The 49330-nt window shown below is 46.0% G+C and carries 49 protein-coding genes, 1 other RNA gene and 1 pseudogene; 11 read left to right on the forward strand and 40 right to left on the reverse strand.

Translation table 11 applies throughout. The features are described from left to right. Positions 1-154: 154 nt before the first annotated feature. The 12 genes from nadC to ylqF form a co-directional block, all read right to left on the reverse strand. Entirely contained in the window at positions 155-994 is an 840-nt protein-coding gene (gene nadC / locus GM173_RS14970) for a carboxylating nicotinate-nucleotide diphosphorylase (RefSeq protein WP_203572199.1), read from the reverse strand. Next, positions 991-2361 (reverse strand): phosphomannomutase/phosphoglucomutase, encoded by a 1371-nt coding sequence (locus tag GM173_RS14975; protein WP_373309392.1) that lies wholly within the window; start codon positions 2359-2361, stop codon positions 991-993. The genes nadC and GM173_RS14975 overlap by 4 nt, the downstream gene beginning before the upstream one ends. Then, complete coding sequence (locus tag GM173_RS14980; protein WP_203572200.1) at positions 2358-3356, reverse strand: YheT family hydrolase; 999 nt, start codon at positions 3354-3356, stop codon at positions 2358-2360. Before GM173_RS14980 ends, GM173_RS14975 begins: the two co-directional genes overlap by 4 nt. 105 nt (positions 3357-3461) lie before the next feature. Beyond that, positions 3462-5183, reverse strand: a complete 1722-nt coding sequence (gene ptsG, locus GM173_RS14985; protein ID WP_203572201.1) for a PTS glucose transporter subunit IIBC — start codon at positions 5181-5183, stop codon at positions 3462-3464. Positions 5184-5447: 264 nt separating this feature from the next. Continuing rightward, complete coding sequence (locus GM173_RS14990) at positions 5448-5780, reverse strand: PTS sugar transporter subunit IIB (RefSeq protein WP_203572202.1); 333 nt, start codon at positions 5778-5780, stop codon at positions 5448-5450. A gap of 12 nt (positions 5781-5792) precedes the next feature. Next, positions 5793-8339 carry a phosphoenolpyruvate--protein phosphotransferase gene (gene ptsP, locus GM173_RS14995; RefSeq protein WP_203572203.1) on the reverse strand — a complete coding sequence of 849 codons (2547 nt, stop codon included), beginning with the start codon at positions 8337-8339 and terminating at the stop codon, positions 5793-5795. 371 nt (positions 8340-8710) lie between these two features. After that, positions 8711-8986, reverse strand: a complete 276-nt coding sequence (locus tag GM173_RS15000) for an HPr family phosphocarrier protein (protein WP_203572204.1) — start codon at positions 8984-8986, stop codon at positions 8711-8713. A gap of 131 nt (positions 8987-9117) precedes the next feature. After that, positions 9118-9702 carry a 5-formyltetrahydrofolate cyclo-ligase gene (locus tag GM173_RS15005; RefSeq protein WP_203572205.1) on the reverse strand — a complete coding sequence of 195 codons (585 nt, stop codon included), beginning with the start codon at positions 9700-9702 and terminating at the stop codon, positions 9118-9120. A gap of 9 nt (positions 9703-9711) precedes the next feature. After that, positions 9712-9893: non-coding RNA, 6S RNA (gene ssrS / locus GM173_RS15010), on the reverse strand. Between the two features lie 16 nt (positions 9894-9909). Further along, a complete protein-coding gene (locus tag GM173_RS15015) occupies positions 9910-10221 on the reverse strand; it encodes a cell division protein ZapA (RefSeq protein ID WP_203572206.1) in 312 nt (103 codons plus the stop codon). Further along, positions 10218-10418 carry a hypothetical protein gene (locus GM173_RS15020; RefSeq protein ID WP_203572207.1) on the reverse strand — a complete coding sequence of 67 codons (201 nt, stop codon included), beginning with the start codon at positions 10416-10418 and terminating at the stop codon, positions 10218-10220. Before GM173_RS15020 ends, GM173_RS15015 begins: the two co-directional genes overlap by 4 nt. Positions 10419-10573: 155 nt before the next feature. Next, positions 10574-11479, reverse strand: coding sequence for a ribosome biogenesis GTPase YlqF (gene ylqF / locus GM173_RS15025; RefSeq protein WP_203572208.1), 906 nt, complete (start codon positions 11477-11479; stop codon positions 10574-10576). A 347-nt stretch (positions 11480-11826) separates the two neighbouring features. On the opposite strand from ylqF, the gene GM173_RS15030 reads away from it, so the two are divergent. Beyond that, positions 11827-12351: a hypothetical protein gene (locus tag GM173_RS15030; RefSeq protein ID WP_203572209.1), complete on the forward strand. Its 525-nt coding sequence runs from the start codon at positions 11827-11829 to the stop codon at positions 12349-12351. Here the strand turns inward: GM173_RS15030 and GM173_RS15035 are convergent, their stop codons facing one another. Genes GM173_RS15035 through GM173_RS16120 form a run of 6 tightly spaced genes read right to left on the reverse strand, consistent with a single transcriptional unit; the run spans position 12352 to position 20118 of the window. After that, positions 12352-12783 carry a type IV pilin protein gene (locus GM173_RS15035; protein ID WP_203572210.1) on the reverse strand — a complete coding sequence of 144 codons (432 nt, stop codon included), beginning with the start codon at positions 12781-12783 and terminating at the stop codon, positions 12352-12354. 42 nt (positions 12784-12825) lie between these two features. Next, positions 12826-17535, reverse strand: coding sequence for a pilus assembly protein (locus GM173_RS15040; protein WP_203572211.1), 4710 nt, complete (start codon positions 17533-17535; stop codon positions 12826-12828). Positions 17536-17545: 10 nt separating this feature from the next. Then, positions 17546-18073, reverse strand: a complete 528-nt coding sequence (locus GM173_RS15045; RefSeq protein WP_203572212.1) for a pilus assembly PilX family protein — start codon at positions 18071-18073, stop codon at positions 17546-17548. An 8-nt stretch (positions 18074-18081) separates the two neighbouring features. Beyond that, positions 18082-18864, reverse strand: a complete 783-nt coding sequence (locus GM173_RS15050) for a PilW family protein (RefSeq protein WP_203572246.1) — start codon at positions 18862-18864, stop codon at positions 18082-18084. A 12-nt stretch (positions 18865-18876) separates the two neighbouring features. Beyond that, the gene (locus GM173_RS15055; protein ID WP_203572213.1) at positions 18877-19587 is read right to left on the reverse strand and encodes a PilV family protein; all 711 of its coding nucleotides are present in this window, start codon (positions 19585-19587) and stop codon (positions 18877-18879) included. 9 nt (positions 19588-19596) lie between these two features. Next, positions 19597-20118 (reverse strand): GspH/FimT family pseudopilin, encoded by a 522-nt coding sequence (locus GM173_RS16120; RefSeq protein ID WP_275412361.1) that lies wholly within the window; start codon positions 20116-20118, stop codon positions 19597-19599. Positions 20119-20389: 271 nt separating this feature from the next. Between GM173_RS16120 and GM173_RS15065 the strand changes: the two genes are divergently transcribed. From GM173_RS15065 to GM173_RS15075, 3 genes are read left to right on the forward strand one after another with little or no spacing between them, the layout of a single operon-like run. Then, positions 20390-21160, forward strand: a complete 771-nt coding sequence (locus tag GM173_RS15065; RefSeq protein ID WP_203572214.1) for a threonine/serine exporter family protein — start codon at positions 20390-20392, stop codon at positions 21158-21160. Continuing rightward, entirely contained in the window at positions 21161-21613 is a 453-nt protein-coding gene (locus GM173_RS15070; RefSeq protein WP_203572215.1) for a threonine/serine exporter family protein, read from the forward strand. Between the two features lie 3 nt (positions 21614-21616). Beyond that, entirely contained in the window at positions 21617-21949 is a 333-nt protein-coding gene (locus GM173_RS15075; RefSeq protein ID WP_203572216.1) for a DUF2845 domain-containing protein, read from the forward strand. A 56-nt stretch (positions 21950-22005) separates the two neighbouring features. Here the strand turns inward: GM173_RS15075 and GM173_RS15080 are convergent, their stop codons facing one another. From GM173_RS15080 to GM173_RS15160, 17 genes are all read right to left on the reverse strand, one after another. Further along, a complete protein-coding gene (locus tag GM173_RS15080; RefSeq protein WP_203572217.1) occupies positions 22006-22782 on the reverse strand; it encodes a 5'-methylthioadenosine/adenosylhomocysteine nucleosidase in 777 nt (258 codons plus the stop codon). A 205-nt stretch (positions 22783-22987) separates the two neighbouring features. Further along, complete coding sequence (gene queC, locus GM173_RS15085) at positions 22988-23686, reverse strand: 7-cyano-7-deazaguanine synthase QueC (protein WP_239078552.1); 699 nt, start codon at positions 23684-23686, stop codon at positions 22988-22990. Next, positions 23679-25010, reverse strand: a complete 1332-nt coding sequence (locus GM173_RS15090; RefSeq protein WP_203572219.1) for a chloride channel protein — start codon at positions 25008-25010, stop codon at positions 23679-23681. The genes queC and GM173_RS15090 overlap by 8 nt, the downstream gene beginning before the upstream one ends. 51 nt (positions 25011-25061) lie before the next feature. Further along, entirely contained in the window at positions 25062-25706 is a 645-nt protein-coding gene (queE, locus tag GM173_RS15095; RefSeq protein ID WP_203572220.1) for a 7-carboxy-7-deazaguanine synthase QueE, read from the reverse strand. 188 nt (positions 25707-25894) lie between these two features. After that, complete coding sequence (gene ybgF, locus GM173_RS15100; RefSeq protein ID WP_203572221.1) at positions 25895-26638, reverse strand: tol-pal system protein YbgF; 744 nt, start codon at positions 26636-26638, stop codon at positions 25895-25897. A 186-nt stretch (positions 26639-26824) separates the two neighbouring features. Next, positions 26825-27370: a peptidoglycan-associated lipoprotein Pal gene (gene pal / locus GM173_RS15105; RefSeq protein ID WP_203572222.1), complete on the reverse strand. Its 546-nt coding sequence runs from the start codon at positions 27368-27370 to the stop codon at positions 26825-26827. 62 nt (positions 27371-27432) lie between these two features. After that, positions 27433-28701, reverse strand: coding sequence for a Tol-Pal system beta propeller repeat protein TolB (gene tolB, locus GM173_RS15110; protein WP_239078553.1), 1269 nt, complete (start codon positions 28699-28701; stop codon positions 27433-27435). A 24-nt stretch (positions 28702-28725) separates the two neighbouring features. Then, the gene (tolA, locus tag GM173_RS15115) at positions 28726-29607 is read right to left on the reverse strand and encodes a cell envelope integrity protein TolA (protein ID WP_203572224.1); all 882 of its coding nucleotides are present in this window, start codon (positions 29605-29607) and stop codon (positions 28726-28728) included. Further along, positions 29607-30020, reverse strand: a complete 414-nt coding sequence (locus GM173_RS15120) for a biopolymer transporter ExbD (RefSeq protein ID WP_203572225.1) — start codon at positions 30018-30020, stop codon at positions 29607-29609. Before GM173_RS15120 ends, tolA begins: the two co-directional genes overlap by 1 nt. 11 nt (positions 30021-30031) lie before the next feature. After that, a complete protein-coding gene (gene tolQ / locus GM173_RS15125; RefSeq protein WP_203572226.1) occupies positions 30032-30709 on the reverse strand; it encodes a protein TolQ in 678 nt (225 codons plus the stop codon). Positions 30710-31018: 309 nt separating this feature from the next. Then, positions 31019-32062: a Holliday junction branch migration DNA helicase RuvB gene (gene ruvB / locus GM173_RS15130; protein ID WP_203572227.1), complete on the reverse strand. Its 1044-nt coding sequence runs from the start codon at positions 32060-32062 to the stop codon at positions 31019-31021. Positions 32063-32370: 308 nt separating this feature from the next. Continuing rightward, positions 32371-32964, reverse strand: a complete 594-nt coding sequence (gene ruvA / locus GM173_RS15135; protein WP_203572228.1) for a Holliday junction branch migration protein RuvA — start codon at positions 32962-32964, stop codon at positions 32371-32373. Positions 32965-33055: 91 nt separating this feature from the next. Beyond that, on the reverse strand, positions 33056-33709 hold the full coding sequence (locus GM173_RS15140; protein ID WP_203572229.1) for a phosphatase PAP2 family protein: 654 nt from the start codon (positions 33707-33709) through the stop codon (positions 33056-33058). 78 nt (positions 33710-33787) lie between these two features. Then, positions 33788-34255, reverse strand: coding sequence for a hypothetical protein (locus tag GM173_RS15145; RefSeq protein WP_203572230.1), 468 nt, complete (start codon positions 34253-34255; stop codon positions 33788-33790). Between the two features lie 10 nt (positions 34256-34265). Further along, the gene (locus GM173_RS15150) at positions 34266-34892 is read right to left on the reverse strand and encodes a LysE family translocator (RefSeq protein ID WP_203572231.1); all 627 of its coding nucleotides are present in this window, start codon (positions 34890-34892) and stop codon (positions 34266-34268) included. 375 nt (positions 34893-35267) lie between these two features. Beyond that, on the reverse strand, positions 35268-35789 hold the full coding sequence (ruvC, locus tag GM173_RS15155; protein WP_203572232.1) for a crossover junction endodeoxyribonuclease RuvC: 522 nt from the start codon (positions 35787-35789) through the stop codon (positions 35268-35270). Beyond that, positions 35789-36631 carry an energy transducer TonB gene (locus GM173_RS15160; protein ID WP_203572233.1) on the reverse strand — a complete coding sequence of 281 codons (843 nt, stop codon included), beginning with the start codon at positions 36629-36631 and terminating at the stop codon, positions 35789-35791. The genes ruvC and GM173_RS15160 overlap by 1 nt, the downstream gene beginning before the upstream one ends. A 157-nt stretch (positions 36632-36788) precedes the next feature. Here GM173_RS15160 and GM173_RS15165 point away from each other — a divergent pair, with 157 nt between their 5' ends. The 5 genes from GM173_RS15165 to GM173_RS15185 all read left to right on the forward strand — a co-directional run bounded on the left by GM173_RS15165 (position 36789) and on the right by GM173_RS15185 (position 40074). Then, positions 36789-37091 carry a c-type cytochrome gene (locus GM173_RS15165; RefSeq protein ID WP_203572234.1) on the forward strand — a complete coding sequence of 101 codons (303 nt, stop codon included), beginning with the start codon at positions 36789-36791 and terminating at the stop codon, positions 37089-37091. Between the two features lie 221 nt (positions 37092-37312). After that, entirely contained in the window at positions 37313-37729 is a 417-nt protein-coding gene (gene dksA, locus GM173_RS15170; protein WP_203572235.1) for an RNA polymerase-binding protein DksA, read from the forward strand. Between the two features lies 1 nt (position 37730). Next, a complete protein-coding gene (locus GM173_RS15175) occupies positions 37731-38156 on the forward strand; it encodes a Fur family transcriptional regulator (protein WP_203572236.1) in 426 nt (141 codons plus the stop codon). Between the two features lie 312 nt (positions 38157-38468). Next, positions 38469-39536, forward strand: a complete 1068-nt coding sequence (gene aroG, locus GM173_RS15180) for a 3-deoxy-7-phosphoheptulonate synthase AroG (RefSeq protein ID WP_203572237.1) — start codon at positions 38469-38471, stop codon at positions 39534-39536. Positions 39537-39783: 247 nt separating this feature from the next. Then, positions 39784-40074, forward strand: coding sequence for a hypothetical protein (locus GM173_RS15185; protein WP_203572238.1), 291 nt, complete (start codon positions 39784-39786; stop codon positions 40072-40074). A gap of 559 nt (positions 40075-40633) precedes the next feature. Here the strand turns inward: GM173_RS15185 and GM173_RS15190 are convergent. The 3 genes from GM173_RS15190 to GM173_RS15200 form a co-directional block, all read right to left on the reverse strand. Continuing rightward, positions 40634-41842 (reverse strand): branched-chain amino acid ABC transporter substrate-binding protein, encoded by a 1209-nt coding sequence (locus tag GM173_RS15190; RefSeq protein WP_203572239.1) that lies wholly within the window; start codon positions 41840-41842, stop codon positions 40634-40636. A gap of 136 nt (positions 41843-41978) precedes the next feature. Beyond that, positions 41979-43022, reverse strand: a complete 1044-nt coding sequence (locus GM173_RS15195) for an SGNH/GDSL hydrolase family protein (RefSeq protein WP_203572240.1) — start codon at positions 43020-43022, stop codon at positions 41979-41981. Between the two features lie 137 nt (positions 43023-43159). Beyond that, positions 43160-43984 carry a transporter substrate-binding domain-containing protein gene (locus GM173_RS15200; RefSeq protein WP_203572241.1) on the reverse strand — a complete coding sequence of 275 codons (825 nt, stop codon included), beginning with the start codon at positions 43982-43984 and terminating at the stop codon, positions 43160-43162. A gap of 628 nt (positions 43985-44612) precedes the next feature. Here GM173_RS15200 and GM173_RS16450 point away from each other — a divergent pair. Both GM173_RS16450 and GM173_RS16455 read left to right on the forward strand, forming a co-directional pair. Beyond that, positions 44613-44912: pseudogene (locus GM173_RS16450) on the forward strand (methyl-accepting chemotaxis protein); the annotation flags it as partial. A gap of 45 nt (positions 44913-44957) precedes the next feature. Then, positions 44958-45302, forward strand: a complete 345-nt coding sequence (locus tag GM173_RS16455; protein WP_239078555.1) for a CZB domain-containing protein — start codon at positions 44958-44960, stop codon at positions 45300-45302. 476 nt (positions 45303-45778) lie between these two features. On the opposite strand, the gene parE is transcribed toward GM173_RS16455, so the two are convergent. Both parE and GM173_RS15215 read right to left on the reverse strand, forming a co-directional pair. Further along, complete coding sequence (gene parE / locus GM173_RS15210) at positions 45779-47752, reverse strand: DNA topoisomerase IV subunit B (protein WP_203572243.1); 1974 nt, start codon at positions 47750-47752, stop codon at positions 45779-45781. A 309-nt stretch (positions 47753-48061) separates the two neighbouring features. Then, the coding region (locus GM173_RS15215) for a YifB family Mg chelatase-like AAA ATPase (protein WP_203572244.1) at positions 48062-49330 on the reverse strand (1269 nt) is incomplete at its 5' end.

Genomic DNA, 49330 nt, shown 5'->3' on the forward strand with positions numbered 1-49330 from the left:
TACGTCAACACCTAACGACGAAGAAAATCCAAACAAGGTGATAAGTTGTTGATTTAAATAGGAAGCAAATCGACGAGAAACTGAAGTAAAACTACAAATACAGAAGGGCGCTGCCGCGCCCTTAGAGACAATTAGATCTTCGCTGCTGCCTAATTTAAATTAATCGCATCGATAAGTCGATTGCGACTACATCTTTTGTGAGTTTGCCGATTGAGATGCGTTGCACTCCGGTTTCAGCAATCGCGCGTAAGGTCGTTAAATCTACCCCGCCTGACGCTTCTAAGATTGCTTTGCCTTCTGCACATTCAACTGCGTGCTTCATTTCAGTCAGACTCATATTATCTAATAGTATCGATGTCGCGCCTGCAGCGAGGGCTTGTTCAAGCTCGTGCAGATTTTCGACTTCGACTTGAACCGTAACATTCGACGGTGCAATTTCACGGGCAGTCGCTAAAGCATTAGCAATACTACCGGCAGCCAAGATGTGATTTTCTTTAATTAATATACCGTCGTATAAACCAATGCGCTGATTGGCACCACCACCGACCGTGACCGCGTATTTTTGTGCGCGACGTAATCCGGGGATGGTTTTACGCGTGTCGTGGACAACAGCGGAAGTACCCGCGACCACTTCTGCATATTGCCGCGTGACCGTCGCCACTGCCGACAAAGTTTGCAAAAAGTTAAGTGCCGATCTCTCTGCGGTTAGCAACGCCTGGGTATTGCCTTCTAGCTCACAAATTACGTTGTCTTTAATGACATACTGCCCTTCTTGCACTTTCCAGTTAACCACCACGCTAGCGTCAATTTGCCGAAACACTTCGTTAAACCACGCTTGACCACAAATGACGGCATTTTCACGCAGTACAATTTTGGCTTTAGCTGTTTGTGATGCTGGGATTAACTGGGCTGTCCAGTCGCAATCACCAATGTCTTCATTTAAGGCAACTGCGACATTGGCGGCAATCAAATGTTGCGGAGGAAGTTTCATCATTTCTCATCAATATGTGGAAAGGGTAAAGGAGCAATCGCAGTCGCAATTTCCTGCTGAATACGCTGCATAGCGGGAATGGTATCGGCTTCTATTCTTAATGTTAAAACGGGTGTGGTGTTCGAAGCGCGGATTAAACCAAATCCGTCGGTATATTCAATGCGTAAACCATCGATCGCACTGATTTGTTGGGAACTAGGAAACTGCGCATGCGCTGCAATCTGTGCAACTAAGCCATGGCCTGATTCGGTGAGCGGAATTTGTAATTCGGGCGAGGAATAACTGATCGGAAAATGCTTTAGCTCGATGTCGAGATCAACACCCGCCGCAACTTGTTGCAACAGTTTAGCGCCGGCATATAAAGCATCATCAACGCCCCAGTTCGCAAAGGCAAAATGACCCGATAATTCACCAGCGATTAGCGCGCCAGTTTCGCGCAAGCGGCGTTTCATATGCGAATGCCCCGTTGGAATTGCCTCCGAGGTACCTCCTAACGTTGACACCCATTGGCTCACAGCGCGGCTTGATTTTACATCGTATAAAACATGCCCCGATTGCTGCGACAATTCGGCAGTTGCAAACAGCATTAATAAACGATCGCCCGGAATAATTTGCCCGCTGCGCGTCACGACACCGAGTCGATCGCCATCACCGTCAAAGGCCAGACCCACATCAGCGTGTTGCGCCAAAACAGTCGTCTGCAACTCGAGAAGATTTTCGGCGACTTGCGGATCGGGATGATGATTTGGGAATAAACCGTCGACTTCACAATACAACTCAATCACCTCGCAACCTAATTCCCGATACAAGGTGGGCGCCAACGCGCCGGGCGAACCATTGCCACAGTCGAGGACTATTTTTAATGGCCGTTTCAAAGGTAATTGCTGTTTCAGTACTGCGACATATTCCTGCATCACATCAAATCGCTGCACGACACCACCAGTTTGTATCGGTAATTGCCCTTGTTCGATTCGTTGACGCAGCGCTTGTAAAGTCTCACCAGCAATCGTTTGCCCACCCAGCATAATTTTAATACCGTTGTAATCAGGCGGATTGTGGCTGCCAGTAATCATCATGCCAGAACCGCTCGCCTTTTTGAGTGCCGCATAATAAAGCAGCGGGGTGCAGGATAGGCCAAGGTCGAAAACCTGAACCCCTGCCTCGCATAAACCACGACTAAGCGCTGCAGCTATTGCTGGACTAGATAAACGACCATCAAAGCCCAAGGCAACGACGGCTTGATCACGCGCTATCGCCTCTGCGCCACAGGCGCGACCGACCCAATAGGCAAATTCTGGAGTCAGTAAATCAATTTTGCCCCGAATATCGTAGGCCTTAAACAAACTAGCGGGCACTGAAATCATAGTCATCGTGGCAATGGAAGGTGGTATTGAAAAAACCGCAGAATATTATCAGGTAACCAAGTTAATTTTCCGGGTGGAGTGCCGCTGACAAAGCCCACATGACCACCCTCAGCAGGTTGCAGCAATTTTACGCAACTGGGCATATCATGTTGATGGGGCAAGCTCGCCGCGGGTATAAATGGATCATTTAAAGCGTTAATAATTAAGGTCGGCAAGGTAATCTGGCTCAAGACTTGTTTGCTACTGGCACTGCGCCAATAATGATCAACGCTGTGAAACCCATGTAGTGGCGCAGTGACCAGATGATCAAACTCACGCATTGTCTTCACTTGCTTCACTTGTTGCCAATCTATATATGGATTTTCATTGAGTTTGAGCTTGAGCTGCGTTTTATAGCGCAGCGTACTTAAAAAGTTACGCGTATAGATATGCCGATTAATCCCTTGGTCTAATTGATTGCCGCTCGCCGTTAAATCCATTGGCGCGGAAATCGCCGCGGCCGCATCAATCACCATATTCGCCGCTGCACCTTGTTCGCCTAACCATTTTAATAGTGCGTTACCGCCTAATGATACGCCGACGGCAAAAATCGGTGAATCTGGGAAACCCTTGCGCATACGGCGCAGTATCCAATTAATTTCTTCCGAATCTCCCGCGTGATAAGCGCGTGGCAAGCGATTTTGCACATTTCCGCAAGTCCGAAAATGCGGCACTGCGCCGCGCCAACCTTGTTTGTAGGCTTGGGTAAACAAAGACAAAGCATAATGGCTGTGCGAGCTGCCTTCCAAACCATGAAATAACACAATCAATGGCGTACCAGCACGTCCAGCAGTCCAGTCCACCACGATGCTATCTAAATCTGGCGTTACCCAAGCTTCGCGGCGATAGCGCGCCGCCCGCCGCCACATAAATAAAGCAGGGTAAATAGTCTGCGCATGACCACCTGGTAGCCATTTTGCAGCTTGAAATTCGGTAAAAACTAATTTTTTTTCACGTGCCATAGAAAGAGTTTGGCGCAAAGTTGATGCTAAATCTAGCTTTGTTTAAACGAAAAAAAGCCCATCGATTTGATGGGCTTTGATTCATGAATTTCAGCAATCAATGAATTAGGCCAAAACAGCGGCTGGATCACCGACAATTAAATGCAGCACATTCCCATCAAGTTTAGCCACTGCGGCAACGCCAGCTGCCAACGCGGCAGATTCATTAAATTGACTCACATCTTTTAAATGAACCCGTACTCGTGTTGCAGCAATTGAAGCCACTTCGCTGATATTGGCCTGACCACCCAATGCCGCCAACAAGGCTTGATTATGAATCTCACCGGCTTTTGCAGTAGGTATTGCTTCAGAATTATTGCTAACTGATGCAGCCAAGCCCATACCGCCTGATTTTAAATACTCAGACATATCCGTTTTCAAATTTTCTGAGCGAGTACCAAAAATTGCCTGCATATTATTGCCCACTTGCATCACACCCGCTGCACCCAGGGCTTTCAGTGAGGCTTGATTCACTTTTGCCGCATCGGCAACAGAAATCCGCAAACGAGTAATACACGCATCTAAGCTCTTGATATTTTCTGCACCACCAAAAGCCACCACCAAATCATGCGCCATGCCCTGACCGCTAGCTTCTTGTTTCGTCGAATCTGCGGCAATATCTTCGCGACCTGGTGTTTTCAGATTCCATTTCACAATCACAAAGCGGAACACACTGTAGTAAATAGCGCCGTAAATTGGGCCAATAATTAATACATACCACCAGTTTTTCGCATACACACCAAAGGCATTAAAGATTAAGAAATCAATACCGCCTTGAGAGAAGGTAAAACCCATATGCATGTTTAAGGTGTTGGCGATAAATTGTGCTGATGCCGCCAAGAAAGCATGAATCACATAGAGCACAGGTGCCACGAACATAAAGGCAAATTCAATTGGCTCAGTAATCCCTGTTAGGAATGAAGTCAGCGCAGCGGAAATCATAATACCGCCGACCATCACTTTATTTTCTGGCTTTGCAGTGTGCCAAATCGCAATTGCTGCCGCTGGCAAACCAAACATTTTGAAGAAAAACGCACCAGACAAAATACCGGCAGTTGGGTCACCGGCAAAGAAACGCGCGATATCACCGTTCACCACTTTACCTGTCGCATCGGTAAACGCGCCGATTTCAAAGAAAAATGGTACGTTCCAAATATGATGCAAACCGAACGGAATCAACAAACGCTCAACAAAACCATAAACGGTTGCTGCCATACGTGGATCTGAATGCGCCGCCCATTGTGAGAATGTGTTGATCACGCCTTGCACTGGTGGCCAAACAAACGACATCAGCACACCAACAAAAATCGCCACAACGCCCGTTACAATCGGCACAAACCGTTTACCGGCAAAAAAGCCTAAATACGGAGGCAATTCAATTCGATAATATTTATTGAATAAGGTTGCTGCCACGCCACCGATAATAATCCCGCCAAATACGCCGGTTTCCATCGATTTCATGCCCATCACCATCGCTGGCTCAACACCCATAACCGGTGCCATCACCCCCATCGTGGCCAGTAACACCACAAAACCGACCGATGCGGCGATTGCCGCCACACCGTCATTTTCGGTCAAACCTAAAGCAACACCAATTGCAAAAATCAATGGCAAGTGACCAAAAATCGCGCCACCACCTGCTGCCATTAATTGCGAAACAATACTTGGAATAAACGAAAAATTAGACGCCCCAATCCCGAGCAATAAACCCGCCACGGGCAACACAGCCACTGGCAGCATCAATGCTTTACCAATTTGCTGTAAGACTGCAAACGCATTCTTGAACATTTTATTCTCCAAAAGGCGAAATTTATGAATCAATCAGTTTATCGCCGGTTTATTAAAATCATGATTTATTTTGTTACATAAAATATTGTTTGCCTATGCAGCAATCACCTTACAGGGATATACCTTAGCGGATTAACTTAAAAATATTGTTTTATATCAAGGTGATAATATTTTAAAACCAAGTTCAATGTAAACAACATAATATTTTATAGCAAAAAAAAACCACCATAATTCATGGTGGTTTTTTACTAAGCACACAAAAATTTACATAATCAAATGAAGTGTAGTGCCATCAATTTTAGCGATACCTGCAATGCCAGCATTTTTAAGTGCATTTTCATTTAGTAATGCGCCATTAAACAACTCAACCCGCACACGCGTCGAAGCGATGAACTCTTCCACACGTACATTGGCTTTACCACCTAATGCGGCATACCACTCTGGCTTAAGTAATTCAGACTTCACAGCTGGCACAACCTCAGCTTGAATTTCTTTCTCTACTCGCACTGGGTTGATGGCCGCTTGTTGATTGCCACGCATCGTCCAACCAATTGCAATTCCAATCACCAAAGCAATTACTGCGATTACTAGTACCATTTCAAATTCCTTTTAATCAACCAACTGAGATAAACGGGCGCGTACTTCGGCTGCAGTACCCAATTGCAAGACTTCAGCAGCTAGTTTTTCACAATCGGCTTTGTTCAAAGTACGTACCAAAGCTTTAATCGCTGGAATCGTTGGTACGCTGGCTGACAATTCATCAACACCTATACCCAGCAACAGTGGAATAGCCATTGGGTCTGAGGCAATACCCCCACATACACCAACCCATTTACCATGAGCGTGTGCGCCTTTGACTGTCATATTGATCAAATTGAGTACGCCAGGATGCATCACATCGGCTTGTTTGGCTAATTTTGGATGGCCGCGATCCATTGCCAAAGTGTATTGCGTCAAATCGTTAGTACCAATCGAGAAGAAATCAACTTCACGGGCAAATTGCTCGGCCATCACAGCGGTCGCTGGCACTTCAACCATAATCCCGACTTGTACGTCTTGAGTGATGCCCAACGCCGCTTTTTCTTCCGCGACGATACGTTTCACTTCGCGTACTTCTTCTAGGCTAGTAATCATTGGGAACATAATAGCCAGCTTCGAATAAGGCGCGGCACGGAGTACTGCGCGAACTTGAGTATGCAAGAGTTCAGGCTCAGCCAAGCACAAACGAACACCACGAACACCAAGGAATGGATTTTCTTCGGCTGGCATTGGCAAGTAAGCTAATGGTTTATCACCACCGACGTCCAAAGTACGCACGACAAAAGTACGATCATTGCCCAATGCTTTGGCAATATCGATGTAAATCTGGCTTTGCTCTTCTTCGGTTGGTGCGTCAGTACGTTCAAGATACAAGAATTCACTACGTAATAAACCTACGCCTTCGCTGCCAAGCTTCACACCTTGCTCGGCGTCATCAAGCCCGCCAATATTGGCAACCACTTCAACGTGCGTGCCATCCTTGGTCACCGCAGGCTCAAAAGCCGCAGCTAATTCAGCTTCGCGTTTGATGGCTTGTTTTGCTTGCTTTTCACGAATGTCAGTGACTTCGGCTTCTGATGGATTTTTACGCAAAGTACCACGTGTGCCATCCAAAATGACAGGCATGCCATTAGTTAAAGCCAAGGCATCTTCATCAATACCGCAAATTGCAGGGATATTCAAAGAGCGCGCTAAGATAGCAACGTGGCTGGTTGCACCACCACCTGTGGTACAAAAACCGAGGACGCGAGTACGGTCAAGGCTAGCAGTATCCGATGGAGTGAGATCTTCTGCGATTAAAATCGCATTTTCTGGCACCACCATCGCAGCTTCTTCAATGCCCGCGATCAAACGTAATACGCGCAAACCGACGTCGCGGATATCATTCGCACGACCCGCCAAGACTTCATTTTTTAACGCAGCTAATTTTGCTGAATAGGTGTTGTAGGCATCTTTCCATGCAAAACCGGCACTTTTGCCATTCGTCATCCCGGCTATCGCAATCGCTAACAAATCAGGATCTTCCAACAACTCTTGGTGCGCAGCAAAAATCTCGGCTTTACTTTCGTCGCTAATTTCTGATTTAAGATTTTCTAATTGCTGATGAGCGTCTTTGAGTGCTTTATCAAAGCGACGACGTTCAATTTCTGGCGTTTCACCAGTTTCTTCCACTTCGATTTCAACTTGTTTCACTTGGAAAATCTGACCCACGGCTAGACCTGGGGAAGCAGAAACACCAGTTAATACGTTTGGATCTTCTGATTTTGGCGTTGCTTTCGCGACTTTGATTGTGTCCATTGGTTTTGGTTTTACTTTTGGTGCCACACCACCCACATCTTCACCACAACCACTCAAAATCAAAGCCGTGAGCGTTTTGATTGCGCCAGAGGCATCTGGTCCAATCGCACGAACACGAATTTCATCACCGTTTTGCACTTCCAAACCCATAATCGCCACGACCGATTTGGCGTTCGACTCTTGTCCGGCACGAACTAATTTCACATCTGATTTAAACGTTTTAGCGGCATTAGCTAACACAGCGGCTGGACGAGCATGTAAACCCGTTGGATTTGGAATACGAATTGGATCTGAATACGCCTCACCAGATGCATCGGCGGTCGTTGAATTTTGCACGACACCATCGACCATCACTAAAGTTAATGCTGCATCCTTACCACCGACAACTAAGCCTTTCGCTGGCGAATAGCTGGCGACTTTTTCACCATTCGTAATCACCATTTGAGTCAGTAATGACAGCGCTTTACGGCCAACTGCATCCATATCGAATTCAATCAAAGCTTGCCCTGCGTCGACAATATCGCCTTCTTTTACTTTTGTAGTAAAACCTTGTCCTTTGAGCATAACAGTATCAAGACCGATGTGAATCAGTACTTCTAGCCCATTACTTGCAACTAAGCTAATCGCGTGTTTAGCAGAATGAATCTGAGTGACTTTACCCGTCATTGGAGCAACAAGAACATTACTCGTTGGATCAATCGAAATTCCATCGCCCACCATTTTTTGAGCAAAAACGGGATCTGGCACAGTCTCTAATGGCACCATCACACCCGAAAACGGAGCTAATAATACAAATTGCGAAGCTGGATTTGTCGACATAACAACCTCTGTTGGTTTAATTCTTGACTACACAGATCATCCAATGATCTGCATTGATAAATGGCTTATGCGTTTTAATGTTGATTAGTTTACCGCCTGCATCCCAGTGGCATACAGCGTACTATTTCTGATTTAATTAGTAAATTTTGCCAAACGTTGAAAGCTGTTTGCTTCCCAATTTTATTTTGGCTTGCATTTTTATCGTTCTAAATTATTCACACATTGTGTTTAATCAGTTTTCACAAGCTGGTTTACCTGAAACTGTATTTCTTTACATTTATTAACAAACTACATGAGTTTTAAGACATTTCAATGAACAGTAATATAAACAAATAGGGTGGCTCAGCCACCCTATTTTTAAGTGCATTTTTTTAGCTCTCGCCACATCCCGAAGCAATAATTGCTGTTACTGCTTTGATCGCCTCATTCGCATCCAAGCCATCGGCTTTAATTTGAATCTGATCCCCTTTACTGACATCCAAGCCCATCACCGATACAACTGACTTGGCATTTGCTTCAATACCTTTGTAAACCAACTTAATATCAGCCTTATATTGCTTCGCGACATTGACTAAATTTGCTGCGGGTCGCGCATGCAAACCCGTCGCATTCACAATACTCACAGGGGAAGAAACAACAGCAGCCATAATGTAACCTCATTTTGATGAAATCAATTGGGATCAATGCAATTAGCATAGAACATTCACATCATCTTAAACAAGGCAGTTAGTAGTGTATGTCAGTAATTTCACTAGGCTTTAGCTTAATTTGCGTTAAATCAAACCGGACGATAGTAAGCAAGCTCGGTCGCGATCGCGTCTAAGCGCAAATCCCATGGTTCAGATGGTAGTGCTCCAACACGCTGAGATTCAAAAGCCAAACCGATCAAACATGGTTTTTTCCAAGATTGGCGGTTGCGACGAAATGTAAATGTCGTATCGTAAAAACCACCACCTTGCCCCAAACGAGCCAACGATTGATCAAAACCCAGTAATGGCACAAATACGACATCAAGATTACGTGCCTGGCAATGTTCGGTATGAAATGGAATGGGTATGTTGTATGCCCCAATTTGCCAAACTGAATCTTGATTCAAACGCACAAAACTCATTTTTCGCCCCACCGCAGGCACTACAGGCAAATAAACCAGGCAACCTCGACGCAGGGCCAAAAAAATTAATGGCCATGCCGAAAATTCACTGCCAACAGCGACGTACAAGGCAATTTTTTTTCCACGACGAAGTTTTTGCAATATTTGTGGGCAATGCGTCACGGCCCAAGCTGCTGATTGCCGATCAGCAATTGAAATCGCCGCACGAATTTGGCGTAACTGGCGACGTAATTGAGATTTTTGCGTAATCACAGAGAATGAGGGCTTCCCACAGTGCCGTTTCGATTCGCATCTTGAACCCATGGTTCAAGTTGTTGCCGGTCAGATGCCATCAGGTGCATTCAACGAGGAATGCTCACAACAGGCGTCCAGATGACTGGCAAACGTGCTATACAGCTTATCGGTTCAAAGATTTAGAACCGTCGCGAACACCGCAGGAAAGCTAATGGTCTCGACGCTTTAGAACAATTCTGTTTGTTCTTGCAAAACCGCATCGATTGTTGAATTCATATGGTCAATTTTACGCTGAATACGGCCAATGTCAAAGCCACCTTCAACTTTGGTACTCAAAAATTCATGCGTCATATTGAGTGCAGTCATAATCGCAATCTTTTCAATACCAATCACTTTGCCTGCCGCGCGAATTTCGTGCATACGCGTATCAAGCAGTTGTACTGCCTGCAGCAAAGTAGCTTCTTCATCCGTGGGGCAAGCGACACGAAATTCACGCCCCATGATAGAAATATCGAGTTGCTTAATTGATTCGCTCATAACACATCCTCAGGAAGCTTCGCCAAAATTGCGCTTACTTTCTCTTTGGTGCCTGCAAGTTTATTGGTCAGCTGCAGCTGTTCTTGCTGTGCAAGCAACAGCTCTTGGCGTAAAACGCGATTTTCTGCGCGCAATTGTCGACAAAGCGCAGCAAGCTGCGTCACTTTGTCTTCTAAACCACTGAGTTCAACTTCCATATATAAGCGTCCTCAAAGCATCAAGGCTAAATTACATCATTCCAAACCAAGCTAATTATTGCGCAAAGCCACTAAAAAATCACACCATTGATTAGAAATCGATGTATATGGCGACAAGCTATAATTTTACTTAGTTACCAGCCAATACTACTAAATTATTCATCGACATTTTCAACGATTTCATCGACTACATCAACGCCATAACTCAAATCAACGCCAATAAAGTCATCTGGCACTTCCAAAGTCATACGGCCAATCGCCTTGCTACGGTAATCGGTGATAATCAAATCAGCAGTTTTTTGTTCATCAATCACACCACCGGCCATTAAGGCACCACGCTTACGTCCGATCAAGTTAAACAACTCATCGACCGTACCATCTAGATTGGAGAGCTTGTAGCGTGCCATCAGCTCTTTAGGATAGCGTTCACGCAACGCTTCGATCGCAAAATAGGCAACCACGACTTCATCATAGGCATTACGGCCAATTGAACCGCCCAAGGCAAGACGAAAACCAGATGGCTCATGCGTGACCTTAGGCCACATCAAACCCGGTGTATCGTACAAAATAACACCATCAAGTGTCTCAATCCGCTGCTGCGACTTGGTTACCCCTGGCGTATCTGCCACTTTAGCCACTTTACGTTTGGCCAAGGTATTGAGCAAAGTCGATTTACCCACGTTGGGAATCCCCAAAATCATCGCGCGGAGTGGTTTTTCAGCATCATTGCGAAACGGCGCTAATTTTTTACACAGCACCGCAATCTGTTTGATCGCCGCAGCTTTGTTATCTTCACCCATCAACAAAGCTTCAGTGCCAGATTGCTGGCGGAAATAGTTCAACCACAACTGGCTTAGCTTCGGATCTGCTAGATCAGCTTTGTTAATGATCTTCAAAGCTGGGCGCTGACGATGCAAACGTAACTTCTCAATCATCGGGTTACTACTGGACAACGGCATCCGTGCATCGACGATCTCAATCACCATATCCACCTTGGCCATCGTCTCTGCCACTTTCTTTTGCGCCACATGCATATGACCCGGAAACCACTGAATCGCCATCGAACATCCCCTAGAAAACCCGCGATTATACAGCTTATTCACACAAGCCTATATAAATCAGTCACTTAAAATGTGTGGAAAAGAATAAGAGCTGTGGATAAGTGTTACCCACAGCAAAGCTTCAAAATAGAACACAAATTACCCACAGCAGCAGCAAGACTTGTACCTCCCCATGTGGATAACTTAAGCTGTTGAAAAATATGAGCTTTTAGAGTTATCCACAGAAATTTCAATCCTTATCTATTACTACTATCTTTTACTTATCAATATATATATAAAGAAGAAATACAAAAAGAAGTCTGCGTCATCTAAAATAATTTCATAAAACTTACTTACCCTAAAGATCAATGAATAAAAAAACACTTCTTATCTCAATTATTATTTCAATAAATATACATTTATTGATTTTTCTTTTATTTTTAAATAGCGAAAATTATGGACCTAAAAATTACAAAAAAGAAAATTTCGAGTTTAAAGTTAGCTTCGAAAAAGAAAAAATTAAAGTAAATTTAAAAAATAATGATATAAGCATAAGTAATTATAAGACGAAATATTCAATGCCTGATTATGTAAATAATTTAACCATTTCAAATGAATACATTGAAAATATAATTAATTTTGAAAAATTTAAAGATAATGAAGCAATACTATTAAACAGTGAAGAATTTGAGTTTTCAAATGAAATTGATGTAACTTTTAAAGCTAAAATTTACATCAACGAAAAAGGGATAGTTGAAGATATTGTAATTGAAAATACAAATATTGAAGATGAGAAATTAAAAGAATTAAAACTAATAATAGGGAAGTTTAAATTTAAACCTGCAATAAAAAATGGTAAGGGAATTCCTAGTACAAAAGAAATAGCATTTTAATTACCACTTATTTTCAGAGTCATCAGAAAAATCAACAGTACCGTTATTATTTTTATCCCAACCTTTACGACCTGTATGAGTTAGTACTAATTTACCATCACTAGATTGACTTCCTTTTGGAGTTGCAGTCAATGTGTAAGTAGAGGGCTCACAATTACTTAATGCAATATCATAATATTTTGTAGTTCCATCAATTGGCGCTTCTGTAATTATACTAGTTGAACACACACCTGACTCACCATATTTATTTTCCGTAGTATAAATTCGTTCTAAAATATTTGCATTTTGTAATAACACTGTTTGAGCATCAGTTCTTCTTGTCTTTTTAATATAAATTGAATAATTTGGAATTGCAATTGAAGCAAGTATACCAATTACAGCAACTGTAATCATTAATTCAATTAAAGTAAAACCTTTAATATTTTTTAACATAACCACCTCGAAAAATGGGCTTTATAAAAAGCCCATTAATAATTATTTAATAACTTCAGTCCAATTTACTGGTACAACAATACGTGAATCACAAACATTAATTTGAGTAGCCTTACCTAAAGGATCAACGTCAATTGCTTTTTCACATGGATTACTTCCTTGCTTTTTAGTATTGTTATAATCACGACCAAAACCTCTTTCATCATTTAAGCCTGATGGAGTAGCACCTTTAACAGTTGTAGTACCGTTAGGTGTAGAGGTAGAAGAAATTAGACCTACATTTGCAATTACTACTTTAGTACCATCACTACTCTTAGTCATTGCAAAACGTTGTCGGGTTTGACCACCATCATCAAGATTTAATGCCATTAAAGTAGAACGAGAAGTAAATGAACATTGATTAGATAAATCTTGATACGGAATTAAAGTATTAAATAAAATAGTTCCACCTGATATTCTAGGCATACCAACGCTTCTCTCTTCAGATATTGGATAATCAGCATACCATCCAAATTCAATACTAGGATTATTGAATAAATTTTCATCAGTACAATTTGTCTGGAAAGAACCATCTGCCTTTTTTGGTAATATACATCTGAAATTTTCAATATCACTTAATGTTAAACCTGTTTGATTTAATTTAATCAAATCGCTATTATTATAAGATTGAATTTTCTGCTGAATTAATTTTGAAGTAACTAACGTATCAAATGAAGATATATCACCAGTTACAGCACCTGAAGTACTTAACTGTTCTTCATTATCTACAATACCGTAAAAACTCGCAGTATTCGATTGTCCAGAACAAGTAGCCCCATATCGATCGCAATCTTCAGAAAATTTACCAGTACCAAAATAAACCATTAATCGTTTATTTACAATACTTAAATTAGATTCAACTTTTTTCTCAAAAGTAATTGCAGGAGGGCTTACAATAGATTGAGCCCCATCTGACCTTGTTGCTTTAAATAAAGGTTTACCCGCCAATCCAATTTTCCAATCAGATGAATTTTTACTTTTTACATCAAACTTCCATAGGTTTCCTAGCATATCACCCGCATAAATAACATCCGCGGTACCATTATCATCTAAATCTGCTGCAGTTGCTGCAGATAAACCGTTAAAACCTGTACCTGCAATTGATGGATCAATTAATATTTTTTTAGCTGTAGTTGAATCCCAACCAGATGAAGAAGGACCAGATACATCAAGTAAAAATAATGCTGCATTGCCATTATCACTGTTAAAACCATTACCAACAATTGAATACCATTTACCATCATTCATTTTAGTAATTAATGGGCTATATGGTTGATATCCCATATCTGGGCTGCCTTGTGCAGAATTTGTGGTATTGAAATATTCCCAACGAGTATATTTAGGTATTTCTGAAGATCCGACATCTAATGGTTTAGTAATGTTAAGTGCAAAAACACCTTTACCACCAAATCCAGCAGTTGCAACAAGTAATGTATTCCATTCGCCTGAATTCATTTTTACATCTTGAACTGCAGCTTGGCCATTTAAATAATATTCATGATTATAAGCTTGTTCTTCTAGCTTATATAATTTGTTAAAAATAAATGATGGAATGTAGCCAAAACGTTCTTTTCCGTTATCAGCTTGATTTGTAACAATATCATCCATAAATGCATGAAATACACCACCATTAGCACCAGCATAAACAAAATTTATACGATCTTTATAAGTCTTTGCAAAAGTAGAGTAATCTGCATCAGCATAATATGTTGGATCAGGTACAGGTCCTACAGCATACGGTTGAGCATCTAATATATCTGCAATGTAATTAGTTTCATCACTGAAACGTTCTCGCTGTCTAAATTTACCGGATGTTGTTCCTTCATTAGAATTATCACCACGAATATATTTAGAACGTGCTTCCATTGTCGGTGTAACCACAAAACCACCTGGATCACCACTTGGATAATTTAATGCAGCTTTCTGATTAGATGATAAAAATGCCAACCCAGCAGCACTATCAAATGCCGTACCTGTACGAGTGTCAGGATTCCATGTCATTAGTATTCGCTGAGTAGGAGGCAGTAATTTAGATGGATCATTTGCATCCCAATAAACTGTTCCCAATTGAAGTGTTGAAGTTGACAATGATAGTGCAGATAAATTACCACTCCATTGATTTGCTTTATAAGCGGTACGATAAATTCGATAATCACTACTTGTGGAGCCACCACCGGATGCACTACCAACTGGTGCACTAGATCTACTTGTTGCATCAATACGTGAAAAAGCTCGATCTAATTGTTCTTTTAATTTTAATGGATTTGTAACTAAAAAATAATTATCAGGTATACCGTCTGCATCAACATCCCATTCTGCAGTATTATCTAAAACATTCTTATTCGGACTAATGTCCGCATCATCATCAACAAAACCACCATATTTTGCGGCATACCAAAGTGGTGATTTCAAATCTGTTACTACCGCTGCTGAACTATTAGCCACAAAAACACGAGAATCAGTCAGTGCGGTTAAATTACCACTTGGATTAACAGGAGTTCCTGAATTGACAGGATTGCCTGAGTTTAGTGTGGCTGGTTTTGCATCCATCCAGTAAGTTACATTATTTCCACCAACGTCTTTAACGACTAAATATACGCCATCATTAGTTGATCCAGATACAACATAACCCATATGTTGATCGATACCACCAGCAGCATACGTAGAATCAACCTTCACTAGGATTTTGTTATCGCTCTGTAAACTAATGGTGTATTCAGCAATAGCATCCATATCATGGTCACCACCATATTCAACATCCTCAAAATTAATACGGAATTTATAATATGGGCGACCACCGTTTATCGAATTATCTGTTGGAAATCCTGGAACATTTCTTATTGTATCAATGTAATAGTCAACAATTTGATTCGTTGGTCTATAATTCGCCGAGTTTCCAGTCCCACCTCCATTTGAGGGAGACTTTGCAAAAGGAGTGAAAATTACCTTTTGACCACTAACTGGTATTTCAATTTTTGGTAGTGGTGAAGCTAATGCAATTGAAAATGTACTTACTAATTGTTTTTCTGCAGCTGCATTAATATCATTAATACGTCCAAACTGGGCAACTGCTGCTGTTGAAAATGTACCAAATTTTCCTGGTTCATCTGGTAATCCTTTTAAATTTGAAAAAGAAGATGTGGTTTTAACTGTTGGTGCTAAATCATTATTTGTACCATTTGAGCCAATTACTACAGATTTTGAAACAGATCCAAATTCATCTTTCCACATTTTATCTAAAATTGTGGTTTGATTGAATGAATTAGCATTAATGCTAGAATCCACAATTCCATCATCAAACGATGGATTTATATCAGATATCAAAGTTATTACAGGTTTAGCACAAACACTATTTCGTGCTACACCATTATTGGCACCATATGGATCTGTCCAAGTCGCTACTGGTAGACCTAATGTATTTCCCTTGGCATCACTTGTATAGCTAGCGTTTGCACCGGAAAAATAGCGCATGGTTTCCCACATCATTTCACCTACCGGATTACCCCATCCGCTGCAATTTCCATTAGTTAATTGCTTTGAAAATGCATTTGCATATGAGCATTCATTATCATTCCCATTTAGTCCGTACCATTCTCTGTTATTTGTAAAACCTTCTACTCTGAAATTATCAATTGCTTTAATTACACCCACAGTACTTTTGAACGTACCATTATTGATATCAACTTCATCACTAATAGTAGAGATATTTTTTCTAAGTACTCCACTTTGTGTATTGTTTGAATAGCTACCGCTCATTAAACCAAATCGCATGGAATCAGCATCACCATACTGCTGTATTAATCCAAATGGTTTATAGGACGTGCCGTATTTTTTACATTCTGATTCTAATAGTCCTGTTTTACAAACTTGTACTCTTACATTGTAATTTGTCATATCACCAGTGGGGATATTGACACGATTATTAGATCCATCAGCATATTGTGCATCAGCCACTGGTCTTTCAATACTGAGCCACTCCCATACTCGACGCGGGCTATTTTTGATAGTTCTTAACAATGGAGGGTTGTTATAACTAGTGCTACATGCATTTGGTGTACACATTGTAGTATTGGCAAACAAGTGTCGAGTCGAGCCTGTTGGGAGATCCATAGGGGTATAGTCCCTAATGTCATAGCCATCATTAGCTATGTTGCGATACTCTTTACCCCAGCTATGAGCATCTTGTGGGATAAATGCCCGCTCTAACTCTGTTTCTGTTGCTGTATCTTTACTTCGTTTTCCACCATAAAGCACTCTACGAATAGCATCAATACGTGATGTAGTTAAATAATTTAGATAATCTCCGCTCCATGGTGCGGATGAATTATTCGGGCATTTTTTGTTTGTTGTTATTTCTACAGGTTCAAAACGATTATTTGTATATTGATAACATTTATAGCTATCAAAATAGCCATAATAGTCAATTTTAAAATTCCCTTTTATCGCTGGAAAACCGGCTTTATTTTGCCAACCTTGATAGCCTACATCGTATGTGCCATCACCATCCAGATCAGATGCATCATTATAAGCTTCATAAAAAAGTCGGTGATCTTTGCCAATCACTAGCATATTAAGTGGAGGCTCATTTGACGATTGGTAGAGAGGTGTGAATGGATCTTTACCACTTTGAGTAAATTTTTGTACTGGAGCAGCATTAATAAATTGGCTTGAAAAAATACCACTAATTATTAATGTAATTAATTTAATTTTCATGATGCTACTCCTAACTTTCACATGCTTTAACAATAGAATGTAATAACACAGAGCTATTTGCTTCAGCTCCGGTTCCTTTTCCCCAAACTTCATAAAAAGTACAATCGCCATCTACATTGTTTACTAAGTCACGGATAGCCCAACGTGGCTGTGCTGCAACTCCAGATATACTCATTGTTTTAACTTTATTTGCCCCTAATAAAACATTGCAACTGGTATTATTTATTTCACATGTTGCAGTTCCTGCTGACCATGTATTGTTATCGAGCAGAGTACTATCAGCGGTACTGCTATTGCATAACCCTTTATCGCATCCAGATGCTGGAAATATTACTTCCTCTGTTAATTGTGCTTGTGCTCTAAGCATTGCCAGTTGTGCCATTTCAAATGCTTGAGTTCTGGCTCGATTATTTCCTGCTGAATGCTCACGTACTGTTGCATTTTTCACAGCGTAAACAACAGCTATAGTTATTGCTATTAGGAATATAATACTGGTAATAAGTACAAATCCATTCTCTTTTTTATTTTTTCTTGACATTTTTTCACCTAATTCATTTTGTTTCTTAAATAAACAGTAGTTGAAAAAGTTCTGTAATTACTTCCATCTGTATTATTAATACTAGTTTTTGATTGTTCTGGAAAATTACAATTTAAATATTTTCTATTGTTTGTTTTTGCCGCAATATTAGTTTCTTTACTTTTAGTTACAATGCATGTTTTTATAGAATATACTTTACCCCAATCTGTAATTCCTGAATCTGCATAATTATCGGATATTTTGTCTGTATCAGAATCTACGCCATAGGTAACTTTAAATTCAACAATATTATCAGCAATTACTTGGCTATCCGAAATAGTTCCTGTATTAGATAATTTGCTACATTTAAGCTGACTACCGTCTAAATGAATACGATAGCCATGAATGTTTGAATCTTTTAAGGATGGATAGTCTAAATTTCCAGTGTTGTCACCAGCACAACTTATGATGTTTGCGTCGGTATCACCCATAAATCTGATATTTATTTGTTGATTATTTCCTTTAATAATTTCGCCATTATTCATTCCATAACTTGCAGTAAATGCAGTTGCTGGCGACGTTTTCATGTTTGCTTTATTAATATAACCTGCTTGAAAAATCATTCTTTGTATTGTAGATAGCGCAAACTTTCCTTCATCTGCTTGATTTGTTATTGCAGATTGTGTTCTAAACGTTTGGCGTGTTTGTATGTACATGTTTGCTATTGCTAACGTAAGTAGCATCGCCAGAGCCAAGCCAATCATTAACTCTATGATTGTAAAACCATTTTCATTTTGGCTGATTTTATTCATGGATTAGCCTATTTATAATAGTGATGAAGAGAAACGTCTAAGGACACGTACATTTTTATCTTTTTCATCAATATCATCTGTCGACAAAGTACCTTGTTCTTTTTTTGTTGTTTGTTCTTCGTACCAGATTTTTATTACATATGGTGCATTTTCATATTCGGCACTGGTGCTACTTAAACAGCCTGTTTTTGTTGCATAGTCAGTGTCGGTAGGATCAAATACTGGTGATATACCGTCGTCTGGAGTATTGTCTTTACAAACTATACCGCCACCTTTGATTGTTCCATCAGAATTAAATCCTAACGGTAAAGAAGCATTAATTAAATTAAGCCAATATGCAGTCTCTTCCTCAGCTAATTTTTGACTATTTGTTTTTGTTTTTGAATTTGGTGTATAGCCCGTTGGCTTGCTACAAGTATATTTCTCTGTTGAATTATCGTATTCGCATTTAATATGCGCATAATTAGGTGGTATTGGTATTACAATACTAGAGCCATAGTATTTAGAATCAATTCCTGCCTCTGTGGCTGCTAATGATTTTGGTCTGTTTGTTTGAATTTGCTCAGCCATGCTAGAGGCTAAATCTGCAGCAATAGAGCGCAAATTTGAACTTTGTGCTGCTCTTAATGAATAGGCTTGAAGGGATGCTAGCCCTAATATTCCAAGCGCTAAAACAACGATTGAAATTAGAACTTCTAGCATAATTGTGCCGGACTGTTTCATTTGCTGCTCCTAACTGCATGTTCCGCTTTGGGTACGGCTAATTCGACCCATTTTGTCGACTGTCACTATTCTTGCGGTTGCACCTGAATTGCAAAAAGTGATATTGGTATCACTTGAGCCAGCTAACACGACAGATCTAAAACGAATAGCAAGTTGGTTACTGTTACTTGTAATACTGTCTACATTCTTGATGGCTTGGGTTACTCGTAATACGGTTTCACCAGCATCTAATTGTTTGTCACCATCTGCATCGACAAATACGACCCATCCTGTACGCCAATCGGGTGTACCTGTCTTGCAAGTCGGTGCATCGGCTGAAGGATTTGCTGAGTTGCAAATCGTGACGCTTTCGCCTCTTTTGATTGCTTCTGATTTTGCAAGACCAAGGCTGTTGATTAACTCTTCTGAAGCACCAGTTAAGTGGCTATTTTTCATGAATGTTTGCAAATTTGGTGCCGCAATACTTGCGATGATGCCCATCAAAGCTACAACAATCATCATTTCTATCAGCGTAAAACCAGCTTGTCTCATGTCGTTCTCGCAGTACTGTTTTAACTATAAGTAAATAATAATATAGTTGTATGCTGTTGTATGCTATCCAATTAAACACTTACGGAATAAGGTGTTCTTCGACACAACTTCTTTAGATTTTTGATTTCTGTTTATAAGTTAGTCTGGGTTTTAATTTTTGTCGCATAAACAAGATGAACGCAGATGTTTATCCTATTAACGGCTTGATTTTCTGTAAGAATTTTGATTGTTGCCAATATTCAATGCACAAATAAAACGCTATGATTCGGTTATGACTACATCCACTAAATACAACACTTCACTTGCTAGCGCTTTGGTTTTATCACTTCAAGCTGGCCTACTTGCCCACCAATCAGGTGCGGGAACGCATCGCACTTCTTTGATCATTCAACGGACTGCTAAAGCCCTTGGTGCTGCTCGGGTGGAAGTGATTATTTCCTCGACCAATATCGGTGCGACGATTGAATGGGGGGAGCAGCGTGAAACCGGTTTTCGTAAAGCGCCGCATATGGGCGCGAATTTTGCGCTACTCACATCACTTAATCAGTGGCTGGTCGACTTAGAGCAGGGTGACGCAGATCCTGCGCATGCTCAGCATGCATTGGATGAGATTGCCAAACGGCCGATTCATTATCCACGCTGGTTGATTACAACCTTGGTTGGTTTGTCGTGCGGCGCATTTGCGGCTTTGTTTGGTGGCGATATCGCGGCGATTTTGATTACGACATTTGGTGCGACGCTGGGGATGGCGGTGCGCTTTTATTTAGTTTTGCGTCATTTCAAGCCTTCGGTATTTGCCACCGCAGCGAGTTTTGTCGCTTTATTATCAGTTGGTCTCTTGCGCCACCTCACTGATACACCCGAAGCGGCTTTGGCGGCGTCGGTGCTATTTTTAATTCCGGGCGTACCATTGATTAATGGCGCATCTGATTTACTCAATGCTAATTATTTGAATGGCATGGTTCGCTTTGCGATGAGTGCGGTGATTATTTTTGGTATTGCGGTCGGTGTGAGTTTGGCGCTACGGATTTTGGGGATTTAAATGAACGCTTGGTTGCTAGAAATTTGGGCTGCACCGGCGGCTTTAGGTTTTGCACTCTTATTTAATGTGCCACCGCGGGCGCTATGGATGTGTGGCGCGCTGGCGATTTTGGGGCACGCAGCGCGTAAACTCGTTTTGACGATGCATGGCGATATTGTTTTGGGTACTTTAGTGGCTGCTATTTTGATTGGTTTGATCGCTGAATGGTGGTCGACGCGGCGGAATGAGCCGGCGATTATTTATGCCATTAGTGCCGCGATTCCAATGGTGCCGGGGACTTATATGTATAAGGCAGTGCAGGCCTTATTAGGGATTGCGACTTTACCAGTGGGCGAATCGGGTCAAGAGTTATTGGTTGCGGCGGGGGTGAGTGGGGTGAAGGCGGGGATGATTGTGCTGGCCTTGGCGTTTGGCATTGCGGCGCCTTTGCTCTTGTTGCCAAAAAGGAATTAAACCATGCGAAAAGTACTGGCACTGGCACTGGCACTGGTAATTGTTTTGTTTTGCCTTGCACTACCCGTCGCAGCGGCAGGAATGCGCTGTGGCCAGTCTTTGCTTGAATTGGGTGATTCAATGACGCGCGTTGAGCAAAATTGCGGCTCACCAGCGGAAAAAAATGAATTTAGCGCACCGTATTACTACACCGATCATTGGGGTAATCGCCGCTATGGTGGTGAGCAAGTGTATACCGAATGGATCTATAATTTTGGGCCGCAACGCTTTATGATGAAGGTGAAATTTGTCGGCGGCACGATCACGAATATCACTGAATTGGGATATGGCAGCTAAGGTATTGAGCTATAGCCCATATTAATGAATGGCCACAGATCAATACCTAATCTTATTTACTTGGCGTAGTCTGCACAAAATTCTCGCAAAATACCCAGGCTGTATTGCGCGGCCACTTCGTGAATGAACTGCTTGAAATCCAAATGCGCATGTTCATTGGCTTCATCAGAAATCGTGCGCATAATCGCATACGGAATTTCAAAATCATCGCAAACTTGCGCAATCGCCGCGCCTTCCATTTCGACCGCCAGCAAGTCTGGCAATTCTTGTTTCAGCCCTGCCAATACTTGCAAATCCTGAATAAATTGATCGCCACTGGCAATCAGCCCAGCGACGATTTGTACTTGCTCGAGGCCAAATTGCGCGCGCGCTGCGGCGCTGATGTGCTGATTCATTTGCTGCGCAATAAAAATTTGCGCTGCTTGCGTGAGCTGTTGGCTCAGTTGTGCTGATGTGGCAAAGCGGCTTTTACCGCTGCGCGGGATTTCAAATTTTGGGAATATCGGAAACGCGTTCATATCGTGCTGAATCAACTCATCCGCGATGACGATATCGCCAACGCGCAAACTGGCATCGGCCGCACCAGCCACACCGCTTAATACAATCTCAGTCACGCCAAAATGCTGAATCAAACTAGTCACCGTACTGGCGGCGGCGACTTTACCAATGCCCGACAATACGCACACGCAAGCCACGCCCCAGAGCGTACCGCTGCGATACTCACGTTTGCCGATGTGATGAATTTGCACGTCTTGTAAGTGCTCGGCTAAACCTTGTTGTTCTTCTGCCATTGCAAATACAAGACCAAGGCGGGTGGTGAGGGCTGATTTCATTGGATTGTCGTTTTAATAAATTGAGCTTATCGCGGGAGCGGGTATATGGGCGCCCATTATTTGAGGCAAGGTCAAAGGGGCCACGAAAAACACGAAAATCACGAACAAGAGCATTCGCGATTGAACTATGATTTTCTTTCATGCCTTTTCGTGTTTTTCGTGGACAAATAGTTTTTGCTTAGCCCACCGTCATAAGGGGCGATTTTTATTCATGGATCATTGAGTTGGCATACCGCGTTGGATCGGCCATCTTGGCCGCAGCAAATCCCGCTGCGCGCAAACGGCAAGCGTCGCAAACGCCGCAGGCTTCGCCGGCTTCGTTGGCTTGGTAGCACGTCACGGTCAAACTGTAATCGACGCCGAGTTTTTGCCCTTCGGTGACGATTTCTGCTTTCCTCAAACGAATCAATGGCGTGTGGATATTCAGTGATGAGCCTTCTACGCCGACTTTGGTCGCCAAACGCGCCATCGCTTGGAATGCGGAAATATATTCTGGGCGGCAATCAGGGTAACCCGAATAATCCACCGCATTCACACCAATAAAAATATCATCGGCTTTGAGTACTTCAGACCACGCCAAAGCAAACGATAGCAACACGGTATTGCGCGCAGGCACATAAGTCACCGGAATTTCATTTTCGTTTTCAACGCCATCAACGGGGACGGCGATATTGGCGTCGGTCAGTGCCGAGCCGCCAAAACCGGCTAAATCAATTTTGATAATGCGATGTTCAATCGCGCCGAGCGATTTGGCAACGCGGGCTGCCGCTTGCAACTCGGCATTGTGGCGCTGGCCATAATCGAACGACAGCGCGTAGCAATCAAAACCTTTGGCTTTGGCCATCGCCAGGCAAGTGGCGGAATCAAGACCACCTGATAATAAAATGACGGCTTTTTTATTCATTTTCATTTCTCTTTTTAGTGAGCGTTGGCTGCGTGTTGCGTAAACCAGCAAGCACTTGTTCAGCCAAGTCATGATACAAATTCGTTTTAAAAATACGCGCCACACTGGCGGAAATCATCGCTGCGGCCATGATGGAAATCACCATATCGTGGCCATCGGTCATTTCCATCAAAATAATCGCTGAGGTCAGCGGCGCGCGGGTAATTGCGGCGAGCGCGGCGACCATGCCAATTGCAATCAGCTTAATTTTGAGTGCCGGATCAAACAGCGGCACAAACCAACTGCCTATTCCTGCGCCCAAACTTAAGGATGGTGCAAAAATTCCGCCCGGTAAACCGGTTAAAAATGTGCCTAATTGACCGATGAATTTCAGCGGCAAAAAGTACCACGCTAATTCAGCGTGCCCAGCGATCACTGCGCTGGTGATTTCTGCACCACTGCCATAAATCGGCGCGACTAAACCACAAACCGCAATTAATAATCCAATGCTGGCAATAAAATAATAGGGGTGGTATTGCTTGAAAAGCTTTATTTTTATTGGCATCCAAGTCGATACATTGACGCAAAGCCAAGAAAAAGCGCCGCCAATCAAGCCTGCGGCGATTGCAATCAAAACCAAGGGAATCAAGATCGAATAACTAAATGGCGGCACATGAATTTTGCCAAAATAGATATAGTTGCCTTGTAAAGCCAAGGAAACCAAACCTGCCAAAATCACCGCGCCGAGTAATTTACCCGAGGTTTTTTCTTCCACCGAGCGCGCCAGCTCTTCAAACGCAAACACAATCCCCGCCAGCGGCGTATTAAACGCCGCCGCAATCCCTGCTGCACCACCCGCCAAAATCAATTGCCGTCGAAATACCGGATCATCGATCGGCAATAATTTGCGGCAAGCAAACATAATACTCGCGCCGATTTGCACCGTTGGCCCTTCGCGCCCTAATACGAAACCACTGCCCAAGCCCAAAACAATCGCGATGAATTTCGCTATCGCGATACGCGGCGACAAGATGCGTTCGATTTGTTGCGGATGATCATTCAGTTGCAGCGCGGCTTGAACCTGAGGAATTCCACTACCTTGCGCGCCAGCGCCAATATGCTGCATCAGCCAGTGAATACCCATGCCGCCGAGCGGCAAAGACAGCAGCGGCCACCACCACCATTTTGTTTGTAATGCGCTAAATCCAGCAAAGGCAATCTCTGCAGCGGCAGCGAGTAAATACGCCACCAATCCAACTAAAGCCGCACCCAGCCACAACGCCAAAGTCGTACGGCTACGACTTGGCAGGTGTTTGATTCTGATGAGTAAACGTTGAACGACCATCAAAAATCCTAGGTATATTTATCTACGCATTACATAAAAATGGCTAGCCGTTTATACACCTGGTTTTTCACCCCAGAGTATTTTATGCAATTGCACTTGGACGCGAACCGGTAGTTGGTCAGCGATCACCCATTCGGCTAAATCCACCGGTTTCAGCGTTTCCCACACCGGCGAGAAAATCACCGGAGCGCGTTCATTGAGCTTTTCTTGGCGGACTTTATCGCGGGCCCATTCGTAGTCGGCACGATCTACCAGCACAAATTTAATTTCATCGTGCTCGGTTACCACGTCGACATTCGGCCAATGCATATTGTGCATTTCACCTGAGCCCGGGGTTTTGATGTCTAAAATTCGCGATACGCGCGGATCGACGCAATCAATCGGTTGGCCACCGCCGGTTTCGACGCTAACGTCAAAGCCTTCATCGCACAGGCGCTTGAATAGCAGATGGACTGGCTTTTGCGCCAAAGGCTCGCCACCCGTTACACAAACAGTCTTGCATGAAAATGCACGGATTTGCTGCATAATGTCGTCAATTGTCTGCGTTTTGCCGCCAGTAAACGCATAAGCACTGTCGCAATAGCCACAGCGCATCGGACAGCCAGTCAGGCGAACGAACACGGTGGGTAAGCCCATCCGGCTGGTTTCACCTTGTAGCGAATGGAATATTTCGGTAATTCTAAGTTCTTCACGCATTTAAGCTCCTAACCGGAGAACAGTCCGGGGGAAAATTAGAACTCGTTTTAACTGGCCTGCGACGTTCAATCTTGCGCTGGCCATCGTTAAAACGGCGCTAATAAAAAAACGGCATCGAAATCCGATGCCGTTGCCTATTTTATACCGATTTAATACGTGAAGCTGTTAACAATTTCCCTAGGCTGCAATCAGTTCGGCGCCATTAATGCTTTTTTGGCTTTGCCTGCGGCATCCGACTGTGGATATTGCTCAATAATTGTAATCAGGTAATTGCGCGAGGTTTTTTTATCGCCCGTTGCTGCCGCAACTGACGCTAAGCCGAGTAAGGAATCGGGCGCTTTGGCGTCATTGGGTGCGTTTTCAATGACGTTTTTAAATGCCGAAGTCGCTGATTTATAGTCTTTACTAAAGGCATAACTTGTTCCTAGCCAATATTGCACGGCGGGGAGTTTGTCGCTTTTTGGGTAGTCAACGGCAAATTTATTTAGCGCAGCGCTGCCTTCTTTGAATTTTTTCGCTTGTACTAAGGCCACTGCATTATCAAAGCTTTCTTGTTCACTCAATTGCACTGCCGCTTTCGTTTCTGCTTTGGCTTGCTCGATTGCGCGTAAGCGCGTGTCTAAATCGACGTATAAATCTTTTTGCCGCTTAACAGCTTCATCCAGATTAAATTGCAGCATTTCATTTTGGCCATTGAGTTTGGCCAAGGTGTCTTTTTGCGCTTCGATTTGGCGAACCAAATTGATGATTTGTTTATTGCCCGCTTCGAGCTGCTCGATACGCTGTTGATTTTGTTCTTGTAGCATCTGCACTTTGGCGGTGAGATCGGCCACTTGTTTGCGCGCAACGTCATCGTCGAATAAACCCGCCTGAGAAGACGCGCTCCAAGCCGCCAGTGCGAAGGCGATAAGACTTTTTTTGAAGTGGGGCATTGGTTTATTCATAACGGTAAGGTAGTCCTGAGCAGTATTAAAAACGGAGTCCACGAAAGACAGGAAAAGCACGAAAGTAAATCGTAGGTCGGGTGCTAGTCAACTTTCGATCTCTTTTCGTGTGTTTTCGTGCTTTTCGTGGACCATTTTCTGACTTTAAACGTGTCGTTTGAGGGTCAGTATTGATTACTTGCTTTGTTCACCTGGGTATACGAGATCGGTACGACGATTGCGTTCCCATGCTTCATCCGTGTCGCCGTTTTCCAGTGGACGCTCTTCGCCAAAGCTGACAGCTTCAATTTGGCTTTCTGGTACACCCAAGGCTTTCAGCATCGCAAACACAGCTTCAGCCCGTTTTTGACCAAGTGCCAAATTGTATTCAGCGGTACCGCGGTTATCGGTATTACCTTGCAAGATGATTTTCACGTCTTTGTGTTTGAGCAGGAATTTAGCGTGGGCTTGTACCATTTCGTTAAATTCTGGGCGAACGATGAATGAGTCAAAATCAAAATAAACACGACGTTGTGAGAGCACATTGCTTGGATCGGTTAGCTCTGGATACATCGATTTACCGCTGGTCTTGCTGGTATCGACAGTTTTGATTTCGCTGCCATTATTACCCGTGTTATTCGTTTGCTGGCCAGCATTTGGATCTTTGATCGGAGCGGTTGGCGTGCTTGAGCACGCAGCGAGTACGGCTGTCATAGCGATACTGAGGGCGATTTTTTTCATGTCTTACTCCAATTAATTAAACAATAAATATCGGATGAGTGTGTTCAATTGAGCCGTGAAACTTAACGCAACATCGGGCCCCACGCGGGTTGGCGAACTTCACCGTTTTGCGATTTCAAGCGTTGTTTTACTTTGCCATCGCTAGAAACAATTGCCAGCGTGCCACGGCGGCCCACATCCGTTTCATACAAAATCATCGAGCTATTGGGCGCAAACGACGGTGAATCATCCATATTGGTTGAGGTCAGCGTCGTGCTACGACGGGTGGCTAAATCCATTACCGCGACGCGGTAACCATTGTCACGCGTGATGTAAGTCATCGATTTGCCATCCGGAGAAATTTTCGCGCTGGCATTATAGCCACCCGAAAAAGTCAGCCGTTCCGCATTGCCGCCATTGATCGATTGGCGATAAATCTGTGGGCTACCGCCTCGGTCCGACGTAAAGACGATGCTTTGACCATCGGCAGTGAAACTTGGTTCAGTGTTAATTTCACCACCTTGGCTGATACGACGTGGATTTGTACCGTCGACATTCACAATATAAATCTGGCTGCCGCCGTCTTTACTGAGTACGACTGCCAGTTGGCGACCATTGGGTGACCATGCCGGTGATGAGTTACTACCTTTGAAATTAGCCGCTTGCCAGCGTTTGCCAGTGGCCAGTTCGTGCACATAAACAACGGGTTTTTCGAGCTCAAACGAAACATAAGCCAATTTGCCACCATCGGGTGACCAGCGTGGCGACATAATCGGCATTTTGGATTTCAAGACGGTTTGCGCGCCATAGCCATCGGCATCCGCGACTTGCAGCTCAAAAGCTTTGCCTGTTTTGAGGATATAAGCAATCCGCGATGAAAATGCCCCTGATTTGCCGGTGATTTTTTCATAGATCATATCGGCAATCTGATGGCTCATTCGACGCAGTTGTGCTGGATTACCGCGTTTTTCGTAGGCGATCAGTTCTTGTTTGGTGACGATGTCAATCAACCAGAACTTAATTACGGCCTGGCCACCTTCGTTAAAAATTTGCCCGAGTACTGCGTATTGCGCGCCACTGGCTTGCAGCGCGGCTAGATTGAGCGCGGCAGGGGTATAGGCGTGTAGGCTACGATCAGCAATGGGTAGCACCTTAAACACACCACTGGTATTTAAGTCGCTACCAATCACTGGTGTCACAGGCTGTTGGTCGAGGTTCTCATTTTGAAATGGAATGATCGCAATTGGATATTGCTGACTGCCAACGCCAACAATTTCAATCGTCATATCAGCTTGCGCTGTGCTGGCTGCCAATAGCAGCGACATCAACAGCGCGCGGAAATAGTGTTTCATCAATCACAGCTCCTGCATCAGAAATTAAGGTGGGCTAAAGGCCCAGCGCACTTCACGGTAATCGTTGAACGATGCGCCGTTCGGTGGTTTTGGGAATGGGGCATACAAATGAATAGCGCGCTCGATGGCTTTGTCCCACGCCGGATCTTTACTGGCTTCAAGTAATTCGATTCTTTGAATCTCACCACTTGGGAACAGGTAAATTTTGTAAACCACACGCGGTTTCTTGCCGCTGCTGCTGGTGTAAACCGCTTTTTGTGCAATTTCTTGACCTATGCTTTGTGCATAGGCTTCGCCTAAACCGCTACCTTTGCCTTTCCCCGCGCCACCCGTTGCGCCTACGGTATCGCCAGTACCACCCGGTTTACCGCCCGCTTTTGCGTTCGGGCTTGGTTTGTCGTTTTTGCTGCTGGTATTGAGCATATTGTCAAACGATAGTGCGTCTTCTAATTCACTCTTTGGTTTTTTCACTTCGGCTTTTTTTGGCGCTGCCGTTGGTGTGACAGTGGGTTTTGGTTTGGCACTTGGCGCGACCGTTGGTTTGATGGTCGGTACAGGAGTCGATGTAGGTGCAAGCGTTGGTTTGGCCGTCGCGGTTGGTTTGGCGGTTGGCACTGCGGTCGCTTTTACTTTTTCGGTGACGATGTCCGGCGCTTTAACCGGAACTGGAATCGGTTCAGGTTTTGGCTCGGGTACTTTGACAGGTTTGGGCTGCTCGGTCTGTTCACTAGCAACCGGAGCGGGCGGTGGCGCGCCCCAGAGTTCAACGACGACCGGCTCCGGTTTTTTGGTTTTCCACTGCACAGAAAATAGCAAAAATCCAGCTAACAGCACGTGCATACCCAAAGCTAACACAAAGGAAATGCCACGACTTTCATCAGGATAATTTGAGCGATTTGGATTCATTACTTCTGATAAACCTGTAGACCGACGCGTGGGATTTCAGCGATTCGCAGCGCGTCGGTGGTTTGCATCACGATTTCATAGCGCACATTTTTATCCGCTGCGATGACCACAGGGCGCTCGGTTCCAGCGGCGGCGTCGACTTTTTCTTTAATCGTGGCAGCCAGCGATTTGGCATCAGTAAATGGCGTTTTTTCATTGCCATCTTTGAGCAGCAAAGCGCCATCTTTGCTAATCTCTACTGTCATTGGATTGCCAGTGACTTGTTGGCTGGATTTGCCAGCGGAGGGCAACTCCACCAAACCCGATGGCATGCCGGGCGCAGCGACCATAAAGATCACCAGCAGCACCAGCATCACATCGACATAGGGCACCACATTGATTTCGTTTTTACTACGGCGAGGGCGACGAGCCATGGTTCGCTCCCTTATTTACCGATTTGGCGTTGCAAGATGTTGGAAAACTCTTCGATAAAGGTATCAAAACGCCCTGCCAAACGATCAACATCGTGTGCAAAACGGTTGTAGGCCACAACGGCTGGAATCGCGGCAAATAGACCAATCGCCGTGGCAACCAGCGCTTCAGCAATATGCGGTGCGACGGTTGCCAGTGTGGCTTGGCCGACATTACCGAGGCCTTTGAACGCGTACATAATGCCCCATACAGTACCGAACAAACCAATATACGGGCTGACTGAGCCAACTGAGGCGAGGAAGGACGTGTGCTTATCCAGATGATCGAGTTCACGCTGGCAAGATGCGCGCATCGCGCGGCGCGCACCTTCCATTACATCTGATAATTCCATACCTGATTTTTGGCGCAGTTTTAAAAACTCGCTGAAACCCGCCATATAGATTTTTTCCATACCAATCGCGTTGCGGCTATGTTTGACATGCTCATAAAGGCCATTCAAATCTGAGCCACCCCAAAAGCGATCTTCAAATTCATCGGTGTGTTTTTTGGCGGTGCTGATGGTGAAATGCTTACTAAAAATATGCCACCACGACATAAACGACAGTGCCAGTAATAACACCATGACCATTTGCACGACGATACTCGCTTGCAATACCAAGCTAATAATCGACATATCTTCAACAGGCTGCATGAATCTAAGCTCCAGATGGGCTGTGAGTTGAATAAGAATTGAAGTTTCGAGCTGACAACGCGAAAAAAGTTTAATGATTTTGCCTAAATTTTCTTCATGATAATAGCGTAATTGTGATTAATTACGGCAATTAAGGCAGAAAGGCTAAAAACGGGGATCGTGACAGGCGGGAATATAAGGTCAACATCGTGAGTCCACGAAACCCACGAAAAGCACGAACAAGAGTTGAAAACTCAGCCTTTGCATTGATTTCGTGTCTTTCGTGGGTTTCGTGGACTAAATTTGTATGTTTTTCGTGGAAAACTAACGTTAAGTCTCTGTTTTGGGTGGATTAAGTCCGAAGTGCTGATAAGCGCTGAGCGTCGCCATACGGCCGCGGGGCGTGCGTTGTAAATAACCTTGCTGAATTAAGTAGGGTTCGATGACTTCTTCGATGGTATCGGATGATTCGCCGATTGCGGCGGCGACATTATCCAACCCAACCGGACCTCCAGCGAATTTATCCAAAATTGCCCGCAGCACTTTTCTATCCATCACATCCAAACCGGCATGATCAACGTCGAGCATTTGCAGGGCTTGATCGGCAATCGCTTGTGTGACCACGCCATCGTGGCGGACTTCGGCAAAATCGCGTACGCGGCGCAGCAGGCGGTTGGCAATCCGTGGCGTGCCGCGTGAACGGCGGGCTACTTCAAACGCACCCTCATCATTCATCTCGACATTCATCAGCTTGGCTGAGCGGGTCACGATGCGGGTGAGCTCTTCCGGCGTGTAAAATTCTAGCCGCGCCACAATGCCAAAACGATCGCGCAGCGGATTGGTCAACATCCCCGCACGTGTTGTCGCACCGATTAAGGTAAACGGTGGTAGGTCGAGTTTAACTGAGCGCGCCGCTGGGCCTTCGCCAATCATGATATCGAGCTGGAAGTCTTCCAGTGCAGGGTAGAGAATTTCTTCGACTACCGGAGAAAGACGGTGAATTTCGTCGATAAATAGTACATCGTGCGGTTCAAGATTGGTCAGTAGCGCCGCCAAATCGCCAGCGCGTTCTAACACTGGCCCCGACGTTTGCCGCAAATTGACGCCCAATTCGCGTGAAATAATGTGCGCCAATGTGGTTTTGCCGAGTCCCGGCGGGCCAAATAACAAAACGTGATCGAGCGCTTCACCCCGCTTTTTGGCGGCTTCGATAAAAATCTCCAGCTGGCCACGCGCTTTCATCTGCCCGACGTATTCATCGAGCAATTTTGGTCGCAGCGCTTTTTCTTGTGCGTCTTCCGAGTTCGACATCTTTTGCGCCGTGATCATTCGATCAGGTGGCGGGGCAGAGAACAGCGAGTCAGTTTCGATCATAGTATGCTTTTGGTGATGTATATGAATGTAGCCATTGATAAGAATGGCCTGCAGTTCAATACGTGCGCTATTGTTTAAGTGCCTTCGGCACGGTATTTACAGTCGCAATCCGCGACGGGGACTTACTTTCTTTGCTTCGCCAAAGAAAGTAAGCAAAGAAAGGCGACCCGGGCGCGCCCAGCTCCGCTGTGCCCTCAGTCAGTCGTGAGCCAAACGATAAACCTGTTTGTCTCTCTCCTTCATTCGGTGCGCTTAGACGGGGTTTTAAAACCCTAACTTAACGAGCGCGGCACAGCAATAAATGTGATTTATCCCTTCGCCAACGCCTTCAACGCCATCCGAATCCCCGTCGACACATCGGTATCGAGCGGCAGTGTTTTCATCGCCATATTGGCTTCGCGTTCGTTATAGCCTAGCGCCAGCAAGGCATTGAGAATATCACTTCGGTCGTCGGGTGTGGTGGCAAAGGGCAGGCCGCCCGGCGTGCTGGTCAGGCCACTGGTGGCGAGTTTGCCACGTAGTTCGAGCACCAGACGCTCGGCGGTTTTTTTGCCGATGCCGGGTATGGTCGATAGACGTTGGATATCTTCCGCGGCAACGGCACTAGCGAGCTCGTCCGAGCTCATGCCAGAGAGAATCGCCAGCGCGATTTTGGCGCCGATGCCAGAGACTTTAATCAGGCTGCGAAAGCTATTTCGCTCGTCTTTGCTGGCAAATCCGTACAGTAATTGCGCGTCTTCGCGCACGACTAAATGCGTGAACAGCGTGGTTTTTTCGCTTAGATGCGGCAGCACATAAAATGTGCTCATTGGTACGTCGATTTCATAACCGACACCGTTGACGTCGAGCACAATGTGCGGCGGCTGTTTTTCGATAATTAGGCCAGTGAGACGTCCAATCATAGCGACTCTTCCAAAAAGTAATTACTGCTTATTGTAGCCGCATTTCTGGACGTTCGTTCACTTTGCCGCATTCAAAGTGCAAATTTTCGCTTTATCCCCAACTGCGTGATTGATGCTTGGCGTACAGAATGGCAAATCCGGCGACGATGATCATCGCTGCACTGTACGCCGCCAGCACATCGCTAAAGTGATGCACGCCCAGGCCGACTCGCGCCAAGCCGCAAATGAGCGCGGTGAGAAAAGCAGTGGTGTAAAACTTCCGGCCTTTTTCGGGATGACGTTGCGAAAAAATCAGCGCCAAGATAAACGGCAAGGCCCATGCGACCATCGAATGCCCGCTGGGAAACGAGGGACTGTTGGCGTGGGCAAGGTGTTCCAGTTCGGGCCGTGGGCGCAGCACGCTGTATTTAATCACGCCCGCCAAACTCCAGCTGGCGACAACGGCCAGCGGCAAGCCATAAGCGGCGAAGCGATCGCGCGACCAAAACCACAGACTAAAACACAGGGAAATCAATAATGAGCCGGGAAAGCTCGCCAGTAATGCCAGTACGCGGCAGATAGCAACCCAGATCGGGTGCGCGTTATACAGCGCGTGGCTCATACCTTGGTCGATGGCATTGAGAAAGGGCGTATCAATCGCGGCGGTGAGCGCGAGGAATGCAATTAGGCCCGTGCCGGCCAGCCACTTTAGGCGGCGCAGCGTATCGGGTGCGATGGCACTGCTGCGTAAACTAAAATTGCGCATGAGCTAATAATTCCAAATCAATGAGCTGCGGATTCTAACGAAGCGTCGTGGCGGGGTCTGGGTAATATGTCACAGTGATTAAAACCAAGCTCCGCCATGTGCGCCGATGACGCCACCCGCGACGGTGATCAAACTGAGAGAGAGTAAGCCGTAATGCAATCGTTGCAACAATGCCATCGTGGCTGCTGGATCAATTTGGGCTTTATGATGAAGCACTCGATGTATCAGCCACGGCTCTAATACAAACAACATTAGCGTGAAGATACACCATGTGGCAATCATCGCCCATAGCCACCAAGTATCGGCAAGCCGTGACCAACTATCGCTGAGATGCAGCATCATCAAACCCGAAATCATCGCGATTTGCGTGCTGAATTTGGCTTGCAGACCGAAACGGTGTTCGAGTTTTTCAAATAGCGCGTAATCGTTGCCGCTCCGGCGTAGCGCGGGAATCAAGATGGTGGTTACAAATGCCACGCCACCGATCCAAAATACAATCGCCAACACATGCAAGCCGCGCCAGAGTGCGTAATCGTTGAGGGTCATTGGTTTTGCCTTAAGGATGAATGATGAGTCGCAGGCCGAGGACGACAAAAATTGAACCCGCAGTTCGATCTAGCCATGCGCTAACTGATGCATGTTGGTTTAAATAACGCCCAATAGATCCGGCAAAAAAGCCGAGCGAACCAAACAGCAATATCGCTTGCAGCGTGAAGATGATACCTAATTGCAGGATTTGCCAGCCCGTATCATGACGCGCGGCATCGACAAATTGTGGCAAGAAAGCCAGAAAAAATAGTACCACTTTCGGATTGATTGAATTAGCAAAGACACCGCGCCAAAACAACTTGCCTGCGTTTTCTTGGCTGCTACTGGTGCCGACAGTAGCGCCGCCGCGACTTTTCAGCGCCAGCCAGCCTAAATAAATCAGATACACACCGCCGATGATTTTGAGCACGCTAAAGGCAATCGGCGATGCTGCAATCAAAGCGCTAATGCCCAGCGTGGCGAGCAAGGTGTGGCTTAAACAGCCTAATGCGCAGCCCATTCCAAAGGCCATACCGCGCAGTCGACCTCGCGTTGCGCCAATGCTCAGCACCATCAAATTATCCGGTCCGGGCGAGAGCGTAATCAGTACTGCTGCGCTGAGAAAGCCGAAGAATTGTTCAGGCGCAAGAAGCATAAAAACCTCTTCAGTAATTGATGACATAAATTTATTTGGTAATGTTCAGATTTGGTGTTGATGCTGCGCCACGCTTGATGAGCTGGGGTTTAAATTCCCGTCTAAGCGCACCGAGTGAGGAGAGAGACAAACGGTTTGATCGTTTGGCTCACGAACGACCGAGGGCACAGCGGAGCTGGGCGCGCCCGGGTCGCCTTCTCTTGCTTACTTCTCTTGGCGAAGCAAGAGAAGTAAGTCCCCGTCGCGGATTGCGACTGTAAAACAATGTGCCGCAGGCACTTAAAACCATCAAAAGGTAATCTATACAAAGCTATTTATTTAGATGTATATGCCTATAGCTATTATTTAACAAAGGCTAACGTCAAATACATCTATCTATGCCATCCGCCCACGCTTCATCGACAATTGATATTCCATCAATTTTTTGGCGATGCCGCCGCTGTGCTGCGCGTGGGTGAGGGCGACGCCGAGCGCGTCAGCAGCGTCGGACTGTGGAATGCCAGACAGGCGCAAATGTCGTTGTACCATCAGACCGACTTGTTCTTTATCGGCGTGACCGTTGCCGACCACGGCTTGTTTGACTTGTAGCGCGGTGTAATCCGTCACTGGCAATCCAGCGAGCACCAAGGCTGCGACTGCCGCGCCGCGGGCTTGGCCGAGCATCAGCGTGGCGGCGGGATTGACGTTGACGAAGACTTGCTCGACCGCTGATTCATTGGGCTGATAGGTACGAACGATTTCGGCAATGCCGTCGAGGATAATTTTGATGCGTTCTGGCAGTGGCCCGCCTTGGGTTTTGATACAGCCCGAAGCGACGTAAATCCGGTTTTGCCCAACGACATCAATGACACCAAAACCAGTGGTGCGTGAGCCGGGGTCGATGCCGAGGATGCGCATTAGTCGATCGACGTCGTTTGGCGCTCAAAGGTCCAAGTGCGGGTAATCACGAGGATTTGCGCGGGTTTGCCTGCCGCATCGAGCATGTCAGGCGGTAGTTTTTTGAAAGGAGACGACATTTTTAGAATTCGCACCGCAGCTTTATCCAGCTGTGGGTTGCCGGAAGATTTGTCGATTTCAGCATTGAGTAAACGCCCATCGGCGGCGATTTCAACGGTGACGCGCAATTGGCCGTAGATTTTATTGCCGTTCGGATCGACTGGATAAGCCAGCGTGCCGACTTTTTCGATTTTTTGTCGCCAGTCGTCCATATACATCGCAACGCTGGTTTGCTTGGCGCGCGCGCCGACGAAGGCTTTGCGGGGCTTGCTTTGGTAGGCGTGATTTTGCTTGTCAATTTGCGCGGCTAGACCGGCCATTTTGAGTTCTTGCAGTTTTCTTTCTTCGGCTTCTTTGCCACTACCGTCTGGTTTTTCTGGGGTGTTTTTGCTATCCGTTTGAAATGCTTTGCTGTTTTTCAGTTGGGTCATCAACTGCGTGGTGCGATCTTCGAGTTGCTTTTGTTGGGCTTCAACTTGTTCTAGTTCGGGTGATGGCGCTTTGCTGTCTGCTGGTAAAGCGGATTTCACCCGGTGGTTCAACGCATCGGTGTTGCCACCACCGTCGAGATCGGCTTGGGCTTCAACATCTGTTTTTGTCGGCTTGCTCTTGGTTTTTTGGTTGACCAGCACAATATCAAGAGGCTGCTGCGAGAGAAATTGTCGTGGATCGGGCATCACGAATTTGATGCCAAAAATGGGAAAGGCGTGCGCAATGATTGAAAAACCAATGGCGATTGCCATAAAACGATCCCGCCGATCCATGCTGTTTCCTTCATACGCCGTAACTTTATAACCGCGTGAGTGTAGCACAGCCGACCCAGTGCTTAGGCGGCGTGCCGCTTCAAGAGTGAAGCGGAGTACAATAAAGGAAACACTTCTTGATAGAGGCTAAGACACCATGCTCCGAATTATTTTAATTTCTGCATTATTGGCTGCACCAGCAATCGCAGCAGAAGATGGCGCAAAAGTGGCGGCAAAATACAACTGTTTAGCCTGTCATTCAGTAGAGCAAAAAATTGTCGGTCCGGCGTACAAAGAGGTCGCTGCCAAGTACAGAGGGCAGAAAGACGCCGAGGCGATGTTGATGGCGGAAGTCCGCAAAGGCTTGCCTGGCGGGAAATGGGGCAAGATTCCGATGCCTGCGCAGCAGATCGACGATAAAGATCTGCGCGTGATTATTCGCTGGGTATTGGCGCAGTAAGCAAATAATTTAACAAAACTGTGATAAATGGTGTATTGCATAAGAATGCGGAGTTGATTAAGCTGCTGCCCCATTTACTGTTTCATTTGATGTAAGTAGTAAAGCAAAAGTTTTGCGCTAGCTAGTGTTGCTGACGGGTAGTGCTTGCTGCAAATTGCAGACCCTTGTTACACCTAGACATTAACGCGATTACAGTAGTTTTCGATAAGCGAGAAAGAATCATGGCCAAGCTCACAGAACAAGACATCATTAGCTGGAAAGGTTCCGAAGATGATTATATGAATGCGGACCACCTCGAGTTTTTCCGCGAGCGTCTATTGCAGATGAAAGAAGAATTGGTCATCAATGCCACGCAAACGACCAATCATTTGCAAGAACAAGAAGCGACTCCTGATCCGGCCGACCGTGCCACGTTGGAAGAAGAATACGCCTTGGAATTGCGTACCCGTGATCGTGAACGCAAATTGTTGCTGAAAATCGATTCGACGATCCGCAAGATTGACGACAATAATTACGGTTTCTGTGAAGACACTGGCGAACCTATCGGCTTGCTGCGTTTGCTTGCGCGCCCAACCGCATCATTGACGGTGGAAGCGCAAGAACGCCGCGAACGTCAGAAAAAGCAATACGCAGATTAAGATGAGCCAAGCCGCGCTTGCGCAAGCGAGCGAACTCATCGTCAAAACCCGCGCCCGTGTTACGCCTGCGCGGGTTAATATTTTGGCTGTCTTATTGACCGCACAGCGTCCGCTGTCGCACCAAGACGTGCTCGCAGCACTCGAGCCAGAAGCAGATCGGGTCACGGTCTATCGCGTCTTAGATTGGCTGACCGACATGGGATTGGCGCACAAACTCTCGGGTGACGACCGCGTGTGGCGGTTTTCAGTGGCCTCCGCCCCGCATCAGCATGCACACTTTCAATGCACATCTTGCGGGCGGTTCTATTGCTTAGAACACGTCAGCACCGATTTATCGCTGACCGTTCCCGCCAAATTTTTAGTCAACGCAGTCGAAATCACCGTCAAAGGCGTTTGCGCCGATTGCCTGAATAAAGGTGAGGAGTAAGGCGCGAGGAGTGAGGTGTAAAATCTTTGCGTTCTTGCTCGATTTTGCTCCAAAGTTGATTGTGTGCCAGTCCCACAAAAAATGGACAAAGACCTAACAAGTGCTTTACACACTAGATTTTGTGAATTTACGCTAAATCGCCTCACGCCTCACGCCTCACGCCTCACGCCTCACGCCTCACGCCTCACGCCTCACGCCTCACGCCTCACGCCTCACACCTCACAGGGAATTTCCTTGAACTTGCGCGCATTTGTCGCTAATCTCTTTCCTTTCGAAGAATAAATGCCCTTAGGCACGCAGGTAGGGAAGATTATGCAATATCAAACCGACGACGTTCGTATCCGCGAAATTAAAGAACTCTTGCCGCCGGTTGCGGTGATTGAGAAATATCCAGTCAATGAGATCGCGTCGACTGCGGTATTTGAAACCCGCCAAGCGATTCACCGTATGCTCACCGATCAAGATGACCGCTTGTTGGTCATCATTGGCCCATGCTCAATTCATGACCCTAAATCGGCCATCGAATACGGCAACCGTTTGGTGAAATTGCGTGAACAATACAAAGATCGCCTCGAAATCGTGATGCGCGTGTATTTCGAAAAACCACGCACCACGGTGGGCTGGAAAGGTTTGATCAACGATCCATTCCTCAATGGCAGCTTCAATATCAACGAAGGCCTACGTATTGCGCGTAAATTGCTGGTTGATTTAAACAATATCGGCCTGCCAACGGCGGGTGAATTTCTCGATATGATCACACCGCAATACGTGGCTGATTTGATGAGCTGGGGAGCGATTGGCGCACGGACGACTGAATCACAAGTGCATCGTGAATTGGCATCGGGTTTGTCTTGCCCAGTCGGTTTCAAAAACGGCACTGATGGTAATTTGAAAATCGCATTTGACGCGATCAAATCAGCCGGTCAACCGCATCATTTCTTGTCGGTGACTAAATATGGTCATTCAGCGATTGTGGCGACTGGCGGCAATCCGGATTGTCACGTGATCTTGCGCGGTGGTAAAGCACCGAATTACGATGAAGCGCATGTGCGTGCAGCTAGCGCCGATTTGGCGGCAGTTGGCTTGCCACAAAAAATCATGATCGACTTTAGCCACGGCAACAGCAGCAAAGATTTCCGTCGCCAAATGCTGGTGTGCAACGACACCTGTGCGCAAGTTGCTGCTGGTAATAAAGCGATTTTCGGTGTGATGGTCGAAAGCCATCTGGTCGAAGGCCGCCAAGACGACAACGCAGGTAAAGAATTGACCTACGGTCAATCGATTACCGATGCATGTATCAGCTGGGAAACAACTGAAGAGTTACTGTTGAATCTCGCCAACGCCGTTGCTGAACGCCGCGCACTGGCGCATTTGGAATAAATGATTGTACAGTTGCTGCGCTTAAAAACCCGCCACGGCGGGTTTTTTGCTGGGTATTGCTTGCAGAGTCATGATAATTAATAAGTATAGACATATACCTAATCAGCAATACTTAGAATAAACTAATTTCTTACCACTGCCCCTTGAATTAATTGATTCGATTAAATTTAAGGAAAGGCTGTTTTCGGCCAGAAGCGGACTCTCCATGTTTGCCGTAATACCGAATCAACACTAGAAAGGCCGCTGGATGAGCAATCCTGAATACAAGAAAATTTTTACTTCTGTCGCTGAGAATCTTATTCAAGGTCCGGGAGATGAATATTTTCAGGATTGCAGAGGTGGGTTTATCTGTATATTACTTTGGGCCGATTCATTCATAAAAAACATGTCTTCATCCAACAATCGGGAATTGGCTCTGCAACACCTTGAGAAATGCCGGATTATTTTAGCTGCTGTAACAAATAATGGATGGACAGCCGTTACGAAGAGAGCGGCTAAAGAGCATGCCGCTCAAATGAAAAATCAGCATTGTGAATAATTGCTGCTTAACAGCTTCCGCTTTGGGGCAATTCCGAACTTGAGGGCTTCGCCAAAGTCACGCTTCCAAATTATTGAACCACAACATATACAACTACACAGGTGTATTTCATCTTAGGCCACAGACATGACAATGTTTTCCTGCGACTGTCGGTTAATCGAAAACCATGACGCTAATGCTATCTATCGCTTCTACCCTGACCGTCTTCACGCTGCCGAGGCTACAGGTATAGTTCGCATTAGTGCAGAAATCTGGGACTATGTCCTCCTCGAGCCTTCGAACGGCGAAAAACTCGGCGCGGTATCAACGGATGCAGGGTGTATGTTCCGTCTAATTCCTATAATTAGAGGGAAACTCCAAGAGTCTGGGGTGTGGCCCGAAACCGCGGAATATCTTTCGTGATAATGAATTGCTCTATGAGCGTAAAATATTTTTTCCACTAAGGGTCTTCAATGGCTGCTGTGGGTCGCTTGGCGACATTTGAATACAAACCGCCAAAACACCCAACCGTAAAAAAAGGAGCTCGAAAGCTCCTTTTTTCATTCCATGATCAATTGAATTATTTTGCAGCAGCAGCCCCGCCAACGACTTCGAGGATTTCCCATTTGCCGTCTTTGACGGTGTAAACGGTGATCGCGCCGTCGTTGATGTCGCCTTTGGCATCAAATGAAATCGGGCCAGTTACGCCGTCGTGTTTTATTGCGGCCAATTTTGGCAAGTATTTCGCAGGTTCAGTTGAACCCGCTTCTTGCATGGCTTTTACCATTACGTGCACTGAATCGTAGCTGTACGGTGAGTACAATTGCACGTCGGTGCCAAACTTGGTTTTGTATTTATCAAGGAAGGCTTTACCGCCAGCGAGCTGGTCTTTTGGTGTGCCTGGGCTAGTCGCTACCATGCCTTCTGCATCACCTGCTGCCAATTTGATGAATTCTGGCGTTTGCGCGCCGTCACCTCCCATTACTTTGGCCGTTACGCCGAGTTTCTTCGCTTGTTTTTTCAATGGCGCCGCTTGTGCGTCCATGCCGCCGTAGAAAATCAAATCGGGCTTGGCGGATTTAATGCTGGTTAATACCGCGTTAAAGTCGGTCTCTTGGTTATTGGTGAATTCACGTTTAACGATTTCTGCGCCAGCTGCTTTCGCGGCAATTTCAAATTCATCGGCTAAACCTTGGCCGTAGGCGGTGCGGTCATCGACAATCGCGATTTTCTTCGCGCCGAGTTTATTCACTGCGTATTGGCCGAGCACTTTGCCTTGCTGCGCATCGTTGGCCATCACGCGGAATGCGGTTTTAAAGCCTTGATTGGTGTAGGCCACGGCAGTTGCTGATGGAGAAATTTGCACGATGCCAGCATCAGAATAGATTTTTGATGCAGGGATGGTCGTGCCTGAATTCATATGACCAATCACACCTGCGACTTTGGCATCGACGAAACGCTGTGCCACATTGGTCGCCGTTTTTGGGTCGCCTTGGTCATCTTCGGACACCATTACTAGCTTCATTTTTTTGCCGGCGATATCAACGCCGCCAGCCGCATTGATTTCGTCCATCGCCAATTGCACACCATTTTCGATGTCTTTACCGAAATGGGCAGCAGGGCCGGTCAGCGCGGCGGCGTTACCGATTTTGATCACGTCAGCATTGGTGGTGGCGGTATCGGCAACGGGCGTAGACGCCGCTGTTTCAGTACCAACTGGAGCTTGTTTGCCACAAGCAGAAAGGCCGACGATGGCGGCGGCAAGCAATGTATAAGAAGCGCTTTTCATATGAAGAATTTCCAAAGCAGACAAAAAAATGCCAATGTATTTCAGCGAGTATCGGCATCATGCAGCAGCACTCTGCTTTGGAGTACTAGGGTATTCCTGTAGCCGACAATTGAGCTGCGGCGGGATCGCTGCCGAATTACCAATTGGGCTTGATTTCTTTAATTTTAGCCAGTAACTGCGCAGCAACTTGTTGGTGGTCGCTCAAGTTGGGGTGCCATTGACAGCCAGTCAATTGCATCGGGCTTAATTCCAGATAATGCACTCGTGAATTACCGGCGGTGTTGGTTTCAGTCACTAATGTTTTCACCAAGGGGCGCAGCTGATCATCGGGCCACAATTTGAGCGCCGTGAGAATAATCTGCGGCTGTTGATAGCGCGTATTCAGTTGTGCAATTAATTGGCGATAGGCCGTCAGAAAGTCTTGTTCGAGTTGCTCGGCGTTGCGTTTTTCGCCCGCGTTGATTTTGCTCGAAAAATCATTGGTTCCCAAGCCAATTACCACCACTTGGGGCTGCCATTGTGGATCGAGTTGGCTATTGGCTTCGGTTTGTAATTGACGAGAATAAAAGGTGCGGAAATTGCGGTCAGGCAGATTACCGCCCCAGTTTCTGACCATGCCCATGCCTGACATCGCATTGAGCTGCCATTGTGCGCCCAATTCACGCGCGACTTGAATTGCAAAGCCTTGGCTGGCATCGGTGGTGGCGGCGATTTCACGCTCGCTACATTCGCGTTGGGTGGATAAATTAGCTAGGGCCGCGGTAAATGAGTCACCAATAAATTCTATTTTGCGTTTAGGGGCTTCAGGCGCCGCTTGCCATTGACCGCCGTCGAGCACAAAACCGTAAACCTGACCTATGTATTCTGGCGATTCATTGCGGCGAATCAGGTCGACACGGTGCGTGCCTGCTGGCAAATTTTTTAGCCAGACTGTGCGTTTGCCGCTGGCGGGGTTGATTTGCTGTGCGGGTTTGCCATCGATTTGAACGACGTAATAACTACGCTCATCATCCAGAACGATGCCAATCGATGTTCCTGTGAATTGCGCAGAGAGCATGCCACCGGGCCACGTTGTTTGATAGCGACCCTCATTGTGTACCCAGCGCCCCGTTGCCAAAATCGACTCAGTTGCCCAAGTCAGTGGTGCCAATACCATGCCTGCCAGCCAAATCCATTTCATGCTGATGCCCTCGAAAAAATCGATCTTACTTATAAAATCGACGCCCGACGATGAAACAGCTCACCACGCTAAAAAATTGAAAGTATTTAAGCTAAAAAAAAGCCCCAACATCAGGTTGGGGCGCGCGTAGCGGCAATTTACATAATTTGCAGTGTGAAGTATTTATACTGCATTTCTTTGTATTGGCCTGATTTAATCAATTTATCCAGCGCCAGATTAAACTTCGCCTGCATCACCGTATCGCCTTTTGCGACCGCAATCGCCTCGCCACGGCCAAGGCGGGGATCAGACTTAATCACATTACCAACATAACTGTAATGCTCTGCATGCTTGGGATTACGCAAAAACTCACCAAATACCGCGCTATCGCCAAAAGCAAAATTAATCTCATTGTTTTGCAATCCGGCGAGTAGTGCTTCAGCGTCGGCATAGCGTTTAATTGTTACTTTGCTTGGAAATTCAGTTTTGAGGTAATCATCAAAAGTCGTTTTTTCCACTACGCCGATAATTTTGCCTTCTACACGGTCTTGTGTGACCACCGGAAACAAAAACAGTTCTTTTTTGTTCGCCATATAGGCTGCAGGAACGCGTGCATATGGCTGGGTGAATTGCACCAGTTTTTCACGTTCATCGGTGATCGACATCGTTGCGATAATCGCATCGGCTTGATTATTTTGCACCGCAGGAATTAAATCATCCCATTCATAACGATTAATACTGCATTTCACCGCCATCTCTTGGCATAGCGCATTGGCTAAATCAATATTAAAGCCAACCAATTGGTTATCTTTATTAACATATTCGAACGGTGGATATTTGCCTTCCAATGCAATACGCAACGTTGTTTCTGGCTCAGCGGCGGCGCTCGCAACATTGACTTCGGACTGCGCTTTTTTCGCCATGCCAAAATACCAAGCTGGTAAGGCTGCCGCAGCAAGTGCAATAACAATCCATTTTTTCATGACGTTTGCATCTGGAGTAGAAAAATAAAGCCGCATCATACGGGTGAAACATTCGAATGGAATCAGGGGTTTCCCTGCATACGGTGTGTTTTTCGTCACTTTGTAATCTACACTCAAGCTGCTCGACGGATTCGCGAAAAAGCGTCGTATTTCTACTCTTATGCGCTAACCCAAAGCGCGAAATCAGGTTTTTTCGCTATACTGTTTAGATTAGAAAATACTTGTGGAGGCTTAGATGTTTTTTGGCCAAAAGAAATTGATTGCCGACTTGCAAGAGCAAATTCGCCAACTGCAAATCGAAAACAACCAAGTTAAAAAAGAAAACAGCAAACTCCAAAGTGACCAACAATTCCTCGCCAGTCTGCAAACGCAAGACAACGGCGATGGCAAATACTATCAATCCCTATTTCAATCGATGGCGCAGTTCGGCCAATCGCTTGCATCTTCTTCACATTCACTCGGTCATCTGACTGAAAAAATGAAAGAAGAACTGCGTAGTGCTACTGCCTTGTCGCGCCTTGCCAATGACAATAGCCAAGCGATTGCCGCGATGTCGGCTAGTTTGAATCAACTGTCTAGCACCGCAGCACAATCGGTGACCGAAGTTGATAAGCTTGATCAACAATCGGATCAAATCAGCGGTATTGTGCAATTGATTAAAGAAATTGCCGATCAAACCAATTTATTAGCACTGAACGCAGCGATTGAAGCCGCCCGCGCTGGCGAACAAGGCCGCGGCTTTGCCGTGGTCGCCGATGAAGTTCGCAAATTGGCCGAGCGCACTAGTTCAGCCACCAAAGACATCAGCAAACTGGTCGGCGACATTCGCAGCGAAACACAATCGGTCAAAACCACGATGAATGCGATGGCCGAAGAAACGGCGCAATTTAGCGAGATGGGCAGCAATGCATCGATGGATATGGAGCTGCTGATTGAGGTATCGGGCGAGATGAAAGAGTTGGTGAGCAAAAACATGCTCAGCACTTTTGTTGAAGTGAGTAAGTTGGATCACATTGCATTTAAATTCAATGTCTATGAAGGCGTTTCAGGCTCCAGCTCAGTGAGTAGTCAGGTGGTGAGCGATCCGCACCAATGCCGTTTTGGCCGCTGGTATTACGAAGGCGAAGGCAAAGAGCTCGCCGGTCATCTACCCGCTTATCGCGAAATGGAAGGCCCACACAGCGAAATTCATCAAGCTGGTACTGCAGCATTGAATGCATGGCAAGCAGGGCAAAAATCGCAAGTCATCGATGCATTGAATCGCATGGAAAACACCAGTCAGAAGATGGTGGGGATTTTGGATCGATTAGTCGATTGATTTGGGATTTGGCGACAATCAGCCAGAAGCTGACCTTTGTTTTTATTTGAAATAACCACTCACAGGTGATTTTTGTATAGTTTGCTTGCGTTCCTGATGTTTATTGTGATTTTCCTTGCACTAAAGGCTTGTATTTTTAGTTATGAAAATTCTAAATGGCCGAAAAATGCACGAGAACTTATTGACTGGAAAATGAGAAGACTTAGCAGGGTTTTGGTATTTATTTTCTCGTCATATCCACTTTGGTTTGCAGTAACAAAGCCGTTGGCTAATTTAGGTGAGACTGGAATTGTTATGTTGTTCGTGCTAATTATTCCAGTGAGTATTTTTTGCATTTCATATTTTAGAAATAGTAAATGATTTCCACTTTGGGTCGAATGCCGCCAGTTATACCAACAAAAAACCCGCATCTAGCGGGTTTTTTTTATGTATATGGCTGCAATGATTATTTAAAAATGGCTAGACGCCAATACTCATTACAAATCCGCTTCAACTTCATTTCCACGCGCCTCTAACCATGCGCGGCGGCTTGATGCTTCGGATTTACTCATCAGCATATTCATCACATCGCGGGTGTTGGCAGCGACGTCCGCTGGAATCGATACGCGCAGCACGCGGCGGGTGTCGGGGTTCATCGTGGTGTCGAATAATTGCTCGGCGTTCATTTCGCCCAAGCCTTTGAAACGCGAAATGCTCCACGCCGATTCGCGTAGTTTCTCGCCTTTGAGCTTGTCTAAAATCGCCGTCAATTCGCCTTCGTCGAGCGCATAAAATTTGCGCGGTGGTTTGTTTTTGCCACTGCCACCGACATCAACGCGGTACAGCGGCGGTTGCGCGACATAGATATGACCGTTGGCTACTAGTTGTGGGAAATGACGATAAAACAGCGTTAGCAGCAGCACTTGAATGTGCGATCCATCGACGTCCGCATCGGACATAATGATGATTTTGCCGTAACGCAGACCGCTTAAATCCGCTGCGCCATCGAGCGTGTGTGGGTCAACGCCAATCGCGACGGCCATATCGTGGACTTCGTTATTGCCGAAAATCTGGTCTTTATCGACTTCCCATGTATTCAGCACTTTACCGCGCAGCGGCAAAATCGCTTGGAAATCTTTATCGCGGCCCATTTTGGCCGAGCCGCCCGCCGAATCACCCTCGACGAGGAATAATTCGCAGCGCTCGGTTTCGTCCGATGCGCAATCGGTGAGTTTGCCCGGCAGCACCGCCACCCCTGAAGACTTTTTCTTTTCGACTTTCTGCGCGTTTTTCTGCCGCGATTGCGCGGCGCGAATTGCGAGTTCGGCGAGTTTTTTGCCCAGATCAACGTGTTCGTTCAGCCACAATTCGAACGGCGAACGCACCATGGCTGAGACGAGTTTGAGTCCGTCACGGCTGGTGAGTTTGTCTTTGGTTTGGCCTTGGAATTGCGGATCAAGCACCTTGGCCGATAGCACAAACGAGCAGCGGCTGAATAAATCTTCCGGCAGCAACTTCACGCCTTTCGGCAGCAAGTTATGAAAATCGATAAAGGTTTTAACCACTTGAAATACACCATCGCGCAGGCCGCTTTCGTGCGTACCGCCCGCAGGCGTTGGAATTAGATTGACGTACGATTCGCGATTCACCGCGCCGTCTTCGGTCCACGTGAGCGCCCAAGCGCAGCCTTCGCCACGGCTAAAGGTTTCGTCTTCGCCTTCGATGTATTTCTCGCCTTGCAAAATCGGTACGATTTGCGTGTAACCGGCGACTTGTTCATTCAGATAACCGAGTAGTCCATCTGGGTAGCACCAGCGTTTTTCCAGCATTTCACCGCTGGCTTGCTCCACATTCAGTGTGACCACCAAGCCCGGCAACAATACGGCTTTGGATTTCAGTAAATGCTCTAGCTCACCCAGCGGAATCGTCGCGCTATCAAAATACTGCGCATCAGGCTCAACAAAGACGCGCGTGCCAGTGTCTTTTTTGGTTGTTGTTCCCAATACCGCTAATGGCTCGATAACCTCGCCACCCGAGAACACCAAGCGATTGATTTGCCCTTCGCGGCGCACTTCGACTTCCAAACGCGTTGAGAGCGCATTGGTGACCGACACGCCCACACCATGCAATCCGCCAGAGAACGAGTAGGCTCCGCCGTCTTTCTTATCGAATTTACCGCCAGCGTGCAGCTGGGTAAACACAACTTGTACGGTTGGCACGCCTTCTTCTGGATGCAAGCCCACTGGAATACCGCGGCCATTGTCGACCACGCGCATCGATTGATTGCGGTATAGCGTCACTTCAATTTGCGTGGCATAGCCGCCGAGCGCTTCATCGGCCGCGTTGTCGATGACTTCTTGGCAAATGTGCAGCGGATTGTCGGTGCGGGTATACATGCCAGGGCGGTGGCGGACTGGATCAAGACCTTTTAAGACCTTAACGGAAGATTCGTCGTATTTAGGAGCAGCCATTGTTTCACGTGAAACCGATAAAAAATGATTGGGGAGAAGTCTAGCAGAGAACGGGAAAGCTTGAGTCCACGAAAAACATCAAAGGCACGAAAAAACCAAACGAAGAGAATCCGTTTTGATTATTTTATCGTGTTTAAAAACCGATGGAATCAATATGTCGTTTCTTACTGCAAATTTTCTGTGTTGAACTTGATTCGAGCTTTCTCAGTGTAATTCGTGCATTTTTCAGCCTTTCGTGTTTTTCGCGGGTTTTTGTTTTAATGTATTGCTATATAGGCCTTATTCTACAAGGGCTACAAGAAAATACATCTACTCAATGCCGCGCCGATATTGAATCGCTTCGGCGAGATGTTGTTTGGTGATTGCTTCGCTGTTGGCTAAATCAGCAATAGTACGCGCCACGCGCAACACCCGATGATAGGCTCGCGCTGACCAGCCGAGTTTTTGCACCGCATTTTGCAACAAAGCTAAACCGGCGGCATCGGGCTGGCAATGTTCATCTAATGATGCACCGAGCAAGCCCGAATTGTGCAGCCCTTGCCGCGTGTATTGTCGTTGCCGCGCGGCGCCGACTCGCTCGCGCACCGGAGCACTGCTTTCGCCTTGGCCGCGCGCGAGTAGCACGCTTTCGGGAAGTGCCGGTACTTCGACGACCATATCGATTCGATCGAGTAGTGGCCCAGAAATCCGCCCGCGATAGCGTGCAATTTGCTCTGGCGTACAGCGGCAGGCTTTTTGTGGATGCCCCAGATAACCGCAAGGGCAGGGGTTCATCGCGGCGACCAGTTGAAATCGTGCTGGAAACTCAGCTTGCCGCGCCGCACGAGAAATGTGGATTTTGCCGTTCTCTAAAGGCTCACGCAAAACTTCTAAAACTTTTCGATCAAATTCGGGGAGTTCATCTAGAAAAAGCACCCCGTGATGCGCCAGTGAAATTTCACCTGGCTGTGGCACGCTGCCGCCACCGACTAAGGCCACGCTTGACGCAGTGTGGTGCGGGCTACGGAACGGGCGTTGTCCAAATTGGCGCGGATCGAGGCCATTTTGCCCCAAAGATTGCACAGCCGCGGCTTCGAGCGCTTCGTGTTCTAACAAGGCGGGCAGTAATCCGGGTAAGCGCTGCGCCAACATTGATTTACCCGTGCCTGGTGGGCCAATCAGTAGCAGCGAGTGATTGCCCGCAGCAGCAACTTCCAAAGCACGGCGGGCGGCGGTTTGGCCTTTGACATCGGCTAAGTCGGGGTAAGTTGGTGTGGGAATTTCTGCGGGTGGTACGGCTGTTGCGAGCGATTCACTGCCATTTAAATGCTGGCAAACTTGCAACAAATGTTCGGCCGCTAGCACGGAGGCATCCTGAATCAAGGCGGCTTCGGCACTACTGGCGCTGCTAATCACTAAAGTGCGCTGTGCATCGCGCGCCGCCATCGCCAATGCCAAGCCACCGCGTATCGCACGTAATTGCCCTGTTAAACCAAGTTCACCTGCAAATTCGTATGCGTGTAAATGCTCACACGGCAATTGCCCACTGGCGGCTAAAATACCAATCGCAATCGCCAAATCGTAATGCCCAGTGCCTTT

The sequence above is a fragment of the Deefgea chitinilytica genome (assembly GCF_016881405.1).
Lineage (GTDB): Bacteria > Pseudomonadota > Gammaproteobacteria > Burkholderiales > Chitinibacteraceae > Deefgea > Deefgea chitinilytica.

Excerpts from the sequence above, each read along its gene's own strand:
- GM173_RS15070 (WP_203572215.1), top strand. The coding sequence starts at position 21,161 with ATGAACGCTTGGTTGCTAGAAATTTGGGCTGCACCGGCGGCTTTAGGT.
- GM173_RS15200 (WP_203572241.1), bottom strand. The coding sequence starts at position 43,984 with ATGAAAAAATGGATTGTTATTGCACTTGCTGCGGCAGCCTTACCAGCT.
- GM173_RS15075 (WP_203572216.1), top strand. The coding sequence starts at position 21,617 with ATGCGAAAAGTACTGGCACTGGCACTGGCACTGGTAATTGTTTTGTTT.
- tolB (WP_239078553.1), bottom strand. The coding sequence starts at position 28,701 with ATGAAACACTATTTCCGCGCGCTGTTGATGTCGCTGCTATTGGCAGCC.
- tolA (WP_203572224.1), bottom strand. The coding sequence starts at position 29,607 with ATGAATCCAAATCGCTCAAATTATCCTGATGAAAGTCGTGGCATTTCC.
- GM173_RS15145 (WP_203572230.1), bottom strand. The coding sequence starts at position 34,255 with ATGACCCTCAACGATTACGCACTCTGGCGCGGCTTGCATGTGTTGGCG.
- dksA (WP_203572235.1), top strand. The coding sequence starts at position 37,313 with ATGGCCAAGCTCACAGAACAAGACATCATTAGCTGGAAAGGTTCCGAA.
- GM173_RS15015 (WP_203572206.1), bottom strand. The coding sequence starts at position 10,221 with ATGAGCGAATCAATTAAGCAACTCGATATTTCTATCATGGGGCGTGAA.
- queC (WP_239078552.1), bottom strand. The coding sequence starts at position 23,686 with ATGAATAAAAAAGCCGTCATTTTATTATCAGGTGGTCTTGATTCCGCC.
- GM173_RS15000 (WP_203572204.1), bottom strand. The coding sequence starts at position 8,986 with ATGGCTGCTGTTGTTTCTTCCCCTGTGAGTATTGTGAATGCGACGGGT.
- ptsP (WP_203572203.1), bottom strand. The coding sequence starts at position 8,339 with ATGTCGACAAATCCAGCTTCGCAATTTGTATTATTAGCTCCGTTTTCG.
- GM173_RS15195 (WP_203572240.1), bottom strand. The coding sequence starts at position 43,022 with ATGAAATGGATTTGGCTGGCAGGCATGGTATTGGCACCACTGACTTGG.
- GM173_RS15030 (WP_203572209.1), top strand. The coding sequence starts at position 11,827 with ATGAATAAAAAAACACTTCTTATCTCAATTATTATTTCAATAAATATA.
- pal (WP_203572222.1), bottom strand. The coding sequence starts at position 27,370 with ATGAAAAAAATCGCCCTCAGTATCGCTATGACAGCCGTACTCGCTGCG.
- GM173_RS14975 (WP_373309392.1), bottom strand. The coding sequence starts at position 2,361 with ATGACTATGATTTCAGTGCCCGCTAGTTTGTTTAAGGCCTACGATATT.
- GM173_RS14980 (WP_203572200.1), bottom strand. The coding sequence starts at position 3,356 with ATGGCACGTGAAAAAAAATTAGTTTTTACCGAATTTCAAGCTGCAAAA.
- GM173_RS15040 (WP_203572211.1), bottom strand. The coding sequence starts at position 17,535 with ATGAAAATTAAATTAATTACATTAATAATTAGTGGTATTTTTTCAAGC.
- GM173_RS15055 (WP_203572213.1), bottom strand. The coding sequence starts at position 19,587 with ATGAAACAGTCCGGCACAATTATGCTAGAAGTTCTAATTTCAATCGTT.
- ruvB (WP_203572227.1), bottom strand. The coding sequence starts at position 32,062 with ATGATCGAAACTGACTCGCTGTTCTCTGCCCCGCCACCTGATCGAATG.
- GM173_RS15050 (WP_203572246.1), bottom strand. The coding sequence starts at position 18,864 with ATGAATAAAATCAGCCAAAATGAAAATGGTTTTACAATCATAGAGTTA.
- aroG (WP_203572237.1), top strand. The coding sequence starts at position 38,469 with ATGCAATATCAAACCGACGACGTTCGTATCCGCGAAATTAAAGAACTC.
- GM173_RS15190 (WP_203572239.1), bottom strand. The coding sequence starts at position 41,842 with ATGAAAAGCGCTTCTTATACATTGCTTGCCGCCGCCATCGTCGGCCTT.
- tolQ (WP_203572226.1), bottom strand. The coding sequence starts at position 30,709 with ATGCAGCCTGTTGAAGATATGTCGATTATTAGCTTGGTATTGCAAGCG.
- GM173_RS15185 (WP_203572238.1), top strand. The coding sequence starts at position 39,784 with ATGAGCAATCCTGAATACAAGAAAATTTTTACTTCTGTCGCTGAGAAT.
- ruvA (WP_203572228.1), bottom strand. The coding sequence starts at position 32,964 with ATGATTGGACGTCTCACTGGCCTAATTATCGAAAAACAGCCGCCGCAC.
- nadC (WP_203572199.1), bottom strand. The coding sequence starts at position 994 with ATGATGAAACTTCCTCCGCAACATTTGATTGCCGCCAATGTCGCAGTT.
- GM173_RS15120 (WP_203572225.1), bottom strand. The coding sequence starts at position 30,020 with ATGGCTCGTCGCCCTCGCCGTAGTAAAAACGAAATCAATGTGGTGCCC.
- ptsG (WP_203572201.1), bottom strand. The coding sequence starts at position 5,183 with ATGTTCAAGAATGCGTTTGCAGTCTTACAGCAAATTGGTAAAGCATTG.
- GM173_RS15165 (WP_203572234.1), top strand. The coding sequence starts at position 36,789 with ATGCTCCGAATTATTTTAATTTCTGCATTATTGGCTGCACCAGCAATC.
- GM173_RS16120 (WP_275412361.1), bottom strand. The coding sequence starts at position 20,118 with ATGAGACAAGCTGGTTTTACGCTGATAGAAATGATGATTGTTGTAGCT.
- GM173_RS15035 (WP_203572210.1), bottom strand. The coding sequence starts at position 12,783 with ATGTTAAAAAATATTAAAGGTTTTACTTTAATTGAATTAATGATTACA.
- GM173_RS14990 (WP_203572202.1), bottom strand. The coding sequence starts at position 5,780 with ATGGTACTAGTAATCGCAGTAATTGCTTTGGTGATTGGAATTGCAATT.
- GM173_RS15150 (WP_203572231.1), bottom strand. The coding sequence starts at position 34,892 with ATGCTTCTTGCGCCTGAACAATTCTTCGGCTTTCTCAGCGCAGCAGTA.
- ruvC (WP_203572232.1), bottom strand. The coding sequence starts at position 35,789 with ATGCGCATCCTCGGCATCGACCCCGGCTCACGCACCACTGGTTTTGGT.
- GM173_RS15090 (WP_203572219.1), bottom strand. The coding sequence starts at position 25,010 with ATGGTCGTTCAACGTTTACTCATCAGAATCAAACACCTGCCAAGTCGT.
- ybgF (WP_203572221.1), bottom strand. The coding sequence starts at position 26,638 with ATGCCCCACTTCAAAAAAAGTCTTATCGCCTTCGCACTGGCGGCTTGG.
- parE (WP_203572243.1), bottom strand. The coding sequence starts at position 47,752 with ATGGCTGCTCCTAAATACGACGAATCTTCCGTTAAGGTCTTAAAAGGT.
- ylqF (WP_203572208.1), bottom strand. The coding sequence starts at position 11,479 with ATGGCGATTCAGTGGTTTCCGGGTCATATGCATGTGGCGCAAAAGAAA.
- GM173_RS15140 (WP_203572229.1), bottom strand. The coding sequence starts at position 33,709 with ATGCGCAATTTTAGTTTACGCAGCAGTGCCATCGCACCCGATACGCTG.
- GM173_RS15045 (WP_203572212.1), bottom strand. The coding sequence starts at position 18,073 with ATGTCAAGAAAAAATAAAAAAGAGAATGGATTTGTACTTATTACCAGT.
- GM173_RS15020 (WP_203572207.1), bottom strand. The coding sequence starts at position 10,418 with ATGGAAGTTGAACTCAGTGGTTTAGAAGACAAAGTGACGCAGCTTGCT.
- GM173_RS16455 (WP_239078555.1), top strand. The coding sequence starts at position 44,958 with ATGCTCAGCACTTTTGTTGAAGTGAGTAAGTTGGATCACATTGCATTT.
- GM173_RS15160 (WP_203572233.1), bottom strand. The coding sequence starts at position 36,631 with ATGGCAATCGCCATTGGTTTTTCAATCATTGCGCACGCCTTTCCCATT.
- queE (WP_203572220.1), bottom strand. The coding sequence starts at position 25,706 with ATGCGTGAAGAACTTAGAATTACCGAAATATTCCATTCGCTACAAGGT.
- GM173_RS15175 (WP_203572236.1), top strand. The coding sequence starts at position 37,731 with ATGAGCCAAGCCGCGCTTGCGCAAGCGAGCGAACTCATCGTCAAAACC.
- GM173_RS15065 (WP_203572214.1), top strand. The coding sequence starts at position 20,390 with ATGACTACATCCACTAAATACAACACTTCACTTGCTAGCGCTTTGGTT.
- GM173_RS15080 (WP_203572217.1), bottom strand. The coding sequence starts at position 22,782 with ATGAAATCAGCCCTCACCACCCGCCTTGGTCTTGTATTTGCAATGGCA.